Annotated in this window: 45 protein-coding genes and 1 tRNA gene (2 of these 46 running past the window's edge); 25 read left to right on the top strand and 21 right to left on the bottom strand. The window is 69.7% G+C overall.

Annotated features, from left to right (window positions below):
- Positions 1–114, top strand: the end of a protein-coding gene (locus BHS09_RS13705) for an ATP-binding cassette domain-containing protein (protein ID WP_140798080.1). 2,136 nt of this gene lie to the left of the window's left edge; only the last 114 of its 2,250 coding nucleotides appear in the window; its start codon lies off the left edge, out of view; it ends in the stop codon at positions 112–114.
- Between the two features lie 205 nt (positions 115–319).
- Here BHS09_RS13705 and BHS09_RS13710 read toward each other — a convergent pair whose 3' ends face one another.
- The 4 genes from BHS09_RS13710 to BHS09_RS13725 all read right to left on the bottom strand — a co-directional run bounded on the left by BHS09_RS13710 (position 320) and on the right by BHS09_RS13725 (position 13,836).
- On the bottom strand, positions 320–4,987 hold the full coding sequence (locus BHS09_RS13710) for a MupA/Atu3671 family FMN-dependent luciferase-like monooxygenase (protein WP_140798081.1): 4,668 nt from the start codon (positions 4,985–4,987) through the stop codon (positions 320–322).
- Between the two features lie 40 nt (positions 4,988–5,027).
- Complete coding sequence (locus BHS09_RS13715) at positions 5,028–5,807, bottom strand: alpha/beta hydrolase family protein (RefSeq protein WP_237080346.1); 780 nt, start codon at positions 5,805–5,807, stop codon at positions 5,028–5,030.
- Positions 5,808–5,866: 59 nt separating this feature from the next.
- Entirely contained in the window at positions 5,867–12,130 is a 6,264-nt protein-coding gene (locus BHS09_RS13720; RefSeq protein ID WP_140798083.1) for a type I polyketide synthase, read from the bottom strand.
- 128 nt (positions 12,131–12,258) lie between these two features.
- The gene (locus BHS09_RS13725; protein ID WP_140790326.1) at positions 12,259–13,836 is read right to left on the bottom strand and encodes a mechanosensitive ion channel family protein; all 1,578 of its coding nucleotides are present in this window, start codon (positions 13,834–13,836) and stop codon (positions 12,259–12,261) included.
- On the opposite strand from BHS09_RS13725, the gene holB reads away from it, so the two are divergent.
- From holB to BHS09_RS13740, 3 genes are read left to right on the top strand one after another with little or no spacing between them, the layout of a single operon-like run.
- Entirely contained in the window at positions 13,835–14,869 is a 1,035-nt protein-coding gene (holB, locus tag BHS09_RS13730; protein ID WP_140798084.1) for a DNA polymerase III subunit delta', read from the top strand. The genes BHS09_RS13725 and holB overlap by 2 nt on opposite strands.
- Positions 14,866–16,200 carry a DNA polymerase III subunit delta gene (holA, locus tag BHS09_RS13735; protein ID WP_140790329.1) on the top strand — a complete coding sequence of 445 codons (1,335 nt, stop codon included), beginning with the start codon at positions 14,866–14,868 and terminating at the stop codon, positions 16,198–16,200. Before holB ends, holA begins: the two co-directional genes overlap by 4 nt.
- Before the next feature lie 11 nt (positions 16,201–16,211).
- Positions 16,212–16,670, top strand: a complete 459-nt coding sequence (locus tag BHS09_RS13740; protein ID WP_140790330.1) for a hypothetical protein — start codon at positions 16,212–16,214, stop codon at positions 16,668–16,670.
- Positions 16,671–16,694: 24 nt separating this feature from the next.
- On the opposite strand, the gene BHS09_RS13745 is transcribed toward BHS09_RS13740, so the two are convergent.
- Positions 16,695–17,495 (bottom strand): NRDE family protein, encoded by an 801-nt coding sequence (locus BHS09_RS13745; protein WP_140798085.1) that lies wholly within the window; start codon positions 17,493–17,495, stop codon positions 16,695–16,697.
- A 115-nt stretch (positions 17,496–17,610) separates the two neighbouring features.
- Between BHS09_RS13745 and metG the strand changes: the two genes are divergently transcribed.
- The 3 genes from metG to BHS09_RS13760 are packed head-to-tail and all read left to right on the top strand — an operon-like array spanning position 17,611 to position 21,471.
- Positions 17,611–19,719, top strand: a complete 2,109-nt coding sequence (metG, locus tag BHS09_RS13750) for a methionine--tRNA ligase (RefSeq protein WP_140798086.1) — start codon at positions 17,611–17,613, stop codon at positions 19,717–19,719.
- Between the two features lies 1 nt (position 19,720).
- Complete coding sequence (locus BHS09_RS13755) at positions 19,721–20,698, top strand: HEAT repeat domain-containing protein (RefSeq protein ID WP_140798087.1); 978 nt, start codon at positions 19,721–19,723, stop codon at positions 20,696–20,698.
- Positions 20,695–21,471 carry a TatD family hydrolase gene (locus BHS09_RS13760; RefSeq protein ID WP_140790337.1) on the top strand — a complete coding sequence of 259 codons (777 nt, stop codon included), beginning with the start codon at positions 20,695–20,697 and terminating at the stop codon, positions 21,469–21,471. Before BHS09_RS13755 ends, BHS09_RS13760 begins: the two co-directional genes overlap by 4 nt.
- Here the strand turns inward: BHS09_RS13760 and BHS09_RS13765 are convergent.
- The 5 genes from BHS09_RS13765 to BHS09_RS13785 all read right to left on the bottom strand — a co-directional run bounded on the left by BHS09_RS13765 (position 21,458) and on the right by BHS09_RS13785 (position 28,232).
- On the bottom strand, positions 21,458–23,440 hold the full coding sequence (locus tag BHS09_RS13765) for an HD domain-containing phosphohydrolase (RefSeq protein WP_140798088.1): 1,983 nt from the start codon (positions 23,438–23,440) through the stop codon (positions 21,458–21,460). The two genes, BHS09_RS13760 and BHS09_RS13765, sit on opposite strands and share 14 nt — an antisense overlap.
- Positions 23,441–23,448: 8 nt before the next feature.
- The gene (locus BHS09_RS13770) at positions 23,449–24,900 is read right to left on the bottom strand and encodes an OB-fold nucleic acid binding domain-containing protein (RefSeq protein ID WP_140796447.1); all 1,452 of its coding nucleotides are present in this window, start codon (positions 24,898–24,900) and stop codon (positions 23,449–23,451) included.
- 47 nt (positions 24,901–24,947) lie between these two features.
- Positions 24,948–26,087: a class I SAM-dependent rRNA methyltransferase gene (locus BHS09_RS13775; protein ID WP_140790341.1), complete on the bottom strand. Its 1,140-nt coding sequence runs from the start codon at positions 26,085–26,087 to the stop codon at positions 24,948–24,950.
- A 158-nt stretch (positions 26,088–26,245) separates the two neighbouring features.
- Positions 26,246–26,614 carry a hypothetical protein gene (locus tag BHS09_RS13780; protein WP_140790343.1) on the bottom strand — a complete coding sequence of 123 codons (369 nt, stop codon included), beginning with the start codon at positions 26,612–26,614 and terminating at the stop codon, positions 26,246–26,248.
- A gap of 22 nt (positions 26,615–26,636) precedes the next feature.
- Positions 26,637–28,232: an NAD(P)/FAD-dependent oxidoreductase gene (locus BHS09_RS13785; protein WP_140790345.1), complete on the bottom strand. Its 1,596-nt coding sequence runs from the start codon at positions 28,230–28,232 to the stop codon at positions 26,637–26,639.
- Positions 28,233–28,534: 302 nt separating this feature from the next.
- On the opposite strand from BHS09_RS13785, the gene BHS09_RS13790 reads away from it, so the two are divergent.
- Complete coding sequence (locus BHS09_RS13790) at positions 28,535–28,738, top strand: hypothetical protein (protein WP_237080347.1); 204 nt, start codon at positions 28,535–28,537, stop codon at positions 28,736–28,738.
- A gap of 133 nt (positions 28,739–28,871) precedes the next feature.
- Here BHS09_RS13790 and mprA read toward each other — a convergent pair whose 3' ends face one another.
- Positions 28,872–29,525 carry an MprA protease, GlyGly-CTERM protein-sorting domain-containing form gene (gene mprA, locus BHS09_RS13795; protein ID WP_140790349.1) on the bottom strand — a complete coding sequence of 218 codons (654 nt, stop codon included), beginning with the start codon at positions 29,523–29,525 and terminating at the stop codon, positions 28,872–28,874.
- Between the two features lie 79 nt (positions 29,526–29,604).
- Here mprA and BHS09_RS13800 point away from each other — a divergent pair, with 79 nt between their 5' ends.
- The 8 genes from BHS09_RS13800 to BHS09_RS13840 all read left to right on the top strand — a co-directional run bounded on the left by BHS09_RS13800 (position 29,605) and on the right by BHS09_RS13840 (position 38,502).
- The gene (locus tag BHS09_RS13800) at positions 29,605–32,472 is read left to right on the top strand and encodes a golvesin C-terminal-like domain-containing protein (RefSeq protein WP_140798090.1); all 2,868 of its coding nucleotides are present in this window, start codon (positions 29,605–29,607) and stop codon (positions 32,470–32,472) included.
- A gap of 94 nt (positions 32,473–32,566) precedes the next feature.
- Positions 32,567–33,577: a type I glyceraldehyde-3-phosphate dehydrogenase gene (gene gap / locus BHS09_RS13805; protein ID WP_011552882.1), complete on the top strand. Its 1,011-nt coding sequence runs from the start codon at positions 32,567–32,569 to the stop codon at positions 33,575–33,577.
- A gap of 39 nt (positions 33,578–33,616) precedes the next feature.
- Positions 33,617–34,804 (top strand): phosphoglycerate kinase, encoded by a 1,188-nt coding sequence (locus BHS09_RS13810; protein ID WP_140798091.1) that lies wholly within the window; start codon positions 33,617–33,619, stop codon positions 34,802–34,804.
- Between the two features lie 39 nt (positions 34,805–34,843).
- Positions 34,844–35,614, top strand: a complete 771-nt coding sequence (gene tpiA / locus BHS09_RS13815) for a triose-phosphate isomerase (protein ID WP_140798092.1) — start codon at positions 34,844–34,846, stop codon at positions 35,612–35,614.
- A 95-nt stretch (positions 35,615–35,709) separates the two neighbouring features.
- Positions 35,710–36,108, top strand: a complete 399-nt coding sequence (gene secG / locus BHS09_RS13820) for a preprotein translocase subunit SecG (RefSeq protein ID WP_011552885.1) — start codon at positions 35,710–35,712, stop codon at positions 36,106–36,108.
- A gap of 106 nt (positions 36,109–36,214) precedes the next feature.
- Positions 36,215–36,296: transfer RNA gene (locus BHS09_RS13825), tRNA-Leu, on the top strand.
- A 728-nt stretch (positions 36,297–37,024) separates the two neighbouring features.
- Positions 37,025–37,585 carry a hypothetical protein gene (locus BHS09_RS13835; protein ID WP_237080348.1) on the top strand — a complete coding sequence of 187 codons (561 nt, stop codon included), beginning with the start codon at positions 37,025–37,027 and terminating at the stop codon, positions 37,583–37,585.
- The gene (locus BHS09_RS13840) at positions 37,582–38,502 is read left to right on the top strand and encodes a type VI immunity family protein (protein WP_237078286.1); all 921 of its coding nucleotides are present in this window, start codon (positions 37,582–37,584) and stop codon (positions 38,500–38,502) included. Before BHS09_RS13835 ends, BHS09_RS13840 begins: the two co-directional genes overlap by 4 nt.
- Before the next feature lie 171 nt (positions 38,503–38,673).
- On the opposite strand, the gene BHS09_RS13845 is transcribed toward BHS09_RS13840, so the two are convergent.
- The 4 genes from BHS09_RS13845 to BHS09_RS13860 all read right to left on the bottom strand — a co-directional run bounded on the left by BHS09_RS13845 (position 38,674) and on the right by BHS09_RS13860 (position 41,776).
- A complete protein-coding gene (locus BHS09_RS13845; protein ID WP_140798094.1) occupies positions 38,674–39,708 on the bottom strand; it encodes an ABC transporter substrate-binding protein in 1,035 nt (344 codons plus the stop codon).
- Between the two features lie 22 nt (positions 39,709–39,730).
- Complete coding sequence (locus BHS09_RS13850; protein WP_140798095.1) at positions 39,731–40,513, bottom strand: ABC transporter permease; 783 nt, start codon at positions 40,511–40,513, stop codon at positions 39,731–39,733.
- Positions 40,510–41,262: an ABC transporter ATP-binding protein gene (locus BHS09_RS13855; protein ID WP_140798096.1), complete on the bottom strand. Its 753-nt coding sequence runs from the start codon at positions 41,260–41,262 to the stop codon at positions 40,510–40,512. Before BHS09_RS13855 ends, BHS09_RS13850 begins: the two co-directional genes overlap by 4 nt.
- A 133-nt stretch (positions 41,263–41,395) precedes the next feature.
- Entirely contained in the window at positions 41,396–41,776 is a 381-nt protein-coding gene (locus BHS09_RS13860) for a 6-pyruvoyl trahydropterin synthase family protein (RefSeq protein WP_140790365.1), read from the bottom strand.
- A 250-nt stretch (positions 41,777–42,026) separates the two neighbouring features.
- On the opposite strand from BHS09_RS13860, the gene BHS09_RS13865 reads away from it, so the two are divergent.
- Together BHS09_RS13865 and BHS09_RS13870 are read left to right on the top strand one after the other, a co-directional pair.
- Positions 42,027–42,398, top strand: coding sequence for an ArsR/SmtB family transcription factor (locus BHS09_RS13865; protein ID WP_140798097.1), 372 nt, complete (start codon positions 42,027–42,029; stop codon positions 42,396–42,398).
- On the top strand, positions 42,395–42,871 hold the full coding sequence (locus BHS09_RS13870) for an SRPBCC family protein (protein WP_140790369.1): 477 nt from the start codon (positions 42,395–42,397) through the stop codon (positions 42,869–42,871). Before BHS09_RS13865 ends, BHS09_RS13870 begins: the two co-directional genes overlap by 4 nt.
- A 141-nt stretch (positions 42,872–43,012) precedes the next feature.
- Here BHS09_RS13870 and BHS09_RS13875 read toward each other — a convergent pair whose 3' ends face one another.
- Complete coding sequence (locus BHS09_RS13875; RefSeq protein ID WP_140798098.1) at positions 43,013–44,029, bottom strand: hypothetical protein; 1,017 nt, start codon at positions 44,027–44,029, stop codon at positions 43,013–43,015.
- A 728-nt stretch (positions 44,030–44,757) separates the two neighbouring features.
- On the opposite strand from BHS09_RS13875, the gene BHS09_RS13880 reads away from it, so the two are divergent.
- Positions 44,758–45,123 carry a hypothetical protein gene (locus tag BHS09_RS13880; protein ID WP_140790373.1) on the top strand — a complete coding sequence of 122 codons (366 nt, stop codon included), beginning with the start codon at positions 44,758–44,760 and terminating at the stop codon, positions 45,121–45,123.
- 19 nt (positions 45,124–45,142) lie between these two features.
- Here the strand turns inward: BHS09_RS13880 and BHS09_RS13885 are convergent, their stop codons facing one another.
- Both BHS09_RS13885 and BHS09_RS13890 read right to left on the bottom strand, forming a co-directional pair.
- Complete coding sequence (locus tag BHS09_RS13885) at positions 45,143–45,745, bottom strand: GNAT family N-acetyltransferase (protein WP_140800673.1); 603 nt, start codon at positions 45,743–45,745, stop codon at positions 45,143–45,145.
- 79 nt (positions 45,746–45,824) lie between these two features.
- Entirely contained in the window at positions 45,825–47,180 is a 1,356-nt protein-coding gene (locus tag BHS09_RS13890) for a serine/threonine-protein kinase (RefSeq protein ID WP_140796451.1), read from the bottom strand.
- A gap of 287 nt (positions 47,181–47,467) precedes the next feature.
- Here BHS09_RS13890 and BHS09_RS13895 point away from each other — a divergent pair, with 287 nt between their 5' ends.
- On the top strand, positions 47,468–49,012 hold the full coding sequence (locus tag BHS09_RS13895) for an aldehyde dehydrogenase family protein (protein ID WP_140798099.1): 1,545 nt from the start codon (positions 47,468–47,470) through the stop codon (positions 49,010–49,012).
- A gap of 7 nt (positions 49,013–49,019) precedes the next feature.
- On the opposite strand, the gene BHS09_RS13900 is transcribed toward BHS09_RS13895, so the two are convergent.
- Complete coding sequence (locus BHS09_RS13900) at positions 49,020–49,904, bottom strand: LysR substrate-binding domain-containing protein (protein WP_140798100.1); 885 nt, start codon at positions 49,902–49,904, stop codon at positions 49,020–49,022.
- Between the two features lie 108 nt (positions 49,905–50,012).
- On the opposite strand from BHS09_RS13900, the gene BHS09_RS13905 reads away from it, so the two are divergent.
- From BHS09_RS13905 to BHS09_RS13925, 5 genes are all read left to right on the top strand, one after another.
- On the top strand, positions 50,013–51,650 hold the full coding sequence (locus BHS09_RS13905; protein ID WP_140798101.1) for an acetolactate synthase large subunit: 1,638 nt from the start codon (positions 50,013–50,015) through the stop codon (positions 51,648–51,650).
- A 35-nt stretch (positions 51,651–51,685) separates the two neighbouring features.
- Positions 51,686–53,119, top strand: coding sequence for an aldehyde dehydrogenase family protein (locus tag BHS09_RS13910; protein WP_140790381.1), 1,434 nt, complete (start codon positions 51,686–51,688; stop codon positions 53,117–53,119).
- 261 nt (positions 53,120–53,380) lie between these two features.
- Positions 53,381–54,007 (top strand): YigZ family protein, encoded by a 627-nt coding sequence (locus BHS09_RS13915; RefSeq protein ID WP_140798102.1) that lies wholly within the window; start codon positions 53,381–53,383, stop codon positions 54,005–54,007.
- A gap of 33 nt (positions 54,008–54,040) precedes the next feature.
- On the top strand, positions 54,041–55,375 hold the full coding sequence (locus BHS09_RS13920) for a replication-associated recombination protein A (RefSeq protein WP_140798103.1): 1,335 nt from the start codon (positions 54,041–54,043) through the stop codon (positions 55,373–55,375).
- A gap of 141 nt (positions 55,376–55,516) precedes the next feature.
- Positions 55,517–56,692, top strand: coding sequence for a TIGR03118 family protein (locus tag BHS09_RS13925; protein ID WP_237078287.1), 1,176 nt, complete (start codon positions 55,517–55,519; stop codon positions 56,690–56,692).
- 86 nt (positions 56,693–56,778) lie between these two features.
- On the opposite strand, the gene BHS09_RS13930 is transcribed toward BHS09_RS13925, so the two are convergent.
- The gene (locus BHS09_RS13930; protein WP_140798104.1) at positions 56,779–57,474 is read right to left on the bottom strand and encodes a hypothetical protein; all 696 of its coding nucleotides are present in this window, start codon (positions 57,472–57,474) and stop codon (positions 56,779–56,781) included.
- A gap of 136 nt (positions 57,475–57,610) precedes the next feature.
- On the bottom strand, positions 57,611–57,671 hold the final stretch of the coding sequence (locus BHS09_RS39915) for an ATP-grasp domain-containing protein (RefSeq protein WP_140798105.1). Its footprint extends 266 nt past the window's final position; 61 of the gene's 327 nt are visible here — the last part of the coding sequence; the start codon falls outside the window, past its right edge; the stop codon is at positions 57,611–57,613.

Below are 57,671 nucleotides of genomic sequence, written 5' to 3' on the forward strand. Positions count from 1 at the left end.
CCGGGGGCCGGGCATGAGGGCGGCCAGGTCGTCTTCGAGGGGCTTCCGGCCCAGCTCGCGGCGCACAAGCGTTCACTGACCGGGCAGCACATGGCCCGCCGAGGCAAGGCGTAGCGGCGGACCCGCCGGAGCGGCGCGAGACGCCTCGCACCGCTCCGGTCGAGTCGTGCGGCTCAGTCCTTCGCAGGCTCCAGCTTCCAGGGGACGAGGCGATACCCAGCAAGGCTTTGAAACGCATGAGGCACTCCAGGAATCGTGGAAGCGGCCTGTCTTTAATTACAGGCCGTTCCTGGAGTGCGAGTCTTGCGGCAATGAACGTCTACCGGCGGCGGCGCTGCTGCATCGACCGGCGAGCCGCGGCCCGGGCCTCACCGCGCGCCGCGACTTCCTTGAGCGCTTCTTCCTCGCCGCTGTCACCCGACAGGAACCCGGAGAGGGCGCGGATGGTGGGGTAGCGGAACAGGTCCACCAGCGTGAGGGGCTTCTCCACCTGGGCCTTGAGCTTCTCCAGCACCTGCACCATCAGCAGCGAGTGGCCGCCCAGGTCGACGAACTTGTCCTCCACGCCGACCTTGTCCAGCTTGAGCACGTCCTGCCAGATGCCGGCAATCAGCGCCTCCGTCTCGCCTTCCGGCCGGACCAGCTCCCCGCGCGCCTGCGCCTGCTCCGGAGGTGGCAGGGCCTTGCGGTCCACCTTCTTGTTCGGCGTCTGGGGGAAGGTGCTCAGCGTCACGAAGGCTTGCGGCACCATGTACTCGGGCAGCCTCGTGCGCAGGAACTCGCGCAGCGCGTCCGCCGCGGGCGGCTCGCCCGGCTTCGCGATGAGGTAGGCCACCAGCCGCTTGTCGCCCGGGATGTCCTCGCGGACGATGACAACCGTCTCCCGCACCGCGGGGTGTTCGCCCAGCCGGGATTCGATTTCGCCCAGCTCGATGCGGAAGCCGCGCACCTTCACCTGGTGGTCCAGCCGGCCGATGTACTCCACCAGACCGTCGTGCCTCCACCGCGCGGCATCACCGGTGCGGTACATCCGCGCGCCCGGCTGGGAGGAGAACGGGTCCGGCACGAAGCGCTCGCGGTCCAGCTCCGGACGGTGGTGGTAGCCCCGCACCACGCCCTCGCCGCCGATGTACAGCTCCCCCGCCGCGCCAATGGGCAGCGGACGCTGCTGCGCATCCAGGATGTAGAGCTGCGTGTTCGCGATGGGCGTACCGATAGGGACGCCTTCGCCCACGTTCTTCACCGGGTGCGTGGAGGACCAGATGGTCGTCTCGGTGGGGCCGTACATGTTGATGACGTCGCCGGACACCGTCTCGGAGAGCTGCCGCGCCAGCGGGACGGGGAAGGCCTCGCCGCCCACCATCATCTTCTTCAACCGCTTGAGGCCCTCGCGCGAGCGCTCCTCGGCCAGCAGCATGCTCGCCTGGGACGGCGTGCACTGGAGGTGCGTCACGGCGTGGCGCTCCAGCAGCGCGGGGATGGAGCCGTCGAGTTCGGGCTCGGCACCCGGCTGGCCCACGCCTGCGTTGGCGCGCAGGCGCACCTCGGCCAGCAGTGGCAGGTGCTTCATTACCAGTTCCGTGGGCACACCGAAGTCCACGAGGCAGGCAATCTCGTCCACGTCCAGGCCCTTGAGCCGGTCCACGAGCGCGACGCACGCATCCACGCTGCCGAACAGGCCGGAGGACTGGAAGTAGCGCTCGAAGGAGAAGTCGAGCAGCGCGTCCATCTCCTCGGCGGACAGGTGGTCGGTGCCGAAGTTGCCGTTGGCCAGCGTCGTCTGCGCCTTGAAGGCCGGGAAGCTCCAGGCCGCCTCCTTGATGAGGCCCACTGACGACTTGAGGTACGACTTCATCGGCTCGCGGACGACCTCCTTCACGGAAGCCTCGGAGTCACCGACGAAGGTGTGCAGCATCAGCGACACGATGCCCTTGCCGGGGTGGCCGGCCTTGGCCCACGTCTCCCGGTAGAGGGCAATCTTCTGCGCCACCTCTTCCACCGACTGGCCTAGCAGGTGGGTGAGGACGTGGCAGCCCGCGCGCGCCGCCTCCTCGAAGGTCTCCGGGTTGCCCGCGGTGGTGACCCAGATGGGCAGTTCCTTCTGCACCGGGCGGGGCAGGGTGCGCAGCTTCACGGTGTGGCCCGTGCCGCTCTTCGTCTCCAGCGCCTCGCCGCGCCACAGCCGGCGCACGTCTTCAATCTGCTGGAACATGATGCGCTTGCGGTCCGGGAAGCTCTCCGGACGCAGCGCGAAGTCGTTGGGCTGCCAGCCCGCGGCGAACGAAATGCCCACGCGGCCGTGGGAGATGTTGTCCACCACGGACCAGTCCTCGGCGATGCGCAGCGTGGGGTGCAGCGGCGACACGAGGCTGCCGGCGCGAAGCTGCACGTTGCGCGTCACCGCCGCCAGCGCGGCCGACGTCACGGCCGGATTGGGGAAGAGTCCGCCGAACGCGTGGAAGTGGCGCTCCGGCGTCCACACGGCGCAGAAGCCGTTCGTGTCCGCGAAGCGCGCGCTCTCCATGAGCAGGTCATAGCGGCCCTCGGGACGCTCGCCTTCATCACTGGAGAAGTAGAAGAGACTGAACTCCATGGCGCGCGAGGCGTGCTTGCCGGCCTGCGCCGCGTCGTGCCGCTCCGCGTGCAGCACCACCGTGAAGCCGCGCGTGAGCGTCCAGAGCAGCTCCAGCACGGAGATGTCGAAGTTGAGGCTCGTCACCCCCAGCCAGGTGCCGCGCTCCGTGCCCAGGCGCTCGTCCATGCCAACGCCGAAGTTCACGACGTTGCGGTGTTCAATCATCACCCCCTTGGGCTTGCCCGTGCTGCCCGAGGTGTAGATGACGTAGGCCAGGCTGTCCGGCGTGGCCGGCGGCGTCTGGGCCTCCGGCGCGGCGGCGATGCGCTCCCACTGCTGGTCCACCGCGAGCACGGCCTTCGCCGTGGACGGCACGCGCGACAGCAGCCGCTCCTGAGTGAGCACCACGTGGCAGCCCGCGTCCTCCTCCATGAACGCGATGCGCTCGGCGGGATAGGCCGGGTCCAACGGCACGTAGCAGCCGCCTGCCTTGTGCGTGGCCAGCACGCCCACCATCATCTCCAGCGAGCGCTCCATGAAGATGCCCACGCGCACGTCGCGGCCCACGCCCGCGCCGCGCAGGTGCCGTGCGAGCACCTCGGCGCGCGCGTCCAGCTCGCGGTAGGTCAGCGAGGTGCCCCGGCAGATGAGCGCGGTGTCGTCCGGCGTGCGCCGCGCCTGGGCCTGGAAGAGCGAGGCCAGGGTGGCGTCGCGGGGGAAGTCCCGCCGCGTGTCGTTCCACCGGGCCAGAAGCTGGCGCTCCTCCGCGCCCAGCAGGTCATGCTCGCCCACCGCCTTGCCCGGCGCGTCCCGGAGCGAGGCGAGGAACGCGTTGAGCTGCCGCGCCACGTCGTCCACGCGGGCCTTGTCCACGCGCGTGGCATCGAAGTGCAGGTGGGCATGGCTGCCCTGGGCGTCCACGTCAACGACGAGCGCCGCGCCGCCCACGGCGGGGTTCGCCGCGCCGATGCGCAGCGCGACGGGATACGCCACCTCGCCGCCGTGGCGCTGGAGGTTGGAGAGCTGGGCGGAGCGGCCCAGGACGTCGCGCGCGAGCACGCCCTTGTCGCGCAGCTGCGTCAGCGCCTTGCGGAAGGCACCCGCGGCCTGCTCCGGCGCATCCTTCATCGGCAGCTCGATGCGCAGCGGGAGCTGCGAGGCGAAGAAGCCCTCCACACCTTCGATGCGGGCGCGCGTGGACGCATCCGCGTAGCCGACGTCGAAGCGGGGCTCGGGGGACAGGCGCGCCAGGAACGCCACGGCGGTGAAGAGCAGCCGCTCCTCGGGCGGCAGGTCCGTGACCCAGCCTGGGGCAAGGTCGCTGGCCTCGAACTTCAGCGTGTGCGTCCCCACGTCCTTGGAGCTGCCGCCCAGGAAGGACAGGTCCGGTGGCGCGAGCGTCTCCATGCGACGGAGGAAGAACGACTCCGCCTTGCCTGCCTGCGTGCCCACCTCGGTCAGCCGGGCGCGCAGCTCCGGAGCGGCGGCGGGCAGGACGTCACCCCGGGCCAGCATTCGCGCGCCGAGCACGTCGGCCCACGACAGCGGCGCGCCGCACAGACCCTTGGGGCCCTTCAGCGTGAGGTCTCCGCCCTGGAGCGCCACCGTCAACGCGTCACCCTCGATGTCGAGCACGGTGCCCGGGGCGGACTCGGATGCCGGCTCGGAGCGTCGGGCCTCGGAGATGGCGATGGGCCCGTTGCCCAGCCACACCTTCGCGAAGGACAGCGGGTTGGGGTAGCCGCCGTAGTCGAGCGCCGACACCAGCGCGTGCGCCACGTCCACGTCCCCGTGGAGGTCGAGGACGCCCGCGGCCTCCGGACGCTGCGCGAGGCCGAAGTAGCTGCGCTGCGCGAAGTCCTGTTCCTTCGTCTCGGACGTGCCCGCGACCAGCTCTTCCGCGAGCTCCGCGAAGGTCTCCATGCCCAGCGTGTAGCAGCGGGCATTGAGGCTGAAGGCCGTCTCACCGGGGGCGATGTCGAAGAGGCGCTGCTTGAGGATGCGGCCCTCGTCCGCGCCCTTCGTCATCTCGTGCCACGTGACGCCGTGCTGAGGCTCCCGGTTCAGCAGCGCCCACGACGTGACATTGAGTCCGGCGTAGCGGGGCAGCGGGCCGTCATGGAAGTTGATGGCCATGCGCCGGGGCAGGCGCAAGATTTCGTCCTTCACCATGCTCAGGTTGACGATGCTGAAGAGCCAGTCGAAGGGCGCCTGGGACAGGAAGGGCAGCACCTGCTCGCCGGGCGGCACGTGCGGCACGCCCTGCTCCTCCGCCCACTTCTGGAGCGCGGGCTCGCGCGTGACGAGCCCGAGAATCCGGACGCCGCGCTCGGTGAGGGCTTGTGCACAGGGAACGACGAGGGTGCCCTCGCCAATGATGAAACAGCTGGGCGACTCCGGAGCCGCGCTCATTCAGTGCCTCCTGCGTTGCTGCGATTCGGGTGTTCCCCGCTCACAAGCCCAGGCCCTGCCGGGCGTCGGCGAGCGCGGGGGGATGCTTCAAAAGCTCGGCGTGCCCGATACCGGGGTACGTCTTGAGGGGGACGCGAAGCCCACGGCTGACGCGCTCGCCCTGGGCGGGAGGCAGCGCGCTGTCGGCGCCTCCATGCAGCACGAGCGCGGGCGGGAGTCGCTTGGGTAGCAGCAGCGGCTGGTTGTCATACCGGTGCCGCCCGACGAGGCTGCCGATGAGCCCCGTGCGCCCCACCTTCATCGCCTGGAACGGCGCGAACAGCACCAGTCTCCGGGCGGGCGTGTCCTGCGCACGAAGCGCGTGGGCCGCCGCGAGCGCCGACATGGTTCCCATGGAGAAGCCCACGAGGTGGATGTCCTGCGCCGCGGCAGGATGCGTCTCCGTCAGCCAGCGCATGGCGCTCGCGGCGCTGTCACGGAGTGCTTCGGGGGACGGCTTGCCTGGCGAGCCGTCGAAGCCAGGGGGCGCGATGGCCGCCAGCCCGAGCCCACGGCCTTCGTCCAGCGACAGCAGGACGGACTTCGCCTCCGCGAGGTATCCCGGGGTGTTGCCGCCGAAGTACACCAGCCACCGCGTCTCACCCGCGGAGGGAGGCCGCGTCAACGCGACGAGCCTGGGCGGTGCGTCGGGTCCCGTCACCGTCCATCCATCGGAGGTCAATCTCGCCCGCTCCTCCGCCGACAGCGGCGCGCCGGTGTAGGGGAACGGGCCCGGGAGATCCGCGTCTTCTCGAGACAATCCCAGCATGAGGATTCCCATCGCCAGCACGCCAATGGTGATCAGCGGGAAGCGCTGGTTGACTCTGAATCGCGCCCCCCTCACTTCGTTCCCACCCGGCGCGCCTCGTCACGCGTGCCGCGCTGTGCGTCGTCCAAGGCCTCGCGGAGCAGCCGCCCCAGGACGTGGACGTTGGGTTCGCGCACCAGGCTGTCGTGGTCGCCCGGCACCTCGCGGATGTTCAGCGCCGGCACCAGCGGCTCCCAACCGAGGCTGGTGCCCATGTGCGCGTAGATGGCGTGAATCTCCTGCGCGCGGAACAGCGTCACGGGACCGGCGTAGGGGCTCGGGACGTAACGGCTGGCCAGGAGCTGGAAGCGCTCGGTGAGCTGGAGGTTGCGCAGCTCGATGGGCAGCGCTTCTCCCCGCTGCTCGTACCAGCGCAGCTTGAGCTGGCTCAACAGCCGGGTGCCGTCGCGCTCTACCTTGGTGCGCAGCTTCCGGCTGACGTAGCTGGCCGCGCCTTCCCGGCGCAGCTCCCGCAGGCGCTCATTGAGGGACTGGCGCCGCTCCTGGGTGGACGGATGGAAGGTGTCCAGGAACGCGACCAGCGCCACCGGCTCGCCCAGCGCGTGTAGCCGCTGCGCCATTTCGTAGGCGACCACGCCGCCGCCGGAGTAGCCGCCGAGCAGGTAGGGCCCGTGGGGCTGCACCTGACGAATGCCCTCCAGGTAGATGGACGCCATCTCCTCGATGCTGTCGGCCGGAGGCAGCTTGCCGTCCACGCCGCGCGCCTGGAGCCCGTAGAAGGGCTGCTCCTTGCCGAGCGTCTGCGCCAGCTCGCGGAAGTTGAGGACGTTGCCGCCCGCGCCGTGCACGCAGAAGAAGGGAAGGGCATTGCCGCCCTTCTGGATGGTGACCAGCGGAGACCATGCCTTCGGCGTCGCCTTGACGCCTGGGGCCTGCGCGGCCGGCGTCGCGTCACCCGGAGCGGCGTCCGGCGTGAAGGGAATCCCGGCGGCCTCCCGCACCAGCGCGGCGCACTGCTCCAGCGTGGGGGCCTCGAACAGCGTGGCGAGCGTCAGGTCCGCGCCCAGCGTCTTCTTGATGCGCGCGAACAGGCGCACCGCGATGAGCGAGTGTCCGCCCAGTTCGAAGAAGTTGTCCTTGAGCCCCACCTTCGGCGCACCGAGCAGCTGCTGCCACAGCTCCGCCAGCTTGCGCTCCACGTCGTCGCGTGGGGCATCCGCGGCCGCCACACCGGACGGCGCGCCTGCCTGGGCCGTGGCCGCGGCCGCCGCGGGCTTCGCCTCCTGCTTCGGGCGCATGCGGGCCGCGAGGGTGTGCAGGTCCATGGAGCTGACGAAGAGCGCGGGCGTGTCCTTGAGGGCCAGCGCGCGCAGGAAGGCGTCCTGACCTTCCGCCGGCTTGATGCCCAAAGGCAGCCAGCTCTCCAGCAGTGAGCCCTTCTTCTGAGGCGAGCGGCCGAAACGCCGCGCCTCGACGGACGCGACGAGGTAGCCCTCGATGGCGCAGAAGACATTCCCGTCCGTGTCGGTGAGCGTGACGTCGAGCAGCGCGCCGCGGCCTTCCTCCTGGCGCACGCGGACGTGGCTCAGCGCAACTTGGGGCCAGGGGCCCCAGACCTGGAGCTGCCGGTAGGAGACGGGCACGTGCAGCTTCCCCGGCTGCCCCGCGTCGGGGAGCAGGGAGAAGGCAAAGCCGGAGGCGATGTCCAGCAGCCCGGGCGGAATCCCGTACGTCGACAGGTCCTCTCGGTAGGCGGCGGGCAGCTCCAGACGGCCCAGGGCCTCGGACGTGCCGAAGCCCGCGCTGCGCAGCACCTTCCAGCGCGGACCGAACGCGATGAGCGCGTCCTGCGGCAGGGACTGTTCGCCCTCGCCGAAGGTCAGCGGCCGCTCACCGCAGCGGGCTTTCGCCGCGGACACGTTCAGCGCCGCGGGACGCTGGCCCGTGGCCTGGTGGAGCCGCGCGGTGGCGTGCTCCGTCCACGCGTTGCCGGCCGCGCGGCTGCGCACGCGGAAGGTGATGCCGTCGCCCTCCGGCGCCAGCCCGATCTCCACCTCCCGTACCTCGCCGTCCGGGACGTCCAGCGGCGACACCAGCGAGAGCTGCGACAGCTCCAGCGGCTCGCCAGGACGCGCCAGCGCCCAGGCGGCGCGGGCCAGCTCGACGTAGGCCGTGCCGGGGAGGACGGGGCCTCCGCCGCGCATGCGGTGCTCATCCAGCACCCAGTGGGCCTTCGCGTCGTAGATGGCGCGGAAGACGTGGTGCCCTTCGGGGGCCTCCACGCGCCGCTGGAGCAGCGGGTGGCTGACGGACTCACCGGGCGGCAGCTGCGGCGCGAGCTGCGCCGCGGCCATGCCGACCTCCTGCCAGACGCCCCAGCCCAACGCGAGCGCGCGCTTCGCGATGCCCGTGGCCTCCAGCCGCGTCGCCTGCGCCAGCAGGTACGCGTTGGCGGCGACGTAGTCCACCTGCCCCGGGGGCCCGAGCCACGCGCTCGTCGACGCGAAGCTGACGAAGAAGTCCAGGGCCGCGCCTTGCAGCGCCTCTTCCAGCGCGAGCGCCCCCATCGCCTTGGGCGCGAGCACCCGCAGGGCAGAGTCGCGTGTCTTCGCCTCCAGCGGCCCGTCCTCGAGCGTGCCCGCCGCGTGCACCACGCCATGCAAGGCGCCGAAGCGCTCCCGCACCTGGGCGATGGCCGCGCGCAGCTGGCCGGCGTCGGTGGTGTCCGCCTTGAGCAGCAGCACCTGCGCGCCAAGGCCTTCCAACGTGCGCTGAAGCTCCGCGTGTGACGTGCTGGCCGCCGACCGCGATACCAGCGCGAGCCGGGCCTTCACCTTGCGAGCGAAGAGCTCCGCGAGCGTGCGGCCGATGCCGCCCAGGCCGCCCGTGATGAGGTAGACGCCCTGGTCGCGCAGTGGCGTCGGGCCCTCGTCCAGCGCCGTCCGCTCCACCACCTGCACCAGCCGGCGTCCACCGCGCAGCGCCACCGGCGCCTCGACGTCCGGACGCAGCAGCTCGTCCGCGAGCTCCCGCGCCTGGCCCATCACGTTGACCACCAGCTGCAGGTCCACCACGCGGGCCTTGAGCTCGGGAAGCTCCTTCGGACCCACGAGCAGCGGACCGAAGCTGAGCGCCTGCTCGGGGCTCGTGGCGTGTCCTTCGGCGGGCAGGGCCTCCTGGGTCACCCGCATGTAGCGCAGGCCCGGCGGCAGCGACTCGGAGGTCAGGGACTGCATCAGCGCCAGCGGCGTGATGAAGTACCGCGACACCGAGCGTTCCCAACCCAGCGGGGCCATGTCCCGGCCGGTGACGTCCACGATGCGAGGCGGCACGCGCCCCTCGGCGCCCAGCGCATCCCAGAGCGCTTCCCAGTCCTCGCGCGCGTCGAACCGCAGGGTGAAGTGACCCTCGTCCGCGCGGCCAAAGGCATCGCCCGGCAGCACGCGCATCACCTGGGCGCCGCGCGCCGACAGCTCGCGAGCCAGCTCGCTGAGCAGCAGGTGCTGCTCGCCAACGAGGAGCCAGCGCTCGTTCTCCGCCGGTGCCTCGGGCGCCGCGCCGGCCTGCTCGCGGAAGCGCGGCACGTAGCCCCATCGCGACACGTTCTCTTCACGCACCAGCGGGCGCTCACCCTCGCGCCGCGCCATGAAGGTGCCGCTGCCCGGCTCCACCCAGTGGCGCTCACGCTCGAAGGCATATGTGGGCAGCGCCACGCGGCGCCGCTTCTGGCCATCGAAGAGCGCCGCGGCGTCCAGGTCCACGCCCGCGGCCCAGAGGCGGCCGAGCGCGAGCTGGAAGAACGCCAGGTCCGCCACGGTGTCGTTGGGGTGCCGCAGAGACGGCACCAACTGCTCGGCCTGCGGCTTCTCCACCTGGGCGCGCAGCAGCTGCGTCAGCGTCTGGCCGGGACCGACCTCCAGGTAGACGCGCGCCTTGTCCGCCAGGAGCACGCCCGCGCCCTCGGCGAAGCGCACCGGCTGACGCAGGTGCCGCACCCAGTAGTCGGGCGACGTGGCCTCCTCGGGCGTCACCCATGCCCCGGTGACGTTGGAGATCCACGGTCCGGTGGGCTTGGAGAAGCGCACCGTGCCGAGGAACTCTCGGAAGGGCGCGAGGATGGGCTCCAGCATGCGCGAGTGCGCGGCCACGCGGATGTGCAGCCGCCGCGCCTCCACCTCGCGGGCCTTGAGCTGGGCCTCCAGCGCTTCGATGGCGGCCACTTCACCGGAGACGAGGCACAGCCCCGGTGCGTTGTGCGCGCCCAGGTCCAGGCCCTCGCCCAGCAGCGGCTTCAACTCCGCCTCGGGCATCTCCACGCTGAGCATCGCGCCCGCGGGGAGCTGGTCGAAGAGGCGGCCACGGCAGGCGACGATGCCCAGCGCGTCCTTCACCGAGAACACGCCGTTGAGCTGGGCGCAGGCGTACTCGCCCATGCTGTGGCCCATGCAGGCCTGCGGCGTCAGCCCCCGCGCCTTCCACAGCGCGGCCAGCGACAGCTCCACGGACAGCAGCGCCGGCAGCGCGTAGGTGGCCTGCTCCAACTGGGCGCGGGCCTCCTTCTCGGCGCCGGCCTCCGGGAAGAGCAGGGGACGCAGCTTCAGCGACTGGTGCTGTTCGAGCAGCGACAGGCACTCATCCAGCGCGCGGCGGAACACGGGCTCCTGCTCGTAGAGGCCCTTCGCCATGCCCGGGTACTGCGCGCCGCCGCCCGGGAAGAGGAAGACGACGGAGCGGCCTTCCGCCTCAGTCTGTGCCTGGGCCGTCCGTGCGGCCTCCGGCTGCGACAGCAGGCGCACGGCCTCCTCGCGCGACGACGCCACCACGGCGCGGCGATGCGCGAAGCGGCGGCGGCCCGCGAGCAGCGTGTACGAGGCGTCACCCAGGTTCGGCGCGTCCGCTTCACCCAGCCGCGTGGCCAGCCGCTGGGCGGCGCGCTCCAGGGCGGCGGGGGTGCGCGCGGACAGCCAAAGCGTTTCGAAGGGACGCGCGGAGGACGTCTGCGGCTGCGCGGGCGCCTCCTCCAGGATGACGTGCGCGTTGGTGCCGCCCACGCCCAGCGAGTTCACCGCCGCCCGGCGCGGACGGCCCTTGGTCGCGGCCCAGTCGCGGAGCGTCGCGTTCACGCTGAAGGGCGAGCGCGCGAAGTCGATTTGAGGGTTGGGCTTCTCGAAGTGCAGCGTGGGCGCCATCTGCTTGTGGCGCAGCATCTGGACGACCTTGACGAAGCTCGCCACGCCCGCGGCCGTGTCCAGGTGGCCGATGTTCGTCTTCACCGAGCCGATGCGGCAGAACCCGCTCTTCTGCGTCTGCGTGCGGAAGGCCTGGGTGAGGGCGGTGATTTCAATCGGGTCGCCCACCGGCGTGCCGGTGCCGTGGCATTCGATGTAGTCGATGGAGTCGGCGCTGATGCCGGAGACGTTGAGCGCCTCCACGACCGCGTCCGCCTGTCCGTCCACGGACGGCGCCAGGTAGCCCACCTTGCGCGCGCCGTCGTTGTTCACCGCGCTGCCCTTCACCACCGCGTAGATGGTGTCGCCATCCGCCAGCGCATCCTCCAGGCGGCGCAGCACGACGACGCCCGCGCCGCTGCCGAAGAGCGTGCCCTGCGAACGATGGTCGAACGCGCGGCAGTGCCCGTCCGGTGAGAGGATTTCCCCCTCCTGGTACAGGTAGCCCCGGTAGTGCGGCAGCTCCAGCGTGACGCCGCCCGCCAGCGCCAGGTCGCACTCGCGCGCCAGCAAGCTCTGGCAGGCGGAGTGGATGGCGACGAGCGACGTGGAGCACGCTGTCTGCACGTTGAGGCTGGGCCCGCGCAGGTCCAGGCAGTACGACACGCGCGTGGTGAGAAAGTCCTTGTCGTTGCCCGTGTGCCGCACCAGGAACAGGCCCACCTGTTCCATCAGCTGCGGGTTGGTGAAGAGGTTGTAGGGCATGTACGCGTTCATGCCCGAGCCGCCGAACACGCCGACGGGCCCCTTGAAGCGCTCCGGCGGATGGCCGCTGTGCTCCAGCGCTTCCCAGCACACCTCCAGGAAGTGGCGGTGCTGCGGGTCCATGAGGGACGCCTCGCGCGCGCTGAAGCCGAAGAAGCCCGCGTCGAAGTCCTCCAGGCCCTCGTACACCATGCCCGACTTCACGTAGTTCGGGTCCTGGAGCAGCGCCGGGTCCACGCCCGCGCTCAAGAGCTGCGCGTCACTGAAGTGCGTGACGGACTCGACGCCGTCGCGCACGCGGCGCCAGAACGTGTCCACATCGCGCGCTCCAGGCAGTCGCGCGGCCATACCTACCACCGCGATGTCTGGAGAATCCGAAAGCCCTTCAGCGTCTTCCGTCATGACAGTAGTCCTGGAAAGTACCGCTTCCAGCAGTTCAAATCAGCACAGTATGAGGCGGGTCGAACCTGCCCCAGCTTTGGAACCGGAGTACCGAGGTCTGTCACGGCATCCCCCCCGCTGCGTTCAGCCTACTCGTGTGTGGCGTTGAGCCCGAATATCTGGCGCAGCCGTCCGAGTATACGGCCGACCTCGGCGGGAATGGCGTCGCTGCTCGTGCCGCTCGCTTCCGCCACCGCGCGCAGCTGGGTCCGCCGCTGGGCAAGCATGGAGGAGAGCTGCCGGGCCAGGCCGGGGTACTCCGCGAAGAGGCGGGCGAAGGTGGGTCGGTCTACTTCGAGGAGCAACGAGTCCTCCACCGCCACCACCGTGGCCGAACGGCGCTCTCCCGTCAGCAGGCACATCTCTCCGAAGTAGCTGCCCCGGCCCAGGCGGGTGACTTCCGACTGGGACTTCCCCGTGCGCACGCTCACCTCGCCGGAGGCGAGCACGTAGAATGTCCGCCCCTCCTCGCCCTCCTGGATGATGCGCTCGCCGGCGCCGAAGCGGCGCACCAGTGACTCCTGCCGCAGCCGGTCCAGCTCCTCCGTGTCCAGCGTCTGGAAGAGGTCCACGGCGCCCAGGAGGTTGCGGATGGTGTCCTCGGACAGCTCCGTGCGCGCCGTCTCCTGTCGCACGTGCACCGTGCGCTGGGCGTAGGGAATCTCGATGTTCTCCCGGCGCAGCCGGTACCACAGGCGAGAGTGGAGGTCCTCCTTCACCGCGTCGGACTGGCCGTACTCGGCGATGAAGAAGCGCACCATGTAGCGGATGGCGGAATCCTCGTAGGTCAGCGTGCGCGCGATGGGCGACGGCTCCGGGAGGATGAGCGGGGTTTCCCGCATCGTCTCCAGCAGCGCGTGTTTGACCTGGTTGGGCGCGGCGTCCCGAGACAGGCGGAACTCCACGTCGATGCCGACGGGGTTCAGGTCCTGGGTGAAGTTGAGGACCAGCTCCTTGGCCACCATGCTGTTGGGCAGCGTGATGACCTCGCGGCGGAAGTTCGCCAGGCGGATGGAGCGCCAGCCGATGAAGACCACGCGTCCGGTGTGTGTGCCGATGCGGATGAAGTGGCCGACCTCGAAGGGGCGGTCCAACTGGAGGGACAGGCCCGCGAAGAGGTTGCCCAGCGTCTCCTGGAGCGCCAGACCGATGACCACCGACAGCACCGCGGACGTGGCCACCAGGCCCGCCAGGTCCACGTTGAACTGGGTGCGCAGGAGCGGCAGCACCGCCAGTGGGTACAGCGTGAAGTCGATGACGTTGCGCAGGATTTTCGGTGTGCCCACCGCCGGCGCGCGCAGCCGGATCAACTTCAGCGCCAGGGCCACGCTGGCGCGGATGCCACCGAAGGTGAACATCAGCATCCAGCTGACCTGGAGCGCCTTCTGCAGGCCCTCTGGCGCCGTCGCGGGCAGGGCCCATGTGGCCAGCCGGAGGACGATGAACGCGATGAGGAGCCGGATGGCGCTCTTCAAATCCTGTCGCAGGTCGGCGTCATGGGAGGTGGCGCGCACCCCCATCAGCACGACGATGAGCAGCGCACCCACGGCCAGGGACAGATTGCTCTGAAGGAAGGGCAGCAAGGCGGGGGGAATGTCTCCCGCCATCTCCACGGGGGTCAAGGCGGCCGTTGACGCGTGCCGCGTGAGCGGGGATACACGCGCCATGACGCTCGCAACGGTACTCGGACAGCCCCGCGCGGTGGACGCCCTCCAGGCGGCCTTGCGCAGCGGCGCGGTCCACCACGCGTACCTCTTCGCCGGGCCGGAAGGGGTGGGCAAGGAGCTGGCGGCGGTCGGGCTGGCCCAGGCCCTCACGTGCCCCGAGCAGCCAGACGTGGGCTGCGGCGCCTGCGCGAGCTGCCAGCGGGTGGAAAGGGGCCTCCACCCGGACGTCACCTGGGTGATGCCAGACGATGAGCGGGTGTCCCGCGGACTGGCGGGCCGGTCCGACTTCACTGGGACACCTAGCCGGGAGCTGCGCGTGGAGCAGGTGCGCCAGCTTCAGGAGCGCATCGCCCTGCGCGGCCTGGAGTCGCGCCGCAAGGTGGCGCTCATCGTCTCCGCCCAGACGATGAACGTGCAGGCGCAAAACGCGTTCCTCAAGACGCTGGAGGAGCCGCCCTCGGACACCACCCTCATCCTGGTGGCCAGCGCCATTGACCGGCTGCTGCCCACCATCCGCAGCCGGTGCGGCAAGGTGCACTTCGGCCCGCTCCCGGTGGACATGGTGGCCCAGCGCGTGGCCGAGGCGCGCAAGCTGGACGCGGAGACGGCCAAACTCGCGGCGGTCATGGCGGGTGGCAGCCTGGGCCGGGCCATGGCGCTGGATGTGGACGCGCTGTCGCGGCGCAAGGACATCGTCACCGCCTTCGAGGCCCTGCGCGGCGAGGACGCCGTCGGCCTGCTGCGCTTCGCGGAGGCCCATGGTGGCTCGCGCGATGAGGCGGAGAGCACACTGGAGCTGCTGGCGCTGTGGACGCGTGACGTGGCGCTGGTGAAGGCAGGCCTGGAGTCGGGGCTGGCCAACCGCGACCTGGTGGAGCTGGCTCGGCAGGTCGCGGGCCGCACGTCCGACATCCTCCTGCACCGCCGGCATTCGCTGCTGGATGCGGCGCGGGCCTCCATTGCCCGGAACGGTGCGCCCCGGCTCCAACTGGAGCGGATGCTCATCGACCTGTTCACGGAGACGTCGCGATGAGCGCCAGTGACATGGATGACGTGCTGGCCAGCGTGAAGGGGGGCAAGGTCGCCCCGGTGTACCTGTTGGTGGGCGAGGAGTTCCTGGTCCGCAAGGGCGCTGACGAGTTGGTGAAGCTGCTCGTCCCCGACGCGGCCATGGGCCTCAACCTGGCCGTGTTGGACGCGGGCAGCCCGCGCGAGGTGGCGCAGGAGCTGGCCACGCTGCCGCTGTTCCCCGGCCGCAAGGTGGTGCTGGTCCGCGACCCGGAGTTCCTGGCGCCCAAGAAGGGGCGAGGGGACGCGCTGGGCAAGGCACGCGAGGCGTGGAAGGCGGGCAAGCGGAAGGAGGGCGCGCGGCGACTGTTGGCGCTGGCGGCCCGTGCTGGCTGGGGAGTGGAGCAGTTGGACCCGGGCACTCCCGGGGCGCCGTCCGTGGAGAAGTGGAAGGACGAGCTCAACGTCGAGCTGGCCGACGTGGACATCGCCTTCCTCAAGGAGGCGGCCGCCTTCTGCCGCGAGGAGCGTATCTCCGCGCCGGAGGGGGATGCCTCGGCGCTGCTGGACCTCATCCAGAAGGGCGTGCCGGCGGGCCATGCGCTGGTGCTGGCCGCGTCCGACATGGACGCCAAGAATCCGCTGGTGAAGCTGGCCCACGACAAGGGCTACGTCGTCGAGCGGAAGGTGGCGGCGCGTCACAAGGATCTGGACTTGACGGACATCGCCAAGGAGTTCCTGGCGCCCTTCAAGAAGAAGCTGGGCCCCGGTGCGCTGGACGAACTCAAGGAGCGCATTGGCGGGAACATCCGCCTGCTCCAGTCCGAGCTGGAGAAGCTGGCCACGTATTCGGAAGGGCCCGCCATTGAGCGGGCGGACGTGGCCGCGCTGGTCCACCACGCGCGCGAGGAGGAGTTCTTCGAGCTGTCCGAGGCGCTCCAGAAGCGCGACTTCGGCGGGGCGCTGTCCTACGCGAATGACGCCATGGGGCAGGGGACGCACGCGTTGCAGTTGCTGGGCGCGGTCGCCTCCATCGTCCGGGGCCTGCTGGAGAGCCATGAGTGGCTGTGGCGCTATGCGGGAGGCAATCCGCCTCGCACCGCGAAGGACGTGGAGGCGCGCGTCTTCCCCCGGCTGGAAGCGGAGCTGAAGGGCAGCAAGCGGAAGATGCCCAACGCGTGGGCGCTCACGTTCAGCATGAAGGCCGCGGCGGGCTATGAGCGGCGGGAGTTGCTGGGCGCGCTGGTGGCCTGCGCCGAGGCGGACCTGGCGCTGAAGTCGTCGGCGAACGGCCGGCTGGTCATCGAGCGGCTGCTGGCCACGGTGTGTGTGCGCCAGCACGGCGCGGGTTATTAGAGGAGGCGCATATGGCGGACAAGCGTCGTTTCGACCTCTTCGCGGACTTCCTGGTGGAGCGCTTCAACGCGCCGCGCGTCTTCGACGTGGCGGGCGGGCAGGGAAAGCTCAACGAGGCGCTGACGAAGCGAGGCCGCGCCGTCACCACCTTCGACCTGCGGCACAAGCATCTGCCCGTCACCTACGCCCAGCGCATCTTCACCCTGGAGGAGCCGTGTGAGGCGGAGCTGGTGGTGGGCATGCACCCGGATGGCGCCACCCGCATCATCATCCAGTACGCGGCGGCGCACCGGCTGCCCTTCGCCGTGGTGCCGTGCTGCTCGGACAACGGCATGCCCTACAACCCGTGGATGCGGCACCTGGCCGAGCTGGCTCGCGAGTCGGGCTTCACCTCCGTGGAGGAGGTGAAGCTCTCCATGGACGGGCGGGCCCGCGTCATCGTGGGCGAGCATGGCGCCGCTGCGCCTTGAAGGCGCCGGAGTCCCCGCCGCCTGTCACTCGGTGGGCCCGGTCAGCAGGCCCGTGACGTCCTTCCACGGCCCCTGACACGGTGCTGTGTCCGAGGCGAGGTAGTGCCCGACGCGCCCCGGCGCCAGCGCCACCACGGCGGACGAGCGTGTCCCGTAGAGCGGCGTATGGATGCAGAGCGCCTGGAGCCGTTGCAGGAAGTCGCGGGGCAGGTCCTCGCCCGCGCCTGGGGGCGGAATCAGCTCCTCGGCGGGAAGGGTCGGGTCGGACAGCACTGCCTTCAAGCCCGCCTCCAGCTCCGGCCAGGGCTTCTTCGCCACCTCGGTCGTCAGCAGCCGGGCCCGTTCCACCTTGGGCAACTCGGGGGCGTTCAGCACGTCATTGGGCAGGACATGCACCCCCGGGGGGACGTCCTCCCGCCGCAGCTGCCGGTCCGTCCTCCGGGCGTAGGCCACGCGCAGCCGCTGGGCGTCCCCATAGAGGAGGTTGAAGGGCATGAATTCATCGCCCGGCAGGGTATCCAGATACCGGTCCACGGCCTCCACGCTGCCGGCCTGGAGGGCCTTGAGCACCACCTCGCCCCTTGAGCGGGGAGCCGGGCCCTGGCCTCGCTCGCCCCGCTGGTTCGTCAGGCCGACGAACAATCCGCCGTGGGTTACACCCATCCACGTCCCACCGCGCTCCTCATCCCGGCCGCCCACGGCGAGCGGGGACTCCAGAAGAACTTGGGGGCCAGTAGCAGGGCGGGCGTAGAACTCGTCCCGATTGGCCGCGAGCACCAGCGGCCATTCGGGGTGGACGTGGCGCAGGATGATGATGGTGCACATGCGTATCCGGTCGATAACATCTCCGGCTCCGTGGCGCATTCGTGCCCGCGGTCCTCACGCCGTCGATGACCTCGGCCATCCGAGCGGCTAAGGTCCGCCGCCCTCAGGAGAGTCCATGGCTGAGAGAATTCTCGTCACCAGCGCGCTGCCCTACGCGAACGGCCCGGTCCACATCGGCCACGCCGTCGAGTACGTGCAGACCGACATCTACGTTCGTTTCCTCCGCTCGTGCGGCAGGGACGTCGTCTACTTCTGTGCCGATGACACCCACGGCACACCCATCGAGCTGAACGCGGCGAAGCAAGGCCTCAAGCCCGAGGAGTTCATCGCCCGCTTCCATGAGGAGCACCAGCGGGACTTCCGCGACCTCGATGTCCGCTTCGACTACTTCCACTCCACCAACTCGCCGGAGAACCGCCAGTACGCGGAGCTCATCTACGGGCGGCTGAAGGAGAAGGGCGACATCGAGCGCCGGAACATCGAGCAGACCTACTGCGAGAAGGACCGCCGCTTCCTGCCAGACCGCTTCATCAAGGGGACCTGCCCCAACTGCAAGGCGGCCGACCAGTACGGCGACGCCTGCGAGAAGTGCGGCAAGGCCTACGCCCCCACGGACCTCATCGACGCGCGCTGTGCCCTGTGTGGCACGCCCCCGGTCCGCAAGCACTCCGAACACCTGTTCTTCAAGCTGTCGCGGCACGCGGACTTCCTCCAGGACGTGCTGCGCAAGCCGGGCTTCCTCCATCCGGGCCTGGCGACCCAGCTCCAGGGCTTCTTCGAGAAGGGCCTGGCGGACTGGGACATCAGCCGTGACGGGCCGTACTTCGGCTTCGCCATTCCGGGTGAGACGGACAAGTACTTCTACGTCTGGCTGGATGCGCCCATCGGGTACATCGCCACCACGGAGAAGTGGGCGAAGGAGACGGGCAAGGCGAAGAGCGCGCTGGACTACTGGAGCGCGGACGCCGACACCCGCATCATCCACTTCATCGGCAAGGACATCGTCTACTTCCACGCGCTGTTCTGGCCGGCCGTGCTCAACGTCGCGGGCTTCCACGGCCCCAGCGAAATCAAGGTCCACGGCCACCTCACGGTGAACGGCGAGAAGATGTCGAAGAGCCGCGGCACCATGGTGCCGGTGCGCGACTACCTGGACCAGTTGGACCCCAGCTACTTGCGCTACTTCTACGCGGCCAACCTGGGCCCGGGCGTGGAAGACCTGGACCTCAACCTCAAGGACTTCCGCCAGCGCGTGAATGGCGAGCTGGTCAACAACGTGGGCAACCTGGCCAACCGCGCCCTGTCGCTGCTGGCCGGTCCGCTGGAGAAGCGTCTCGCGCCCGGCCGTGCCGAGGGCCCGGGCCGCGCCCTGGTGGAGGCCGCGCTCGCCCGCGTGCCGGAGGTGCGCGACGCGTTCGACAAGCTGGAGTACCGGTCCGCCATCCGCGTCATCACCGAGATTGCGTCGGCCGCGAACGGCTTCCTCCAGACGGCCGCGCCGTGGGCCCAGGTGAAGAAGGACGCGGAGGTCGCTCGCGCGGACCTGTCCGACGCCGCGGACGTGGCCTACCTCCTGGGCGCGCTGCTTGCCCCGGTGACGCCGCGCCTGTCGGAGAAGCTCTTCGCCCAGCTCGGCGCCGAGCCGCTGACGTTCCAGGCCCTGGAGGGCGCGAAGTACCCGCTGTTGGATCGCAGCCGTCCCATCGGCACGCCCGAGCCGCTGCTGCCGCGGCTGGAGGAGGAGCGCGTCAACGCCATCATCAAGCTGCCGGAAGGCGCCGCGGCGCCGCAGGCCGCGGAGGCCGGGCCGGCCAAGGGCGCCAAGGCGGAGAAGAAGCCCGCCGAGGCTCCCGCCGCGACGCAGGCGGCTCCGAGCGCTGTCGCGGCCGAGTCGTCGGGTGAAATCGAGTACGACGACTTCGCCAAGGTGGTGCTGAAGGCCGGCAAGGTGCTGGCCGCGGAGAAGGTGCAGAAGGCGGACAAGCTGCTCAAGCTCACGGTGGACGTGGGCGAGGGGAGCCCGCGCACCATCGTCTCCGGCATCGCGGAGGCCTTCGCTCCCGAGGCGCTCACCGGGCGCAACGTGGTGGTGGTGGCCAACCTCAAGCCGCGCAAGCTCAAGGGCATCGAGTCGCGCGGCATGCTCCTGACGGCGGGGCCGGGCGGCAAGGAGCTGTCGCTGCTCGACCCGGGCGATGTGGCCCCTGGCAGCGAGGTGAAGTGAGGTGACGGACTGGCGTGCTGACCGGGACCGGGCCCTCCTGACGCTGGAGCGCGAGAAGCGCCCGGCGTTCAGGACGGAGGCCGCGCTCCAGCTCTATCACCTCGCGTCGGAGGTCCCCGAGCACGCCGCCGAGTTCCTCGAGGCGCTCCCCCGGCTGCTGGCGGATAAGCAGGTGGAGGTGCGCCGCGCGGGCGTGAGCCTGGCCTCCGTGGTGGTGCCTCCGGCGGAGCTGCCGGACCTGCTCATCACCCGGCTTCGGGACGAGGAGTGGCAGATCCGCCTGGAGGCCACCGGGCGGTTGGCGGACCTGGCCCGGCCGGAGCTGCGCGGGGCGCTGGCCTCCATGCTGGAGGACGGTACCTTCGAGGTCCGCTTCGAGGCGGCACGCGGCATCGCCAGCCTCCAGCACGCCGCGGGGCTGGAGGTGTTGCTGGAGGCGCTGGACGCGGACCTGCTGCGCTTCCGGGCCCTGGGCGCGCTGGCGGAGCTGGGGGACGCGCGCGCGCTGCCCCAGGTGAAGAAGCTGTTCGGCCGGTGGCTCCTGCCCGCCTTCGACAAGACGCAGGCCGCGGGGGTGCTGGCGAAGCTCGGCGATTCGGACGGCTCGGCGTACCTCATCCAGCGGATGGCGAAGAAGCGGTGGAGCCCGGACCGGGCCCTGGCCGTGGAGCTCTGCGGCGAGGTGAAGGTGCCCGGCGCGCTGGAGCGGTTGAAGGAAGTCCTGGACGACGTGAAGGACCCCTGCCGGGGCGCGGCCGCGAGAGGCCTGGGCCGGCTGGGCGATGCGCGGGCGCTGCCCTGGCTGGTCGGGCTGCTCCAGGACGCGCAGGCCTCCGAGGACAGCCGATTGGACGCCGCTGACGGGCTGTGGCGCCTGGGCGGGCCGGAGGCGCGTGAGGCTGTTCGCAACGCGGTGAGTACCTTTCCATCACCAGAGGCCCGCGCCGAGCTGGAAGAGCTGTTGCAGGAGGAGCCATGAAATTCGTCGACGCCCACTGTCACCTCGAGGTGAAGGACTACCCGGACGTCATGGCCGTGTTGGACGCGGCTCGCGCGGCGGGGCTGGTCCACGCCGTCGTGGTGGGCCAGTTCCACGGCCCGGGCAACTGGGGCAACGCGCTGGAGGTGGCGGCGGCGCACCCGGAGTTCCTGTCGCCCACGTTGGGCATCCACCCGCACGAGGCCGCTCGGGCCACCGAGGAGGATCTGGCCACGCTGGAGCGCACCTGCGCGCGTCCCGAGGTCCGGGCGGTGGGGGAGGCGGGCCTGGACTACTACTACGACCACTCACCGCGCGAGGCGCAGGCGGAGGTCTTCCGGCGGCAGTGCGCGCTGGCGCTCCGGCTGGGCAAGCCGCTGGTGGTGCACGTTCGCGACGCGCATGACGACTGTGACGCCATCCTCGGCGAGACGGGCGTAGCGAAGGGCGTCATCCACTGCTTCACTGGCGACACGGACGCGGCGCGGCGCTACCTGGACCGGGGCTTCCTGCTGTCGCTGTCGGGCGTCATCACCTACAAGAAGACGGAGGCGCTCCAGGACGCGGTGCGCTTCGCGCCGTTGGACAGGCTGATGGTGGAGACGGACAGCCCGTACCTGGCGCCGGTGCCGCACCGAGGGCGGAAGAACCAGCCCTCGCACGTAGTGGAGACGGCGAGGAAGGTCGCCGAGCTCAAGGGCGTGACGCTGGAGGAGGTGGCCGCGGTCACCACCGCCAACGCCGCCGCCCTCTTCAACCTCAACCTGCGTTGAGGCCGCCGGCCAGGGCCGCGAGGTCCTGGTCCATCTGCGGCACGTCCAGCAGCAACGCGTCCGGGTCGTACTGGAAGTCCGCCTGCTTCAGCTTCAGCAGCGCCTGCAGGGCGGGCTCCCCCGAGTGGCCACCAAAGGACGCGAAGACGACGCGGCCCCGCTCCAGGTGCAGGTAGCCCTCCAGCGTGTGCTGGCGCAGGTTGAGCCGGCCACTCTTGTGGCCACCACCCAGCGTGCGCAGCAGCTCACGCGGGGGGAGCTCGTCGAAGCTGCCGCGCACCACGCGCCCCGGGCCGTTGTGCTGTACCCGGTCGTCGTAGAGGGCCTGCACCGTCTTCGCGATGGCGGGCTTGTCCGCCGGCGACAGCACGTCCGTGGCGCCGGCCATGAGCAGGCGCTCCCGCGTGCCGTTGTCGGGCTCGCCCACCACCGCGATGGGCAGTCCCGCCGTCTCAGGCGCCGAGCGGGCCTGCGCCAGCAGGTCCATCACGTCCTGCAGGCCCAGCCGCAGGCTCACCACCAGCACGTCGCAGTCCTGCCGCGCCAGTCCGTCCTGCGCGCCCTCGACGGTGGACAGCGCGTGCGCCACCAGGCCCTGCTTCAGCACCGCCTCCAGCAGCTCGCCGCGCGCCGTCTCGTCCGGCTCCACCACGAGCACCTGGCGGCCTTCGCTCTCCAGCCGGTGACGCAGCAGCTCACCGCTCTGGAGCTGGATGACGATGTCCGCCACCACCGGGTCATAGAGCACGCCCGCGTACTTGCGCAGGTGCTCCAGGGCCTGCTCCTTGGGCAGCACGCGGCCCAGGGCATTGCCCGGGTTCTTCGTCAGCTCCAGGAAGCTGTCCACCGCGGCGAGGATGCGCGCGCCCAGGGTGATGTCCTCGCCCTTGGCGCCCTGGGGCGTGCCGGAGCCGTCCCAGGCTTCGTACATCTGCGCGAGGATGGTGTTCGTCTGCGCGGGCAGATGCACCGTCTCGAACATGCGGGTGGGGATGCGGCAGGCCAGCTTCGCCTGGGCCTTCCACTCCGGATTGACGGCGTTGCTCGCCAGCGAGAAGTGCCGCTCCGCCGGCTTGCCCAGGTCGTGCAAGTAGGCGGCGATGGACAGCGCGGCCAACTCCTTGTGGGGCATGCCCATGCGCTGGCCCACGATGCCGGCCTGCCGCGCCAGCTGCGCGGAGTGCCCGCGGTGGCGCTGCCGGTCCTGCTCCAGCAGGCCGACCATGATGCCCAGCGTCTCCACGAAGTCGCTGTCACTGACCAGCCCGCGCGGGCCGCCGGGCTCGCGCCGCTGGGTGGACGGGCGGACCGCGGGGGTGCCGGTGCTGCTGCCGCGTTGCAGCCGCATCCGCGCGTCCGTCTCCACGCGGAAGCTGTGGCTGAGCCCGCCCCGGTTGCCCGTGCCCGTCCCGGTGCCGCCGCCCGCGTAGGTGCGCCCGTGCTCCGGTGCGCCCGTGCGGGACGGCGCGGCCGGGGCCTGGCCCTGGGCGTTGGCGCCTTCCAGCAGCGCGGCGAAGGCGGTGGGGTCGCCGTAGTAGTGCTTGCGGATGGCGGCGGAGATGGCGCTGCGCAGGCCCACGTACGCGTAGACCTCCGACATGCCCGTGACGAGGGCAATCTCGTCCATCAGCGACTTGTTCTGCGGCTCGGCGGCGACCACGGAGAGCAGCTTGCGCTCCGGGTCCACCGCCAGCGGCAGCACGTTCTGCGCCTCGGCCAAGCGCACCGGAAGCCGGTCCAGCACCTCGGTGGCGATGCGCGCCTTCGCCAGCTTGTCCGCGCTGACGAAGCGCGTCTGGAACTCCGCCGCCAGGAAGCGCAGCAGCGCCGCTTCCTGGAGCAGTCCCAGCTCCACCAGACAATCACCAACCTTGTGGCCGGTGATTTTCTGGTGCTCCAGGGCCTGTTCCACGGCCCCGGCGTTGACGAGTCCCGCCTCGATGAGGCGCTCTCCCAACCTCTTCGCCATGTGCTGCCTCAGCTCTCCGAAGAACCCTCGCCGCCCTTGTTGCCGGAATCGGGCGATACCGACGTCAGCGCGCTGAACGGCTTGAAGGTCAGCTCCTTGGGCAGCGAACTCGCGTCACGCGGCGGACGCTCCTCGCGGGGCGGACGGGGCGGGCGCTCCTCACGCGGACGCTCCTCGCGGGGCGGACGCTCCTCGCGGGGCGGACGCTCCTTGCGCGGCGGCCGTTGGGCCTGCTCCTGCTGCGGGGCGGCTTCGGCCGGGGTGCCCGGCTGCTGCGGCTTCTCCGCGCGGGCCTTGCGCTTCTCCTCGCGGCCCTTGCGGCGGCCACCGCCCTCCACCGGGGCGCGGCCCCGCGAGGTGGGCGAAGGGCCCTTCCACAGCTGGCGCTCGTAGGGGCGCACCACGTCCGTCCACTTGTCGTGCGAGTCGCGCTGCATGGCCTCCAGCCACGAGGCGATGCGCGCGTCCAGCGACTCCAGCGAGTGGATGATCTGCGCCTCCAGCGTCACCGGCGACTTCGGGCTGCCGTGCTGCGTGTCGCCGTGCTGGGAGATGACCAGGTGCGTGAGGTGCTGCTCCAGGAGCGGCGGGAAGCCGGGGATGGCCAGCGCCTTCTCGCGCAGCTTCTGCGCCGTCAGGACGAGGTTGCCCACCAGCCGGCCCTCGTCGGAGGACTCGGAGGCGTCCGCCGCCTTCATCACCTGCTGCAGCAGCGCGCCGGCCAGCAGCAGGTCGCGGTCCGCCATGGGGTACTGGTCCGCCACGCGGAGCGTCAGCCGCATCACCGACAGGAGGTGCTCCGCCAGTCCGCCACGCCACGCGTGGTGCGTGCCCCGGGCGCCCTGGGCCACCGGCAGGCCGGCCGCGATCTTCGGGTCGTCCAGGAAGGACAGCAGCAGCTGCTTCACGAAGGTGTCGCCGATGCGCTCGGTGACCATCTCCCGGATGAGGCCGGCGGCGCGCGCGCCACCCGGGCCCTCGTTGCCACGGGCCTCGCCCTTGTCGGCCTTCTCGGGCTTCTCAGCCTTGGCTTCCGGGGCGGCCTTGGTCTCCGGAGCGGGCTTCGCCTCGGCGGCGGGCGGGGCCGGGGGCGGCTCGAACTCCTTGGGGTCCAGGGGCTCGGGGTCCAGGCGCTCCACGGCCTCGACGACAATCTGGGAGCGGCCGTGGAACTGGATGACGTTGCCCTGGACGAGCACGAAGTCGCCCGGCTGGAAGACGGGCTCGAGCGCGTCGACCTTGTCGAAGATGCGCGCGTCCACCTCGCCACTCTTGTCGACGAGCGTGGCGGCGACGAACACCTTGCCACTGCGGGCGGTCACCTTCTCCTTCTTGGTGACGCGGAAGACGGTATGGACGCGGTCCTTCTCCCGCAGGTCGGCCGCATACACCTTGCGGACGGTCTCCACGGAACCTTCCTGGGCGGGGGGCGCGGACTCGGGCACGTTTTCGTTGGTCATTGCGGCGGCGGACACTAGCACTCCATCGGCCGCGCGGGTGGACGGCTTCAGCTGACTTCCAACGCCATCGCGTGGAGGTGCTCGGCCCCATGGGAGCCGGCCAGGGTCGGATGGTCCGGCGGCAGGCCAGGACGGGCCAGCCGGGTGGCGATACGGGCCTCGCCCTCGCAGGCGGTGGCCACCAGGTCGTCAAAGCCGTCCTGGGGGAGGGGTGGATGGTACCCGGTGACCATCAACCATCCACCGTGGCGCGTCCTGCGAAGCGCGTGACGCAGCAACTCCACGAATTCCTCGTCGGTCGCCACGGCCAGTGTGTCCAGCAGGACCAGGTCGAAGGTGTCTCGCACCGCACGGAGGACCTGGAGGGGCTTTCCCGTCTCCACCGTCACCCGGCCCAGCAGGCCGTTGGCCTCCGCGTTCTCCCGCGCCAGGTCCGCGGCGTCCGCGTTGGCGTCGAAGGCGAGGATGTGACGGGCGCCATGCACGCCCGCGTGGACGAAGAGCCCACCCACGTTGCAACTGGCGTCCAGCACGCGTGAGCCCTGGGCCATGCGCGCCACGAAGCGGCGGACCTCGCGCTGGTCATACGCGTAGCCCGTGCCCTGGCCGTACGTGAGGTCCACGGTGAAGCGGGCCCCCATCTCCAGCAGCCGGCACCAGCGGGGTGGGGTGCCGTACAGGACATGGGGGCGCTGCGTGGGCAGGCCCAGCGCTTTCCGGTGAAGGGTGTCGTTGCGCAGCAGCACCGCGCCCGCGCCCGCCACCTCCACCAGCGCGCGCGTCAGCTCCTCATGGCGCGCGTCCATGGCACGGGTGAGCGTCTGCACCACGAAGTGCGTGTCGTAGCGGTCCACGATGAGGCCGGGCAGGCCGTCCCCGTCATCGTTGACGACGCGGCAGAAGCGCGGGTCGTCCACCAGCCGGGCCCGCCGCTCGAAGGCGTGGCGGAGATGGCGCGGGATGAGGCCCTCCACCGCCTCGTCCGGCTGGCCGAGCCGCCGCACCGCGTAGGACGCCTCTAAATCCACGTCACCCAGGCCCAGCACCGAGCCGTCCTCGTCCCGAAGCTGTACGGGCTCTCCGGGTTGCGGCGTGCCTTCCATGGAGACGATGTCTTCCCGGCGCAGCCATGGCGCGCCATGGCGCAGTCGGCGGGCGGCGTCGCGGGACAGATAGGTGCTGAGCACGATGGGTTCTCCTCTCGCGGCGGCCCGAGGGCACCGGCGCCCGGGGCGTGCTGCCAGGGGAGAACATGGGGTGCTGGCCTGCGGATGGCTGCCCGTCCCGGAGCGCCACGTCGGGGGGCGGCCGGGCGGGCGGGCCCGTGCGCCGTCGCCCCGTTGGTTCAGCCTCCGGTGGGCGCGCGCTTGAAGGCCTTGGTGGTGACCTGGAAGAGCAGGGTGCTGGCCACCAGCGCCAGGACGATGCCGATGCCGCGCAGCCGCAATTCGTCGCGGAACACCAGGGACAGGGCCAGCGCGCTCAGCAGCACCACGGCCGCCACGCGAAGCACCTGTCCCCGCTGCAATGCCCCCGAGCGCGCGGGTTTCGCCTGGGCAAGTACCGGGATGCTCGCCGCCTTGCGCCAGGTGGTTGCGGTCTCCTCCCGGACTTCGTCCTCCGCGTCCACCAGCCCCTGGACGTAGGCCCGCTCCACATCCAGCAGGCTGGGGTAGACCAGCTCGCCCTCCGGCGTACGCACGACGTATCCCATGAGCCCTCCTCCCGGCCGTCCGTCAGGACAGTTCGGTGGCAATCTGCTCAGCGACGCGCAGTCCATCAATGGCGGACGATACGATGCCGCCCGCGTAGCCGCAGCCCTCGCCCGCCGGGTAGAGGCCCTTCATCGTCACCGACTGGAGGTCCTCGCCGCGGGTGATGCGCACCGGTGACGACGTGCGGCTCTCGATGCCGATGAGCTTGCCCTCCTCGCTGATGAAGCCGCGCATCTTCCGCTCGAAGGTGCGCAGGGCCTGCTTCAGCGACTCCGTGAGCCGCTCCGGGAAGAGCCGGTTGAGGTCCACGTGCGCCAGGCCGGGGCGGTAGCTGGTGCCGCCCGGGTCCTTCTTCACGCGCCCGGCCAGGTAGTCCGGAATCGTCTGGGCCGGCGCGTAGAAGCGGCCTCCGCCCAGCTCATACGCCTTGCTCTCCCAGTGGCGCTGGAACTCCAGGCCCGCCAGTGGCCCGCGGAAGCCCTCGCGCTCGAAGTCCGCCACGGACACGGACACGACGATGCCCGCGTTGGCGTAGCGCGCGTTGCGCCGCGAGTTGCTCATGCCGTTGGTGCACTGGAGCCCGTCCTGCGTGGGCGTGGGCACCACGATGCCGCCGGGGCACATGCAGAACGAGTAGACGCCGCGCACCTCGCCGTCCACCTCCAGGTTCTCCGCCAGCTTGTAGTCGGCCGGAGGCAGGCGCGGATTCTTCGCGGCGCTGCCGTACTGGATGCCGTTGATGAGCGCCTGCGGGTGCTCGGCGCGGAAGCCCAGGGCGAAGGGCTTGGCCTCCACGAGCACCCGGCCGTCGGCGGCGAAGCGCTCGTACAGCTCGCGCGCGGAGTTGCCGGGGGCCAGGATGACGCGGTTGCTCTCCAGCGTGCGGCCGTCGGACAGCTTCACGCCCGCGATGTGGCCGTCCTTGTAGAGCAGGTCGTCCACGCGCGTGCTGAAGTGGACCTCGCAGCCACCAGCGATGAGCTCCTCGCGCAGCTTCGCCACCGCGCCGGGCAGCAGGTCCGAGCCGATGTGCGGCTTGCCCTCGACGAGGATGTTGTCCGGCGCGCCATAGCGGGCGAAGGCCTCGATGACCTTGCGCACCATGGGGTGGTTGATGCGCGTGGACAGCTTGCCGTCCGTGTACGCGCCCGCGCCGCCCTCGCCGAAGTTCATGTTGCTTTCGGGGTCCAGCGTCCCGTCGCGCATGAGCTTGGCCACGTCCTTGCGGCGCGACACCACCTCGCGGCCCCGCTCCAGCAGGATGCTGCGCACGCCGCGCTCCAGCAGGCCCAGCGCGGCGAAGAGCCCCGCGGGGCCCGTGCCGATGATGATGGGCCACTGCTCCGGCGCCTTCACCGGGGCCAGGGGCTCGGGCGGCGGGGGCGCCTCACCCACGTCGGGGGGCAGCTTCGCGGGCTTCTTGCCCCGGGCCAGCTCCACCTCCAGCGTGTAGATGTAGCGCGGGCTGCCCTTCTTCCGCGCGTCCAGCACGGAGCGCACCACCCGCACGGACGCGAGGTCGGAGCGGGTGACGCCCAGCTTCTCCGCGGCGCGTTGACCGAGCAGCTCCTCCGGCTCGTCCAGCCACAGCCCGATGTTGTTCACCCGATACGCCATTGCATCCGCTCCTGGTGGGGCGCGTATCTCGCCGCCCCGTTGAAAGATTGCAAGCCCTTGAAATCCGGGTGCGAACCCGCTGATGCACCCCCCCACGCCAATCCCCCGTACCGCCGAGGACTGCGCAACCGCGTTCGCACTGCCCTCCAGGGCCGTTCGGGGCCCTGGTCTACTTCAACCCTTGGGAAATGTTGAGGAATCCGTTTGGAAGAGAACGGCTGGCACGGGGGTTGAAGCAGGGCCGTACCGTGATTAGGCGGCGTCGCTCCTTCCCGGCCGCTTTCTTGATGGAGGCACTGACCTTGAGCACCGATCAAAAGGGCACCCGGATCCTGGCGCGCACGTTCTTCAACCAACTGCGCGCGAGCGGCTACACCCCGCACCAGGTGATTGGCATCGCGACGGAGCTGCTCGAACTGGTGACGACGGACATCAAGGAGGGCGACAAGGCGACGGCCGTCCAGGCGGCGCAGGAGCAGGCCCCGGAGCTTCGCCCGCACGCATGAGGTGCTCAGCGGGTTCTCCCCGCGGGCGCGCGGGCTCCGGACGGGTTTCCGGGGCGCCCGCCCGCGAGTGGAGGCAGCGAGGTGGTGAAAGGACCGGCCCTGGCCGGTCTTTTCGTTTCGACTGATTGAGGAGTCAGGCGCGGGGGGCCCGCTGCTCCCGCCTCCGCTGGTACGCAGCCGCGCCGGCAATAAAGAGCAGACCCGCGGTGAGAGCGCTGAAGACGCTGCTGGCTGTCTGCGTGGCCTGGAGCGCCATCAGCACGCCGCCCGCGGTGAATGCGGCCACATCCACCCACGCGGGACGGCGCTGCGGCAGCACCAGCACCAAGATGCAGGCCGTCAGCGGCAGACCCAGCGCCACCTGGCGGACGATGGCGTCGGTGCTCGTGCGCACCGTGTCCCAGTTGTGCACCAGGATGGCGGCGAAGATGACCACCGTGCCCAGCGCGAGCACCAGCACGCCCGCGGCGGCCGCGTCCTTGGCCAGCCGGGCCTTCTCGTCGAACTGCTGGACGGCCAGGTCCACCAGGTGCTCCAGCGCGCTGTTGAGGATTTCGGCGAAGAAGATGAGGAGGACGCAGAAGATGAGCGTCACCTTCTCCGCGAGCCCCAGCGCGATGCCGCTGCCCACCAGCCCCACCAGCACGGCGGCGATGAGGTGGACGCGCATGTTGCGCTGGTAGATGACGGTGTGGATGAGCCCTGCCCACGCGTGACCGAAGGAGGCGAGCAGCCCCGAACCGTGACGGGGAGGGAAGGACGCGGGTGGCCGAGGAGGTGCGTTCATCGATGGCGAAAGCGCGGGGGGAGGCTAACACCCGCGGGACGGATTGCCCCTTCGTCGTGAAGGGGTATGGTCCGACCCTGTGAATGCCCCTTCCTATCCTCTTCGTGTCCGTCTGGGTGGCGCACTTCTCGCGCTGTTGTTGACTTCCCCCCTGGCCCGCGCCGAATCCCACGCCGCGCACGACCATGCACTGGATGAAGGGGCGTGTGGCCTGGAGCCGCCGGGCGTGCAGTACACGCCGATGCCCGGGCCCCGTCCGCATGAGACGCGCCGCCTGTCCGCCGCGGAGCCGCCGGTCGTCCGGCGCGAGCTCCGGACGGGCGCTTCGGGGACGAAGTCAGGCGTGCCGCAGACGCGCCAGCGCACGGGCGCGCTCTCCGGCAAGGTGGTGTACCTGAGCCCGGGCCACGGCTTCACGCGCAGCGCGCCGCTGAACCGCTGGGCCACGCAGCGGCCGAACACCTGGGCCGTGGTGGAGGACCTCATCTCCGCCGAGGTTCTCAACCAGTACCTGCTGCCCATGCTGACGGGCGCCGGCGCCACCGTGGTGCCCCTGCGGGAGCCGGACCTCAACGGGCACATGGCCATCGTCGACGACGGGCAGGCCGGCTATTCGGAGGACGGCGACGTCTTCGAGTCCTCCGCTCAGCCCGGCTGGGGCACGCCGCCGACACCCATGGGCAACGGGGTGGAGCCCTTCTCGCTGGGCACGACGCGGGTGATGACCTCCGCGCGCAGCGCCACCGCGAGCGCGACGTGGACGCCAGAGATTCCCGCGGAGGGCAGCTACCACGTCTACGTCTCCTACGCGGCCGACCCCACGCGCGCGCCGGACGCGCACTACGTGGTGAAGCACGCGGGCGGTGAGAGCCACTTCCGCGTCAACCAGCGCCGTCACGGCGGGACGTGGGTGCTGCTGGGGCGCTTCTACTTCAAGGCGGGGCAGCACCCGGATTCCGGCGCGGTGGTAGCGCTGAACGACACGGCGGAGGGCGGCACGCTGTCGCTGGACGCAGTGCGCTTCGGTGGTGGCAGCGGCGTCATCGGTGACGATGCGATGGCGCCCCTGGCGCGGCCCCGCTACGAGGAGTCCGCGCGCTACCACGTGCAGTTCAGCGGCGCGCCCTTCACGGTGTACGCACCCACGGGGGCCAACGCGCTGACCAATGAGCGCAACGCGGACGTCACCGCCCGCCCGCGCTTCGCCGCGTGGCTGCACGAGGAGGGCGAGGACGCGGTGTACGTGGCCTGGCACACCAACGCGTCCACCACGGGCAACGTGTCGGGGACGGAGGCCTACGTGTACGGGCCCAACCCGGTGGACGGCACGCTCAACTTTACCGGCTTTCCGGGCAGTGACGTGCTGGCGCGGGCGCTGCTGGACGAACTGGCGCGGGACATGCGCCGCGAGGTGGACCCGAGCTGGCGGGTGCGCAACCTGCGCTCGGCGAACCTGGGCGAGGTGAACCCCACGCACAACAACGAGATGCCGTCCGTGCTGCTGGAGGTCGCCTACCACGACAACGTGACGGATTCGAACCGGCTGAAGGAGCCCGTGTTCCGCCGGGTGGCCGCGCGCGCCATCCTTCAGGGACTCATCAAGTACTACGCGGCCCGGGACAGCGTGCCCGTCGTCCTGCCGCCCGAGGCGCCCGAGGCGGTGGCCGCGCTCAACGGCAGCGGCGGCACGGTGGAGTTGCGCTGGACGGCGCCGTCGGCCAACCCGGACGAGGAGGGCCGCGACGCGCCCTCGGGTTACCGCGTCTACCAGAGCGCGGACGGGCTGGGCTGGGACGACGGCTCGGAGGCAGTGGGTACGTCCTTCCGCATCACGCTGGCGCCGGGCACCGTGCGCTACTTCCGCGTGGCCGCGCACAACGCGGGCGGCGAAGGCTTCCCGTCCGTCACCGTGGGCGTTCGGACGCCAGACGGCGCGGAGTCCCCGGTGCTGGTGGTCAACGGCTTCGAGCGGCTGGATGCCTCCCAGGCGTGCGCCGAGCCGCTGGACGCCTATGACCTCCAGGCGCCTGTCCGCCTGCTGGTGGAGACGATGAACGACGGCACCTACGTGCGCCGCCACGGCGCCGCGCTGGCGCATGCGGGCACCGCCTTCGACAGCGCGACGCGCGCGGCGGTGGCGGCGAACCTGGTGACGGTGGGCGCGCCGTACCGGCTGGTGGACTGGTTCTCCGGCCGGGGCGGGGCGGGAGGGGCCCGTCCAACCCGTGAGGAGCAGGACGCCCTGCGCGGGTTCGTGATGCAGGGGGGGCACCTCCTCCTGTCGGGCAGCCACGTGACGTCGGCGCTGGCCGTGGGCTCGGCGGAGGACCAGGCCTTCCTGGCGGACATTCTTCGGGCGGCGCCGGGCAGCGGAACGCCCCCGTTCTCCGTGGAGGGCATGCCGGGCGATTGGCTGGCCCAGCTCACCGGGGTGGCGCTGGATGACGGCACGCGGGGCGGCTACGCGGTGGGCGTGACGGACGTGCTGACGCCCGCGTCGGGTGGCACGTCCGTGCTTCGCTATCTGGGAACTGACCTGGCGGCGGGCGTGACGTCGGCGCCCAACGGGCGGGTGCTGCTGCTGGGCATGCCTTTCGAGGGCATCGTCAGTCCGGTGCAGCGCGCCGGGCTCATGTCCTCGTTCCTGGTGCAGGCGGGCCTGCTCACGGAGTTGCCTCCGCCGCCGGCCGAGGAATCCGGCGCCGCGAGCCTGCTCACCGCCTGTGTCGCGGCGCGGGGCGTGGACCCGCACCCGCCACCGGAGCCCGAGCCGGAACCCGAGCCGGAGCCCCATGTGGTGGGGGTTCTGCCGCAGTTCTATCCGCTGGGAGATTCCGGCTGTGGCTGCGGGGCGGGTGGGGGAACGGGCACCGCCGTCTGGCTGTTGCTCGGGGTGATTGTTCAGCTTCGGCGTGCGCGTCGTCGCGGGGATGTCGCCGGGCGTTGACTCGGCGGGTCGCGATGCCTACGGTCGCCCGCCTTCGATTTTGACGTGACGACCCGTGGGTGCCTGGCACCCACTGCTCAAGGAGACGACGAACATGGCTACCCGGATTGCCATCAATGGCTTTGGCCGCATCGGTCGCTGCATCCTCCGCGCGGTGCTCAGCCGCAAGGAAGACCTCGAGATTGTCGCCATCAACGACCTCGACAAGCCCGCGGCGCTGGCGCACCTGTTCAAGTACGACTCCGTGCACCGCACCTGGCCGGGCGAGGTGAAGGCGACGGAGAAGGGCATCGTGGTGGACGGCAAGGAGATCACCGTCACCGCGGAGAAGGACCCGACGGCGCTGCCCTGGAAGAGCCTGAACGTGGACGTGGTGCTGGAGTGCACCGGCCGCTTCACCGCGCGTGACGCGGCGGAGAAGCACCTGAAGGCGGGCGCGAAGAAGGTCATCATCTCCGCCCCGGCCAAGGGCCCGGACATCACCATCGCTTACGGCATCAACCACAACGAGTATGACCCGGCGAAGCACCACGTCATCTCGAACGCCTCGTGCACCACCAACTGCCTGGCGCCCATCGCCAAGGTGCTGGTGGACAACTTCGGCATCGAGAAGGGCCTGATGACCACGGTCCACAGCTACACCAACGACCAGCGCATCCTGGACCTCACCCACGAGGACATGCGCCGCGCCCGCGCCGCCGCGCTCTCCATGATTCCCACCAGCACCGGCGCCGCGAAGGCCATCGGTGAGGTGATTCCGCAGCTCAAGGGCAAGATGCACGGCCTGGCCGTCCGCGTGCCGACCCCGAACGTGTCCCTGGTGGACCTGACGGTGAACACCGAGAAGAAGGTCACCGCCGAGGCCGTCATCGAGGCCTTCCGCAAGGCCGCCGAAGGCCCGCTCAAGGGCGTGCTTGAGTTCAGCGACGCGCAGACGGTGTCGGTGGACTACAACGGCAACCCGCACTCGGCCATCTTCGACTCCACCAACTGCTTCGTGATGGGCGACAACCTGCTCAAGGTCATGGCCTGGTACGACAACGAGTGGGGCTTCTCCAACCGCATGGTGGACACGGCGAAGTTCCTCGTCTCCAAGGGCGTCTAGTCCCAAGGGCGTTCAGGGCACCGAGAGGGAAGGACCGAGATGATCCGTTACATCGATGATCTGCAGCTGACCGGGAAGCGCGTCTTCATCCGCGTGGACTTCAACGTCCCGATGGAAGGACGGCGCGTGACCGACGACACCCGCATCCGCGAGGCGATGCCCACCATCCGGCGCGCGCTCGACATGGGCGGGAAGGTCATCCTGGCCTCCCACCTCGGCCGCCCCAAGGGGCCGGACCCGAAGCTGTCGCTGGAGCCTGTCGCCGTGCGGCTCGCCGAACTGCTCGGCGGCAAGCACGAAGTCATCCTCACCGACGACTGCGTCGGTGACGGCGTGAAGAAGCAGGTGAAGGAGCTCAAGGAGGGCCAGGTGGTCGTCCTGGAGAACCTCCGCTTCCACAAGGAAGAGGAGGCCAACGACGAGACGTTCGCCCGCGAGCTGGCGGCGCTGGCGGACGTCTACGTCAACGACGCCTTCGGCACCGCCCACCGCGCCCACGCGTCCACCGCGGGCATGGTGCCCTTCGTGAAGGAGAAGGCGGCCGGCTTGCTGATGCGGAAGGAAATCGAGTACCTGGGCAAGGTGCTCAAGAACCCGGACAAGCCCTTCGTGGCCATCCTGGGTGGCTCGAAGGTGAGCGATAAAATCAAGGTCATCGAGAGCCTGCTGCCCAAGGTGGACGCGCTGCTCATCGGTGGCGCCATGGCGTACACCTTCTTGAAGGCGCAGGGCGTCGAGGTGGGCAAGTCCCGCGTCGAGGGCGACAAGCTGTCGCTGGCCACGCGCCTGCTGGAGGCGGCGCACCGGTTCAAGACGCAGCTGGTCCTGCCGGTGGACCACATCGTGGGCACCGAGCCCACGGAGAACAGCCCCGCCAAGGAGACGCCGGACAACGCGATTCCGCCGGACATGATGGGCCTGGACATCGGTCCCAAGACGCGCGCCATCTTCGCGCAGCACATCCGCGATGCGAGGACGGTGGTGTGGAACGGGCCCATGGGCCTGTTCGAGGTGCCCAAGTTCGCCGAAGGCACCCGCTCCGTCGCCGCGGCCATGTCCATCAACACGCAGGCCACCACCGTCATCGGCGGCGGGGACAGCGCGGCGGCCGTGGAGCAGATGGGCTTCGCGGACAAGATGAGCCATGTGTCCACTGGTGGAGGTGCGTCCTTGGAATTCCTGGAAGGACGCGACTTGCCGGGCATCAAGGCGCTGGAGACGCGGTAGGCTCCGCGTCCGACACACCACACACCCCTGGGGGACACCATGGCCACCGCGCGTCGCCGGAAGATCGTTGCTGGCAACTGGAAGATGAACAAGTCGGTACCGGAGGCGCTGGCCCTGGTGCGCGACCTGCGAGGGCAGGTGGCCTCCCTGGGCGACACCGTGGAGGTGGTGGTGGCGCCGCCGTTCGTGGCGTTGCAGCCGCTGCATGTCGCGCTGGAAGGCGCGCCGCTGGCGCTGGCGGCGCAGAACTGCCACTGGGAGTCCTCGGGCGCCTTCACGGGTGAGATTTCCGCGCCGATGCTGGCGGAGCTGGGGTGCGCCTACGTCATCGTGGGGCACTCCGAGCGTCGGCAGCTCTTCGGGGACACGGACGAGCAGGTGAACAAGCGGGCGAAGGCGGTCCGCGCGGCGGGGATGACGCCCATCATCTGCGTGGGGGAGACGCTGGCCGAGCGCGAGGATAACCAGACGCTGGCGGTGGTGGAGCGTCAGGTGCGTGGGGCGCTGGAGGGCTTCGAGGCCAAGGACGTGGCGGGCTTCGTGCTGGCCTACGAGCCGGTGTGGGCCATTGGCACGGGGCGCAACGCCACGGCGGCGCAGGCGCAGGAGGTCCACGCGGCGATCCGGGGCCTGGTCGGGCGGCTGTACGACGGGGAGACGGCCGGGCGGGTGCGCATCCAGTACGGCGGCAGCGTGAAGCCGGACAACGCCGCGGAATTGCTGGGCCAGCCGGACGTTGACGGGGCGCTTGTCGGGGGCGCGAGCCTGAAGGCGGGCGACTTCGCGGCCATCGTCAAGGCGGCCACTTAGAGTTGATCCTGGGGGCGGGTGGAAGATGTTGTCACCCGTTCACCACTTTGGTGTAGGGTGCGCCTCCTTTTCACGGAACGTCTGAAAGAGTCCACATGCTGACCTTCGTCACGATCGTGCACGTCCTGGTGTGCGTGTTCATGATCTTCGTCATTCTGCTCCAGCCGGGTAAGGACGCCGGTATGGGCTCCGCGCTGGGCGGTGGTGCCGCCACGAGCGCCTTCGGCGGCCGGGGTGCGGTGACGTTCCTCAGCAAGCTGACCGGCGTCTTCGCCGCGCTCTTCTTCTTCAGCTCGCTCGGCCTGTCCTTCGTGGGGCTGCGCTCCTCGGTGGCGGCGGGTGGCTCGGTGGCTTCGCCTCCGGCGCAGTCGGCCCCGGCGACCTCGGGTGACGCGGCTCCGGGCAGCATGGAGCAGCCGCGCGGCGAGCAGTCGACTCCGCCCGCCGAGGGTGGTGGCAACCCGGCGACGGGTGAGCCGGCTCCGGCGCAGTAGTCGTTCGCGGTACGTGGTTCGTAGTAGGAAGAATCTGATTCACGCAGCGGTTGAGATTGTCGTTGCGTGAATCAGCAAGCTCCGGTAGATGGACGCCGCAGCAAACGCCCAGGTGGTGGAACTGGTAGACACACCATCTTGAGGGGGTGGCGCCGAAAGGTGTGCGGGTTCGAATCCCGCCCTGGGCACTCCGAATCAGGCCTCCGAGTCGAAAGACTCGGGGGCCTTTTTCGTTTCCGAGGCTGCGGCTTGTTCCTCCGGGGCTGTCGGAGGCAGGTGCTAACGAACCAGGTTGGAGCAACCGATGAGCGCGACTCGGCCCGGACGGGGGACTCTCCGGTGCAACTGTCGTTTCACGCCGATGGGGAGGTCGAGGTCCAACACATAGTGGCCATTGCCGCGTTGGGGATGTGCCGGGCGTTGGCGGCGGGCCCCATGGCTCTCTCATACGCGTGTGGGCGACTGTTCGGCCCGGCATTGCTCTCGCGCCTTGAGGCGCTGAATGCGCATCCCGAGCCAGTTCTGTTCACGCCGCTTCACCGCCGCTTGGAAGCGCCAGCACGCCGGCTTCGAATCCTCACTCGCGAAAACGCATCAGGCCTGGGCAGGAAGCCCCACTCGAAATGGTCGGCCTGACACTGACGGTTGTTCGGAGGCAGGCGTGCCCGTCCGCAAATTCCTGACCTGGAAGCACGTCCTTCTATGGGCGAGCTGTGTCCTGCTCCTGGCCTGTGCGGGCAGCCCACGGACCGCGCGCAAGGACTTGCGCCTCGACACGGAGTCCGCCGCGCGCATCCGCCATGCCGCAACACTGGGGCAGGGCACGAGAGCGCTGGCTTCCACTTCTCACGCGGCTTCCGCCGTGCTTGCTGGCGCCGTCCCAGTTCTGGTCACGCTGCTTGAGAGCGACAATGCAGTGGCAGATCTCGAGGACAGGCTTTGGGAGTGCGCCCAGCGCGCCGAGCATCAGGTGAATGCGGCGCTCTTCGGGGGCCGTGCACCGACAAGGCAGGAGTGTGGACAGGAGGTGGAGGTGGACGGCTGTGGCGAGGTCGTCACCCGTGCCATGCTCTTGGGGCAGCGCAAGCACATGCTCGCCCTTCAATGCGCGCGCGAGGTGCTGGAGCACCTGTGGCCCGCGCCATTCAGCATCGAGCAGCGATATCGATTCTATCCGCATGCCCGGTTGCTGGAGACCGTCAGCAGGGAAGAGGAGGCGCGCCTGGTTGCACAGGGCTGCACCCGTGAGCTGTGGCGCACCATCAAGCCGGACATCGTCCTTCATGGTGATTCCAACCTGTTGATGTCCGTGCTCACGTTGGACTTCAAGTTTCCCTGCCCTGACACCAATGCCCCTCGCTGGACGCGCTACGGGGAGAAGAGCGCCTATGCGGGCTCCAATCAGGGCTGGGTCTACAAGGAAGCACTGCGGGGTGATGCGTTCATGGTCTCCCCGCGTCTGGGCATGGTTCCATGAAGGATGCGATTCCGACGATTCGTTTGAGGAACGGCACCGGGGACCTCGTGGTCCGCGATGGCATCGTCCTGTGCTTCTTCATGCGACGCTCGCATCCGGACGTGGCTCCGGCGGTGTGGCGTGCACTGGAGACCTACCGGCGCGACATTCCTGCCGGAGCGCTGGGCTGGTATGGGGCGGATGACGGGGACACGCTCCCCCTGGACGCGCGGGGATGGGAGCACATCCGCGCGCAGATGGTCGAGCGCTCCTGGGGCATCGAATGGCTCGTCGAGCTGATGCAGGCTCCGGGGGAAGCAAGCGGCTATCGATTCGAGTACGACGGGAGACTGCTCGACGCACCCTTCTTCGCTCAAGACGACGGGGCCACGAGTGCTGCCTGCTTTTCGTTTCCCACCGAGTACCTCGCGGCGCATGGCCCCGGGCATCTGCGCGCCCTGGCCTTGGAGATCGCGCGCGAGCTGCCATTCAGCTTCGGCTACGCCAGCCTCGCCCTCATCTCCCAGGCGGGGGGCGGGTTCTCCGTCCGGACGCAACTCCTTGACCTGCTCAGTCGCTTTCCGGGCTTGGACCTCCCGCGCTTCGGAGACACCAGCCGGACCATCGGCTCCCGGGCGCGGGGCGCTTATTGGCTCACGTTCCTGGGGCAACCGCTGCTGGAGCAGCTCGGGGGCGGTGAGGCCTTGCTCAGCTCGCTCGACTTCCCATCCGTGACCTTCCATCCGCTGGACGCCGATCGCCTGCTGCTCTCACTGGGTGACGGGCCCGAGGCCATGGACGTGGAGAGACAGGGCGTGCCTCCCCAGTACCGGGTCCTGGCGCGGCGGCTCGAACCCTTCTTCCATGAAGATCGCTCCACCTGGCCTCCGCTGGACACCGCCGCGCTGACGCGCTGGCTCCGCCGGCACTGCCTGTGAACGCTTCACTCCGGGAGTTTCGTACTGCTAACTCTCACCCCTGAGCTGTCCGATTTGACGGGGACAACTCCATTTGGCGTGCTTCACCGCATCGCGCAGGTCCCGGGTCACCGGGCCGGGGGATATTCGAGAGGGGTGAGCGGCTCTTGGCTGATACGGCTCCGCGCCGCTTCAATCGCGTGAGCCGGTGAACTCCGGCAGCAGGAACTCGTCCGCGGCGGGCGCCTTCTCGATGAGGTCCAGCTCCACGAGCTGCTGGGCCAACTGCTCCCATCGCTGGCGGTTCATCGTGCCCAGTCCTCGGGCCCGCGTCTCCTCCGTCTCGATGAGCGGCTTCTGCGCCTCGGCCCCCTCCGCGAACGTCTCCGCGTCCATCGTCGTGTTCAGCTTGCCCATCACCGCGTTGGTGGGCCCCGCGTTGTCCAGGTACGCCCGCCACCCCTCGCGCACCGCCGCCACGAAGGACTTCACCCGCTCGGGCTGTTCCTTCCAGTACTGGCGCCGGGTGATGACCACGGCGAGGTACGGGTTGAAGCCCTCCTCGGCCACCAGGAACACGGTTGGCGTGGCGCCCTGCCGCTTCGCGGCGATGGGCTCGGCGGTGATGAAGCACTGCTGGGCGAAGTCCTTGTCCGCCAGGAAGCGCGCGACGCCCCCGTCGTAGGGCACCACCTTCACCTTGTCGAAGCTGTACTTCTTCTTGAGGAAGGCCACGTAGGAGAGGCCCGGCTCCAGCGCCACCGTGCCCGAGGACAGCACGTCCGCGATGTTCTTCGCCCCGCGAGAGGCGTGGGCCATTATGGCGTGCGGAGACGTCTGGTACACCGCGAACAGCGGAATCACGTCCAGGCCTCGGGCTCGCGCGACGAGGAGCTCGTCGGCGCCGCTGATGCCGAACTCCGCCTTGCCGGTGGCCACCATCTGCGGCACGGGGGCGCCGGCTCCTCCGCCGAGGATTTCCACCTCGAGCCCATGGCGGGAGAAGGCCCCCGACTCCCGCGCCGCATAGAAGCCGCCGAATTCAGGCTCCGGCACCCAGTTGAGCGCGAGCTGCACCTTGGCCGGGGCGGCCGCCTTCGGCGGGGTGGTGCTGGCTCCCGTAGCGGCCTGGGAGCCCTGCTTGGGCTCCTCCTTCTGGCGCGAGCAGGCGCTCGCGGCCACGAGAAGCACCGCGCAGCCCAACAGTTTCAAGAGGCGTCCGCTCACGTTCAGCTCCTTTCCAGGTGAGTCATGTTCCCTGCGCCGACGGGTGCCAGCGCCGCAACAGCCGGGCGCCGGTGAGGCTCACCACACCGAACAACACCAGGCCCAGCCCCGAGGCCGCCAGCACCGCGGCGAACAGCAGATCCGTGCGCAGCTGACGGTACGCGGACAGGACGAGGATTCCCAGCCCCGCGGAGCCCTCGGAGAAGCCGGCGACGAACTCGCCGACGATGGCGCCGATGACGGCCAGCCCCGAGGCGATGCGCAGCCCCGTGAACAGGTGTGGCATCGCCGCGGGCAGCTCCAGCTTCCACAGCGTGGCGAGCCGCCGCGCGCCATAGAGGCGGAACATGTCCCGGAGCGAGGGCTCCACCGAGCGCAGCCCGGTGAGCGTGTTGGCGATGACCGGGAAGAGCGAGACGATGAAGGACGACACCGCGACGGCGCGGGGGCCCGGGCCGAACCACAGCACCAGCAGCGGGGCGATGGCCACGATGGGCACGGTCTGCAGGAAGAGCGTGTAGGGGTAGAGGGCGCGCTCCACCATCCGCGAGGAGGCCAGGAGGACGGCCACGAGCACCCCCAGGACCGCGCTCAACCCGAATCCGACCAGGGCGGAGCGGCCCGTGGTGACCGCCGCGCCGAGGAGCGAGGACGCCTCCTGGGCTCCCGCGGCACCAATGGCCGAGGGCGGGGGCACCAGCCAGCGTGGAACCTCCAGCAGGCGCACCGTGCCTTCCCAGAGGGTCAGCAGGACGACGAGCGCCACCAGCGGAGGAACCGCCGCGCGAAGGGCTGAGCGGTTCACCAGCGCTCTCCTTGTTCCAGGGCCTCGTTGAGCAGGCGGGCCTCCCGGGCGAAGGAGGCCTCGGTGCGCAGGGATGCGCTGCGCTCACCTGGCAGCTCCAGCGTCCGGTCCAGCACCACGCGCGCGGGCCGTCGCGACAGGACCACGGCCCGCTCGGCCAGGTAGGTGGCTTCGGAGATGGAGTGGGTGACGAAGAGCACGGTCATCCCCAGCTCGCGCCACAGCGCGCGGAGTTGATCATCCAGCCGGCCGCGCGTCAGCTCGTCCAGGGCGGCGAAGGGCTCGTCGAGCAGCAGCAGCCGGGGGTGGGTGACGAGCGCGCGTGCCAGGGACACGCGCATGCGCATGCCGCCGGACAGCTCCGCCGGATAGCGGTCGGTGGCATCACCGAGCCCCACCTGATCGAGCACGGCGCGCGCGGCAGCCTGCCGCTCCGGTTTCGACACGCCGGTCAGCTCCAGCGGCAGCGCCGCGTTGTCCAGCACCGAGCGCCAGGGCAGCAGGTGCGCGTCCTGGAAGACGTAGGCGATGGGGGCGCGCTCGCCCTGGGTTCGCTCCAGCGTCGGGGTGAAGGAGATGTGCCCGGCCTCGGCGCGGTCCAGCCCGGCCACCAGCCGCAGCAGCGTGGACTTGCCGCACCCGGAGGGACCGAGCAGCGCCACGAACGAACCGGGCGCCACGTCCAGGTCCAGCCCCGACAGCACGGCGACGTTGCCAGGGAAGGTGCGGCGCAGGCCCTCGACCTTCACACGAACGCCCCCACTTCCGGAGATGGGGGCCAGGGGAGCGGGGGACGGAAGGCCAGGAGGCGCCATGGAAGGAGTGTTTCTAACCGTCCAGCCCTCGGGAGGCGAGCGCGGAGTCAGGAGCCATCCTCAACGGTCAGTCCGTCGCATGCGCGTACTCGGCCTCTGGAAGCTCGCCGCCCGTCCGACGCAGGTGCACCCGGTCGAGCGTGACGCCCTCAGGCAGGCCCGACTCCACTTGCTTGAAGACGTACTCCGTGACGCGCTCGGCCGTGCAGTTCACCGTCTTGAAGTAGGGGTGCTCGTTGATGTTCGTGTCATGCAGCTCCCGGCACACCCGATCGATGATGTCCTGGAGATCCTTGAAGTCGATGATGACGTCCCAATGGTTCAGCGCTCGCGCCTTCACCCAGACGCGGACCCACCAGTCGTGCGTGTGAAGGGGCTCGCGCTGGCCGTCCGGGAAGGTGACTGCGTGGGATGCTTTGAATTCACCCGTGAGGCTCAAGTAGTGCATCGCGATCCACTCCGAAGTCGTGGTGGAAGATCCTGGGGAGCCGCCCTCAGCGGGCACGCGCCATGATACCGCCTCCGGAGCCGACTTCGACGGCCCGCTGAGTGAGGGAGCAGGCAGCCCGAATCGAGGCTGCCGCCACGGAGTTCTTCCGAGCAGGGCCCTGCCGGAGGGCTCCAGGTACCGACACGACGGCGCCTCGACTGGCCTGTGCGCTTGCGTTGGGCGCCGGCCTTGACGGTAATATGCACGGATGTGTATATGCACTTCCATGCAACTTGACGTCTTCCAGGTGCTCGCCGACCCGACGCGCCGCCGCATCGTCGAAGCCCTTCGGTACGGTGAGCAGCAGGTCAGTGACGTCGTCGAGAAGGCCGGAATCCACCAGTCAGGTGTCTCGCGGCATCTGCGCATCCTGTCGGAATCGGGCTTCGTCTCGATGCGGCCGGATGGGCAGCGGCGCCTCTACGCCTTGAAGCCGGAGCCGTTTCAGGAACTCGATGGGTGGCTCACCGGGTACCGGCAGATGTGGGAGGCGCGACTCGATCGCTTCGGAGCCGCACTGGAGAAGAAGAAGCAACAACAACAGACTCGCCGAGTCGAAGAGAAGGGGCCGCGGAAATGAGCAACGAGAAGGCGAAGGTCGTCATCGAGCGCACCTACCGGGCGGGAATCGAGGACATCTGGGCGCTCTGGACCACGAAAGAGGGCTTCGAGTCGTGGTGGGGACCACAGGGCTTCCGTGCCGCGGTGCACGAAATCGACGCACGCGTAGGCGGCGCCCTTCGGTACGACATGATTGCCGACTCACCGGAGATGATTGCCGCGATGAAGCAGATGGGCCAGCCGACCTCCCATGCGACCCGTTCCCGCTTCACCGAGGTGGCGCCACATTCGCGGCTCGTCCTCACGAACGTCATCGACTTTCTCCCCGGTGTCGCTCCCTACGAAAGCAAGATCGCCGTGGACTTCCTCCCGAGCGGCGACCGCGTTCGCATGGTGGTGATGCTGGACGCGATGCACAGCGAGGAGTTCACGAAGATGCAGCAGGAAGGCTTCACGAGCCAGCTCACGAAGCTGGACTCGCGCTTCGCCTGATTGGACGGTGAGAAGTCCCGAATCGAATCCATCACGGAGCGCAGTTCCACTCGCTTGAGGGGCTCGGCGGGAGTCCTCGGTTTGCTTCACGCCTGCTGCGCCCCGGACGGGCCGTTCAGCCCCGTCCGGATCGCCTGTGAATCACTCTGCGTAGTAGCTGTCCGTGTACACGCTGAATCCGGACTCGGTGTCGACGAAGAACGTCGCGCTGTGGTCGCTCCAGGGGTCACGCGCATAGCCGTAGGAGCAGCCGAAGAACGAGCGGCCATCGATCAGCGTGTTCAGGTTGGCCAGACCGGCGGCCTTCACTTCCGGATCCAACGTGCCGAAGCTCGCGGCAGCGTTGACGAACGCCTCGACATGGGCGCGAACCTCGGCGGCGTCAGCATCCGTCCCGCGGTGGTTATCCGGTTCGGACACCCGCTCCGTCCTTTCGCCGAAGCACTCCTGGACCTGGAAGTTGTGGAACTGGCCGTTCATGTTCGCCCACCAGTCGAAGTGGCGCGCCATGAACACACCACCGTGCGGCCGCGGCAGGTTGTTCACCGCGTTGATGAGCGCCTCGAACGGGCGGCTCAGCGTGGCCGCGTTGCGGAGGTTGCGGAAGCTCACGTCGGCGATGCCCGTCGTGTTCGCGATGGCGTCCGCGTTCGTGAACGGGCGCTGGTTGCGCAGGTTCAGCGCTCCGTTCCAGGCGTAGGGGAGGATGTCGTGCAGCTCGGTGGAGCTGATGCTGTTGACCAGCGACACGATGGCAGCCGCGTCATCCTGCGACAGGGCCAGCCCATCCGCGATGCCGTAGCAGTCCGCGTCGATGTAGTCCTGGCTCCGGGCGCCCTGCTCGATCTGCTGCAGACGCGCCGGACCGACCAGCGCCACGGAGGAGATATCCGCCAGGGAGGCGAACTGCGAGACCGCGCGCCGGTTGACCAGGTTGTGGACGACGTTGCTGGGCAGATAGGCGTCCAGCGTGTTGAACGTCGCTTCATTGACGAACTGGAGAATGCCCTGGCACTCGGTGGCAACGTCCACGTCAGCCTCCGTCAGCAGCCCCTGCTGCTGCTCCTGGGGCTGCTGCGTGGACGTTTCGGTTTCGCTCGGACCACAGCCAACGAGCAGACCGGCGGCGAGGAAGGCAGATCCAACATAACGACGCATCGGGGGAACTCCTGCTAGGGGGGACAGCGAAGTGAGACGGCTTTAATACATCAAACTCGAATGTTCCTGGCAATCCGGATTCATGTTTGTGCCGTGTCGCAAATTTGTTCCCAGGACTGTGCACTCCAGGTGTGGAAGGGGCCCTCTTTCCGTCGCGATAGGGTGCCTGTCTCCCTCTGAAGCGACCCTGGGCGTCCCTTGCCCGATGCCGCGGATTTCGCGGCTCCCAGGGCGTGGATGGATGATGAGGGATTGGACGTGTCTGGCGTCTGTTTTCAACGTGACACGTCGCTTCTTGCTACAGCGGATGAGTCATTGCGTGCGCTGCCGAGGCCGTTGGCCCGGGTTGCCTGGAGCGTTGAGGGGCGAACGGATGGGACGGTCAGGATATCCGTTTATCTAGAATAGCCTGTGATATGCTCTCCGGCATGGGGAACACCAGTCCGATTCGTCCTGGAGTCGCGCCTCGCCCCGCTGTGGCGCCATCCGCGTCCCATGTTCGGGATTCCGTGGCCACGCCGCCATCGGCGCCTGGGAGTGCTGCTCGGCAGCCGCCGCCTTCCAGGGACCGCTTCGAGCCACCGCGTTCAGCCCCTCTGGTGAATCTCTCCGGTCAAGGTGCCGCTCCATCCGGCGGACAGCGCCAGCGGGCTCTGGAGGTAACGCGGCAGAGTCCCCCGGGTTCGGTCGGGGCGGCCATCCGGCCCTTGCTGTCGGGGGCTGTGGGGATGCTGGGCACGGCCGGGCATGCCGTGGGGGCCTTGCCGGGCGCCGTGGTTCACGCCGTGCCCCTCGTGGGCCCCGCGCTTCAAGCCTCTGGCGTGACGAGGCCGCTGACGCGACTGGGGCCCGCCGTGGAGGCCTACGCTCGTGAGTTCGGCGCAGGCCAGGTGGGGGACTTCTACGCGCAGCAGCGAGAGTTGCTCAGCCAGCCCGCGACCGAGGCCAACATCGCGGAGTTCGCTCGGCGCGAGACGGAGTTCTTCCAGCGCGATCCTTCCGCCGAGGCTCGGGCCTTTGGGGCCATGTTCAGCGCGGAGGACCGTGCGGCCCTCATCGGGCTCAGCGCGCGTGTGCAACGTCAGTTCCCTTGATGAGGGGCTGGCTCAACGCTCAGCGCGTGTTCCCCTCGGGGGGGACATCCGGGGGACGTGGCGGCGCCCAGTCCCAGGCGACCACGGCCCATTCGTCCGTCGCGTCCCGGTAGGTGTGGAGCGTCTCGAAGCCGACCCGCTCGTGCGCGCGCAGGGAGCGGAGGTTCCGCACGGAAATCTCGGTGACGATGAGGTCGAACTGATCTCTGAAGTGGTCCCGGTGCTGGTGGTAGAGCCGGTCGAACAAGCCCTGTCCCCGGTGCGCCTTGTCGATGCAGATCTGCCCCATCACGTAGAAGCGGTAGTCGCGCAGCGACTTGCTTCGGAACTCGAGCGAATCGAGCAGCGTGAACATGGGCTCCAGGATGGGGGCCAGCGCGCGGGCCTCGCGCGGCATCGACAGAGCGTAGGCCACCAGCACTCCATCGTGGCGGGCGACGATGCTGGGCGCCATGGCGTGCATCTGTTCCAGTGCCGGCAGGTCGTGCTGAACCGTGACGAACCCCTGTGAGCGCATCTCGTCCGCGGACAGCGCCTGCTTCAGGTTCTTCTGTTGCAGCGCCAGGATGTGCTCCAACTCGTCCCGGTTCCGCACGGCGGTGACTGTGTAGGTGGGCTTCATCGACAGCAGGATATGCCGCAGCGGTGCGCCTTGCCGAAGCGACACGGGGTGCGGGCAGGCGGGCGACACGGTCTGCGCTTCAGTGGCGCGTAGGGCAGTGTGCGGGGCTCGAAGTGGCGGGCCGCGTGGGGGGAAAGGCGGGGCCATAGCAGGCGCCCTTGTGGACATACCCGTCCTCGTCACAGTCCTTCAGGTTATCGACGGCCAGCTTCACCCAGCAGCCACCGTTGATGGGGACTTGGAGCTTGCGTGGGCACCGTCCTGATGCGTCTGGCCGGGTCTGCCCGGGAAAGGGTCGGGGTGGCATCTCCAGGGCGATGGTCGACCATGCAACGGGGGCCTGGATGGGAGATGCCGGCGCCGCGAACACACTGTCTCCGACAGCGACCGTGCCTCCATCCGTTGTGTCGATGGACATCACAGCCGGCTCGGGCACCATGGTGACCGAGGCTCCCGCTCGGGGCCGCCAGCCGAGGCTCAGCACCAGGGGGCCTCCAAGTCCGATGATGGCGACCCATGGCCACCGGGTTCGTCGGGCTCGATGGCGGAGGGAACGTTCATTCCACTGCGCCGACGCAAGGGAGTGAAGGGCACCTCCCACCATGAGTGGCACATCCGACTCCGAGCCCGCCCGTGCCACCGCGGAATCCAGAGACTCCGCCAGCTCGCGTGCGCTGCCTCGCACATGGAGGCTTGGGGCGAGCATCCGCGACACCAACGCGCTCAACTCCAGGCTGCAGTGCCCATTCGCGTCCCGCGGCGACGGGGCCTGGGCTCGCTCGGTGTGCCAGAACCTCGACTCCGCCACGTCAGGATGCGTCGACGGCGGATACCGCCCCGTGATCATCCGGAACGCGGTGACCCCTAGCGCGAAGACGTCATCCGCCTGTCCCGGAGCATACGGCGGCGCGGAGTCACCTGCTGCGAAGCGCCACGCTTCAGGGGACCGATAGGCCGGCGTCCCTGGTGGAAACGGCGAGCTCGTCTGCGTCGCGGCACCCACGTAGTGACTGGAACCGAAGTCCATGAGGAACGCCTGCCCGTCGGCCTCGCGGACCAGCACGTTGTGCCCTTTGACGTCCCGGTGCAGCCCCCCGGCCGCGTGGGTGGCTTCGAGCGCCCGCGCCAGCCTCGCGAGCAGGGCCATCACCTGCCGCGACGTGGGACGGTGCTCGCTGGCCCAATCGTAGAGCGGCGTGCCCTCTACCCAGTCCATCGCGAGGTAGGGGTGGGGCGGTCCCTTGGCGGGTTGCCAATTCCCGCTCGCTCGCAACCGGGGAACGGCGGGGTGATGGATGCGGGACAGCAGCTCGGCCTCGCGCGCGAAGCGTTCGTCCCGGGCATGCAGGGCCAGCTTGAGGGCCACGGTGTGTGTGCCCGTGATGTGCCGGGCCCGGTAGACGGCGCCGTAGGTACCTCGGCCTCGCAGGTCCATGAGGCGCCACGGGCCCACCCGGGTTCCGGGTGGAAGTCGGGCCGGATTCAGGAAAGGGAGCCCCATGCTGGCGGAGGCTACTTCCTGAGTAGTCAGTTTGCACCGGAATCTGTCAGGTCAAAACGGCTCGCTGGGAAGAAATCTGGAAGGAGCAGCGCGCGAAAAGCGACGCAACCCGTGGCCGCGGGGCGGCGGTTGCCGCGCGCCTCACTTGCCATCACCTTGACGCAATGTGCCGATGCCGGGTGGAGTGTCGGCCTGGTCTCCTTCCGGGGGAGGGCGTGTTCATGGCAAGTGTGGTGCCTGCTTACGCGGAGTGGTCCAATCTGGAGCGCCGAATCCGGGCGCTCATTCCCGAGGCGTTCGACCCGTCTGGCCGAGTGCTCAACCTCATCGCGGGGGAATGGGGGCATCCCGGAAAGGGGAAGCCCTACCTGTCCCCGGTGGACGGCACCGTCCTGGGCCGCCTGCCCATGATTGATGCGAACACCGCGCGCGTCGCCGCGAGCGCCGCCGCCGCGGAGGCACGGACCTGGGCCCACCAGGACCTCGATGCGCGCAAGGAGCGCGTCACCCAGTGCCTGTCCATGCTGCGTGAGCAGCGCGAACTGCTGGCCCTCATCCTGGCCTGGGAGATTGGCAAGCCGGTGCCACAGGCCCGCGTCAGCGTGGACCGCTGTATCACTGGCGTGGAGTGGTACGTCTCCCAAATCGAGCCCATGGTGGAGGGCCGCCGTCCGCTGGGGCTCATCTCCAACATCGCTTCATGGAACTACCCGCTGTCGGTGCTGGTCCACGCGGTGCTGGTCCAGGTGCTCGCGGGCAACAGCGCCATCGCCAAGACGCCCACGGATGGTGGGCTCTTCTCGCTGACGCTCTGCATGGCGCTCGCGCGCCGCTGCGGGCTGCCTGTGTCGCTCATCAGTGGCTCGGGCGGACAGCTCAGCGACGCGCTGGTGCGCAATCCGGAGATCGCCTGCCTGTCCTTCGTGGGCGGCAAGGCGAACGGGCGGGACATCGCCGCCAGCCTCTATGACCGCAACAAGCGCTACATGCTGGAGATGGAAGGGGTGAACGCCTACGGCATCTGGCACTTCAGCGACTGGGACCGGCTGGCGAAGCAGCTCAAGAAGGGCTTCGAGTACGGCAAGCAGCGCTGCACCGCGTACCCGCGCTTCGTCGTGGAGCGGAGCCTGATGCCGCGCTTCCTGGAGACGTACCTGCCCGTCGTCTCCGCCCTGAAGGTGGGGCACCCGCTGCTGGCGGAGACTCCGGATGGCGAGCCACCCGCGCTCGACTTCGGCCCGCTCATCAACAGTCAGAAGGTCGAGGAGCTTCACGGCCATATGAGTGAGGCGGAGGGCCGCGGCGCCGTGCCCCTCTTCGCCGGGCGGCTGGACGCGGATCGCTTCCTGCCGGACCAGGACGTCTCCGCGTACCTGGCCCCGCACGCGCTGCTCCACGTGCCGCGCAACTGCAAGCTCTACCACGGCGAGCCCTTCGGCCCCGTGGACACGCTGGTCGTCGTGGACAGCGAGGAGGAGCTCATCGCGGAGATGAACGTGTCCAACGGCTCTCTGGTGGCCTCCATCGCCTGCGACGAGCCCGACACGTGCAAGCGCGTCTCCAGCGAGCTGCGCGCCTTCAAGGTGGGCCACAACGCCCCGCGCTCGCGTGGAGACCGGGAAGAGGTCTTCGGCGGCATCGGGGGTTCGTGGAAGGGGTGCTTCGTGGGCGGCAAGTACCTGGTCCAGGCCGTCACCGAGGGCGAACCCGGCGAGCGGCTGCACGGCAACTTCCACGAGTACACGCAGCTCCCCGACACGCGTTGAAGCGGGCTCATCGCCTGCTCGGGCGTCTGGCGCCGCGCACCTCGGCCGCGAACAGTTCCGCGGCGGGCGTGCGCGGCGCGCCTTTTCGCCACAGGAGCGCCGCGAGTTCGGCCCGGGGGGCAGGGGAGAGCCGCTTCACCACCAGCCCCGCGGCATCCGCGAGTTGAGGCTCCGGGAGCACTGTCACCGCGAGCCCCGCGCGAACGGTGGCCAGCACCGTGGCCACGGCGTTCGACTCCAACGCGACATGTGGCGCAATCCGGATGGCGGCGAACCAGGCATCCACGCGGGCTCGCACGCGCAACCCTCGGGAGAGCAGCGCGAAGGGCTCCTGGGCCAGGGGCTTCGCGCCCACGGTCTCCAGCTTCGCCAGGGGATGTCCCTTGGCGACCACCAGCGCCAGCTTGCTGTCGAAGACGGGCTCCGCCTCCAGGTCCGGTGAGCGCGCGGGGGCGTAGCCCAACCCCACGTCGAGACGGCCATCCGCCAGCCGCCGCTCCACCCGCCGCACCACGGCTTCGTCCGCGCTCAGCACCAATCCCGGGTGCTTTCGCAGCACGGCGGAGAGCGCGGGCAGCACGACACCTCGCATGCTGGGCGGGTAGCCCACGCGCAGGGCGCCGGTGGTGAGGCCTCGCAGCGCGCCCACGGCGACTCTGCCCGCGTCCACGTCCTCCAGCGCTCGCGAGGCGTAGGTACGGAACAGCTCGCCCGCCTGGGTCAGGCGCACGCCGCTCCGGGCGCGCTCGAACAGGGGCGCGCCGAGCTCCTCCTCGAGCTGGCGAATCTGCTGCGACAGCGTGGGCTGCGAGATGTGGACGCGCCTGGCGGCCCGCCCGAAGTGCAGGGTGTCCGCGACGGCCGAGAAGTAGCGGAGGTGGCGCAGTTCCATGTCTCCATCATAGGCATTGCCTATCGGAGCCATGGGAACAAACGAATGTACCAATCATGGCCCGCGCGTAAGTGTTCTCCCATCGCGAGGTCGCGAAGGAGGCACCCGATGAAGGCGGCAGACCTGTTCGTCAAAGCGTTGGAAGCGGAGGGCGTGCGCAGCGTCTTCGGGCTTCCGGGAGAGGAGAACCTGGACGTCATCGAGGCCATGCGGGCCGCGGGCATGCGGCTGGTGCTCACCCGTCATGAGCAGGCCGCGGGCTTCATGGCGGCCACGTATGGGCGGCTCACCGGCCGCGCGGGCGTCGTCCTGTCGACGCTGGGGCCCGGGGCGACCAACCTCGTCACGGCCGCCGCCTACGCGCAGCTCGGCGCCATGCCCATGGTGATGGTCACCGGACAGAAGCCCATCCGGGCCGGCAAGCAGGGCCACTTCCAGATTGTCGACGTGGTGGGGATGATGCGCCCGCTGACGAAGCTGACGCGCACGCTCGTTTCGGCGGAGCATGTCCCTTCGGCCGTGCGTGAGGCGTTCCGCCGCGCCGAGGAGGAGCGTCCCGGCGCGACGCACCTGGAGCTGCCGGAGGACGTGGCCCGGGAGTCGACCGACGCCGTGCTGCTGGCGCCCAGTGCCCAGCGCCGGCCCGTGGCGGACGAGGCGTCCATCGCGCTGGCGGTCGAGGCGATCGCTTCCGCTCGCCGGCCCTTGCTCATGATTGGCGCGGGCGCCAACCGCAAGCTCACCTCGGAGATGCTCCGCGTCTTCGTGGACAAGACGGGCATTCCCTTCTTCAGCACGCAGATGGGCAAGGGCGTCGTGGACGAGGCGCATCCCCTGTGGCTGGGCACGGCGGCGCTGTCGGAAGGGGACTTCGTCCACCGCGCCATCGAGGCCTCGGACTGCATCATCAACGTGGGCCACGACGTCATCGAGAAGCCGCCGTTCTTCATGCGCGACAGCCGCCGCACGGTGGTGCACCTCAACTTCTCGTCGGCGGCGGTGGACCCCGTGTACTTCCCGCAGTTGGAGGTGACGGGCGACATCGCGAACGCGGTGTGGCGCATCGGTGAAGGACTGGGGCCTCGCGCGCACTGGGACTTCGCACCCTTCGAGAAGTTCCGCGCGGGACTCGCGGCGCAGCTCGCGCACGGTGGGGATGACGACCGCTTCCCCATCTACCCCGCGCGGCTCGTCGCCGAGCTGCGGCGCGCGCTACCGGACGACGGCATCGTGTGCCTGGACAACGGCATGTACAAGCTGTGGTTCGCTCGCTACTACCGCACGCGCCGGCCCAACACGCTGCTGCTCGACAACGCGCTGGCGACGATGGGCGCGGGGCTGCCTTCGGCCATCGCGGCGAAGCTGGTGCATCCCCGCCGCAAGGTGGTGGCCGTCTGCGGAGACGGCGGGTTCATGATGAACTCGCAGGAACTGGAGACGGCCGTTCGGCTGGGGATGGACCTGACAGTGGTCGTCGTACGCGACGACGGCTACGGGATGATTCGCTGGAAGCAGGGGGAGATGGGCCTGCCGGACTTCGGCATGGCGCTGGGGAACCCGGACTTCGTTCGCTACGCGGAGGCGTATGGGGCCCATGGCCACCGGCCGACCAGCGCGACGGAGTTCGGCGCCACGCTGGCTCGCTGCCTGTCGTCGAGCGGCGTCCACGTCATCGACGTGCCCATCGATTACTCGGACAACGCACGGGCGCTCGGCGCGGGCGCGGAGGAGCTCGCCGCGCTCTGAGGGGAACGGCGGTTCGCGAACACTGGAGGAACACCATGCTGGCTGAACGTTATCCGTACTACCTGGCCAACCGTCCCCGGCAGCCCAACGCGGAGCTGGCCGTCACCCACAAGTACTCGGGCGAGGTCGTGACGCACGTCGCGGTCGCGGATGTCGCGGCCGTCGAGGAGGCCATCGCCGCCGCCGTGCGCGCGGCCGAGCCCATGCGGAAGATGGCCCCGTACGCGCGGCAGGCCGTGCTCGAACACTGCGTGCGCCGCTTCCGCGAGCGCGCGGAGGAACTGGCACTGGCGCTCTGCATCGAAGCGGGCAAGCCGCTGCGCGACGCGCGGGGTGAGGTGGAGCGGCTCATCGACACCTTCAAGGCCGCCGCCGAGGAGGCCGTGCGCGGCGGGGGCGAGGTGCTGAACCTGGAGGTGTCGAAGCGCGCCGCGGGCTACCGGGGCTTCACCCAGCGCGTGCCGGTGGGGCCGTGCTCGTTCATCACCCCGTTCAACTTCCCGCTCAACCTGGTGGCGCACAAGGTGGCGCCTGCCATCGCCGCGGGCTGCCCGTTCATCCTCAAGCCTTCGGACCGCACGCCGGTGAGCGCGCTCATCATGGCGGAGGTCCTGGCGGAGACGGAGCTGCCCGAGGGGGCATTCTCCGTGCTGCCCGTGCGGCTGGAGGACATCGGGCCGCTCATCGAGGACGACCGGCTGAAGCTGCTCTCGTTCACGGGCTCGGAGAAGGTGGGCTGGGAGCTGAAGGCGCGGGCGGGCCGGAAGAAGGTGGTGCTGGAGCTGGGCGGCAACGCGGCCTGCGTGGTGGACGAAGCGCCGGGCGCGCCGCTGGACTTCATCGCGGACCGGGTGGCGCAGGGGGCCTTCTTCCAGGCCGGGCAGAGCTGCATCTCGGTGCAGCGCGTGCTGGTCCATGCGTCGCTCTACGATGCGCTTCGCGAGAAGCTCGTTGAACGAGCGAAGGCTCTGCGGCCGGGTAATCCGTCGGACGAGGCCACGACGCTGGGGCCCATGATTGACGAGCCCGCGGCGCGGCGCCTGGAGGACTGGATTCAGCAGGCCGTACAGCGTGGAGCGCGGGTACTCACGGGTGGCGGACGGCGGGGTTCGGTGCTCGATGCCACGGTGCTGGAGGCGGTGCCCGACGATGCCGCACTGAGTACCGAGGAGGCCTTCGGCCCGGTCGTCCTGCTCCAGCCCTTTGGCAGCTTCGACGAGGCCCTGGCCCAGGTGAACAGCGGGCGCTTCGGACTCCAGGCGGGCATCTTCACGCAGGACCTGTCGCGGGCGATGAAGGCCTGGGACGAGCTGGAGGTGGGCGGAGTCGTCGTGGGCGACGTGCCGAGCTTCCGCGTCGACACCATGCCCTACGGGGGCGTGAAGGGCTCGGGCATCGGCCGCGAGGGCGTGAAGTACGCCATCGAGGACATGACAGAGCTTCGGTTGCTGGTGCTGCGTCAGGCGTGAGCGCCCGGAGACGCTCCCTTCGAAAGGGTACGAAGCAGTCGCGTGCGAAGGGGCATGCACCCACTTCAGTGAGGTGAGTCGACGGGCCAAGGACCCCACGGAGGCCGCGGGGCCAGGGGCGCCACGTCGAGTTTCAGTCTCGGTGACGACCTTACGTGCAGCCTTCTTCGGAGCGCTGCTTCGTGAAGTAGAAACCACCCACGTGGGGAACGTCTTCCCTGCGCGCGCTCAGCTTGAGACACTGCGCCAGCCACCGCACCCATGGACGAGAAGCGCTACCCCATCCCGGCCGGGCTCCACCGGGTGGAGCAGGACATCCAGAAGAGCCGCTTCATCACCACGGCCGCCCATACGCCTACCGTGGAAGAGGCGAAGGCCTTCATCGCCCGCGTCCGCGAGGAGTTCGACGACGCCACCCACAACTGCTGGGCCTTCGTCGTCGGGCCTCCGGGCTCCACCGCCCAGGTGGGCATGAGCGACGACGGCGAGCCCCATGGGACGGCCGGCCGCCCCATGCTCACCGCCCTGCTCCACGGGGGCGTGGGCGACGTGGCCATGGTCGTCACCCGGTACTTCGGTGGGACGCTGCTCGGGAAGGGCGGGCTGGTGCGCGCCTATACGGCTGGCGTCCAGCAGGCGCTCGAAAGCCTCCCCACCACGGAGCGTGTGCGCAAGACCCGACTGGCCGTCGAGGTGGAGTACACCCACGTCGATGGGTTGCGCCGCCTGCTGCCGTCCTACGAGGTGCAGGTGCTGGCGGAGGAGTATTCGGCCACCGTGGGGTACCGGCTGGAGCTGCCCGTCACCCAGGTGGAGCCCCTGCGGACCGCGTTGAACGACCTGACATTGGGACAGGTGCTCGTCGAGCCGCTCGATTCGGACGATTGACCCTGGGCCACGGAGGGGAGAGCCTGCGGCCCGATGAGCGCTGGCCCCGACCTCTTCTCCGCCTCCGTCGACGTGAATCGCTTCGCGCCCCTGGCGGAGCGGATGCGGCCTCGCACGCCTGACGAGTTCATCGGCCAGTCCCACCTGCTGGGCCCGGGCCGTCCGCTGCGCCAGCTCATCGAGCGCAAGGCCATCGTGTCCTCCCTCTTCTGGGGGCCCCCGGGCGTGGGAAAGACGACGCTCGCGCGGATGATGGCCACCGGCGTGGACGCGGAGTTCGTCATCCTCTCCGCCGTGTCGGACGGCATCCCCCGCATCCGCGAGGTGGTGGCCGAAGCCGAGCGCCTGCGCAACCAGTACAGCCGCCGCACCGTCCTCTTCGTCGACGAGATTCACCGCTGGGCGAAGAACGTGCAGGAGCAGGCGCTGCCCCACGTGGAGAGCGGCCTCTTCGTCCTCCTGGGCGCCACCACGGAGAACGTCAGCTTCGAGGTCCGCCCCGCGCTCGTCAGCCGGTGCCGTGTGTTCCAGCTCAAGGAACTCACCGTCGCGGACATCCAGTCGGCGCTGACGCGGGCGCTCGGTGACTCGAAGCGGGGCTTGGGCGCGCGCAACCTGACGGTGGGGGAGGAGGCGCTGACGCTGCTGGCGAAGGGCGGCGTGGGTGACGTGCGCAAGGCGCTGGGCGCGCTGGAGCTGGCGGCCAGCCTCACCGCGGACGGCGCGGAGATTACGCCCGAGACGGCGCGCGAGGCAGTGGGCACCAGTCTGTCCCGTCACGACAAGGACGGCGACCAGCACTACGACTTGCTGAGCGCGCTGCAGAAGTCGTGCAGGGGCTCCAACGTCCAGGGCGCCGTCTTCTGGGCGGCGAAGCTGCTCCAGACGGGCGACGTGGCGTCACTGTGGCGACGGCTCAAGGTGATTGCCGTGGAGGACGTGGGCATGGCGATGCCGGAGGCCATCAGCATCGTGCGTGACTGCGAGGAGTCCTTCCACGCCATGGGCATGCCGGAGGGGCGCATCTGCGTGGCGCACGCCGTCGTCCTGCTGGCCACGGCGAAGAAGAGCAACCGTGCCTATGCGGCGCTGGACGCGGCGATGGCGGCGCTCCAGGAGCATCCCAACGCGGAGCCTCCGCTTCACATCCGCAACGCGCCCACCGAGCTGATGAAGGAGCTGGGGCACGGCAAGGGCTACCAGACGCCCTGGAACTTCAAGGACCACTACGTGCCCGGGCAGACGTACCTGCCCGCCCCGCTGGAGCGTTCCGTCTTCTACCGCCCGAGCAAGGAAGGCTACGAGGCGGAGATTCATGAGCGCATGAGCCACTGGTGGCGCGAGGACAAGGCGTCCCGAGGCGAGTAGGGCAGGCAGCCCCCGCGGGCCGGACTCTGCCGTCCGGTGCGCAATGCTCCTGGGCAGTAGTGCCGGTTGTTCATCCGGAGACGCCCTCCCAACTTGTTGCTCAATGAGCACACGGCGGTTCGCCGTCTCAGAGGGGGAATCATGATGAACACTCGCAGGTCCACGTTGGTGCAAGGTGTGTTGTCCGCGGCGGTCGCGGTCCTCGCTGTCCCGGTCGCCAGGGCGGCAATGCCACCCGCGCCTCCGGCTGACTGCTCGGTGGCGGGCGGCTACACACAACGCAACCTCGTGGCCAACAGTCCGGCGCTTGGCGCCGAGCATGTCGATCCGCACCTCGTCAACGCCTGGGGGCTTGCCTTCAACCCGATGGGCGTCTCGTGGGTGGCGAACGAAGGCACGGGCACCTCAACGCTGTATGACGGCAACGGGGTTCAGCAGCCCCTCATCGTGGGCATCCCCGCGCCGCCAGGAGTGACCGAGTCGGGAGAGCCCACCGGCGTGGTGTTCAATGGCTCGGAAGCATTCGTCGTGACAGGGACAGGTGTCTCGGGGCCCGCTCGCTTCATCTTCGCCACGGAGGAGGGCGTCCTGGCCGCCTGGGCACCCGCGGTGGACGAGGCCTCGGCCAAGATCGTGGCGGACAACTCCGCTATGGGCTCTGTGTACAAGGGGCTGGCGATGGCCGGCACCGGAGCGGACGCCATGCTGTACGCGGCGGACTTCCGGAACAATCGAATCGACGTCTTCAACTCCAGCTTCACGCCCATGCCGATGCCGGGCGCCTTCGCGGACCCGTCACTGCCCGCCGGGTACGCGCCCTTCAACATCCAGGACATCGGGGGCACCCTCTATGTCTCGTATGCGCAGCAGGACGAGGAGCGTTCGGATGATGTCCCCGGCGTGGGCGCGGGCTACATCAACGCCTTCGACATGAACGGGCAGCTGCTGCGGCGGTTCGCTTCTCAGGGCGCGCTCAATGCGCCGTGGGGCATGGCCCTGGCGCCGGCGGGCTTCGGGCAGTTCAGCAACCACCTGCTGGTGGGCAACTTCGGGGATGGCGCCATCAACGCGTATGACCCTGCCTCCGGCGCCTGGGCAGGCGCGCTCACTCGGCCGGACGGACAGCCTCTCAAGGTCGACGGACTCTGGTCCTTGCACTTCGGCACTGGCGTGCAGGGCCTACCCGCCGAGGCGCTCTTCTTCACGGCGGGGCCCGCGGACGAGGAGCAGGGACTCTATGGCCGGCTCGACATGGCGCCCACGTGTCGGCAGGGACTGCCCCCGTGGAAGGCGCCTCGCGGGCCTGAGGCGCAGTGAGCGGGAGGCGGGCATGGCGGCGCGGGCCGGAGCACGGTGCTCCGGCCCGCGCTGTCACGTGGGGCGCTGCGAGGTGAAGGCGCGTCTCAGGGCTGCTGCGAGCCGCTGCCTCCGTAGCCCTGGTCCTGCAACTGCTGCCAGTGCGCCTTGGCCTGATCTTCGCGCTGGAGGTTGGCGTCCACCTGGCGCTGCTGATCCGCCGCCTTTCGCCGGGCGTCGGCGACGGCGCTGGAGAAGTCCCCTGGGGACAACTCTTTCGCCCGGACGTCCGCGTTGGCGTTGACGGCTTCGTACTTCGCCTGTTCGAGCTGGGCGTCGGCCACGTCCAGCTCCCGCTGGCGCATGACTTCCAGCGACTTCAACGTCGTCACCGCGTCGTCGCGCCAGGCCGTCTCCGCCTCGGCCAGGGTGAGGGCGTGCTGGGCCGTGCAGGCGGCGTTCTGGGCCCGCTCGATGGCCGCGACGTCACCCGTTGCCTGCGCGGCCTCGAGCGCTGCCTCACTTGCTTCGTGGCGGGACTTCGCGGCGTCCTCGTTGCGTTGGGCGACTTCTCGCTCCGTCTCGGCGTCCTGTCTGGCCACCTGGGTGCGGGTGATCTGCTCCCGGGCATGGTCCTCCGTGAGCTGCGCCTCGCGCACGTTTCCCAGCTCGCCGGGTGGGACGCGCGCCACCCATTGCTTGTCCACCTTCGCGCTGGAGCGATGGGAGGCACAGCCTCCCATCAGCATCACGGCCGTGCCGGCCATCCCCAGGTACATGCGACGCCTGCCTGGCTGCGCCATGCCTTCCTCCCGGTCATAGGGTCCTGTCCGAAACTGTGCGCATCCGGGGGGAGGGTGAAAGCAGCGGCGCACCGCTCGGCGCGTCACACGCCCCTGCCCACGGGGCAGGGGCCGCGCGAGCACGCCGAACGCCGCGCTAGCGAGGGTCGAGCAGGGCCTCGAAGAGCGTGCGTGGGTCCAGCCCGGGTGGCAGTCCG

The organism is Myxococcus xanthus, assembly GCF_006402735.1.
Classification (GTDB): domain Bacteria; phylum Myxococcota; class Myxococcia; order Myxococcales; family Myxococcaceae; genus Myxococcus; species Myxococcus xanthus_A.

Coding starts and splice junctions, on each gene's coding strand:
- BHS09_RS13745 (WP_140798085.1), bottom strand. CDS start 17,495: ATGTGCACCATCATCATCCTGCGCCACGTCCACCCCGAATGGCCGCTG.
- BHS09_RS13765 (WP_140798088.1), bottom strand. CDS start 23,440: ATGGCGAAGAGGTTGGGAGAGCGCCTCATCGAGGCGGGACTCGTCAAC.
- BHS09_RS13900 (WP_140798100.1), bottom strand. CDS start 49,904: ATGGAACTGCGCCACCTCCGCTACTTCTCGGCCGTCGCGGACACCCTG.
- BHS09_RS13915 (WP_140798102.1), top strand. CDS start 53,381: ATGGACGAGAAGCGCTACCCCATCCCGGCCGGGCTCCACCGGGTGGAG.
- BHS09_RS13865 (WP_140798097.1), top strand. CDS start 42,027: ATGTGTATATGCACTTCCATGCAACTTGACGTCTTCCAGGTGCTCGCC.
- BHS09_RS13840 (WP_237078286.1), top strand. CDS start 37,582: ATGAAGGATGCGATTCCGACGATTCGTTTGAGGAACGGCACCGGGGAC.
- BHS09_RS13870 (WP_140790369.1), top strand. CDS start 42,395: ATGAGCAACGAGAAGGCGAAGGTCGTCATCGAGCGCACCTACCGGGCG.
- BHS09_RS13715 (WP_237080346.1), bottom strand. CDS start 5,807: ATGGGAATCCTCATGCTGGGATTGTCTCGAGAAGACGCGGATCTCCCG.
- BHS09_RS13925 (WP_237078287.1), top strand. CDS start 55,517: ATGATGAACACTCGCAGGTCCACGTTGGTGCAAGGTGTGTTGTCCGCG.
- BHS09_RS13895 (WP_140798099.1), top strand. CDS start 47,468: ATGGCAAGTGTGGTGCCTGCTTACGCGGAGTGGTCCAATCTGGAGCGC.
- BHS09_RS13875 (WP_140798098.1), bottom strand. CDS start 44,029: ATGCGTCGTTATGTTGGATCTGCCTTCCTCGCCGCCGGTCTGCTCGTT.
- BHS09_RS13920 (WP_140798103.1), top strand. CDS start 54,041: ATGAGCGCTGGCCCCGACCTCTTCTCCGCCTCCGTCGACGTGAATCGC.
- BHS09_RS13880 (WP_140790373.1), top strand. CDS start 44,758: ATGCTGGGCACGGCCGGGCATGCCGTGGGGGCCTTGCCGGGCGCCGTG.
- BHS09_RS13930 (WP_140798104.1), bottom strand. CDS start 57,474: ATGGCGCAGCCAGGCAGGCGTCGCATGTACCTGGGGATGGCCGGCACG.
- holB (WP_140798084.1), top strand. CDS start 13,835: ATGACGCTCGCAACGGTACTCGGACAGCCCCGCGCGGTGGACGCCCTC.
- BHS09_RS13910 (WP_140790381.1), top strand. CDS start 51,686: ATGCTGGCTGAACGTTATCCGTACTACCTGGCCAACCGTCCCCGGCAG.
- BHS09_RS13760 (WP_140790337.1), top strand. CDS start 20,695: ATGAAATTCGTCGACGCCCACTGTCACCTCGAGGTGAAGGACTACCCG.
- gap (WP_011552882.1), top strand. CDS start 32,567: ATGGCTACCCGGATTGCCATCAATGGCTTTGGCCGCATCGGTCGCTGC.
- BHS09_RS13810 (WP_140798091.1), top strand. CDS start 33,617: ATGATCCGTTACATCGATGATCTGCAGCTGACCGGGAAGCGCGTCTTC.
- tpiA (WP_140798092.1), top strand. CDS start 34,844: ATGGCCACCGCGCGTCGCCGGAAGATCGTTGCTGGCAACTGGAAGATG.
- BHS09_RS13860 (WP_140790365.1), bottom strand. CDS start 41,776: ATGCACTACTTGAGCCTCACGGGTGAATTCAAAGCATCCCACGCAGTC.
- BHS09_RS13780 (WP_140790343.1), bottom strand. CDS start 26,614: ATGGGATACGTCGTGCGTACGCCGGAGGGCGAGCTGGTCTACCCCAGC.
- BHS09_RS13770 (WP_140796447.1), bottom strand. CDS start 24,900: ATGACCAACGAAAACGTGCCCGAGTCCGCGCCCCCCGCCCAGGAAGGT.
- secG (WP_011552885.1), top strand. CDS start 35,710: ATGCTGACCTTCGTCACGATCGTGCACGTCCTGGTGTGCGTGTTCATG.
- BHS09_RS13785 (WP_140790345.1), bottom strand. CDS start 28,232: ATGGCGTATCGGGTGAACAACATCGGGCTGTGGCTGGACGAGCCGGAG.
- BHS09_RS13890 (WP_140796451.1), bottom strand. CDS start 47,180: ATGGACCTGCGAGGCCGAGGTACCTACGGCGCCGTCTACCGGGCCCGG.
- mprA (WP_140790349.1), bottom strand. CDS start 29,525: ATGAACGCACCTCCTCGGCCACCCGCGTCCTTCCCTCCCCGTCACGGT.
- metG (WP_140798086.1), top strand. CDS start 17,611: ATGGCTGAGAGAATTCTCGTCACCAGCGCGCTGCCCTACGCGAACGGC.
- holA (WP_140790329.1), top strand. CDS start 14,866: ATGAGCGCCAGTGACATGGATGACGTGCTGGCCAGCGTGAAGGGGGGC.
- BHS09_RS13725 (WP_140790326.1), bottom strand. CDS start 13,836: ATGGCGCGTGTATCCCCGCTCACGCGGCACGCGTCAACGGCCGCCTTG.
- BHS09_RS13740 (WP_140790330.1), top strand. CDS start 16,212: ATGGCGGACAAGCGTCGTTTCGACCTCTTCGCGGACTTCCTGGTGGAG.
- BHS09_RS13885 (WP_140800673.1), bottom strand. CDS start 45,745: ATGAAGCCCACCTACACAGTCACCGCCGTGCGGAACCGGGACGAGTTG.
- BHS09_RS13720 (WP_140798083.1), bottom strand. CDS start 12,130: ATGACGGAAGACGCTGAAGGGCTTTCGGATTCTCCAGACATCGCGGTG.
- BHS09_RS13710 (WP_140798081.1), bottom strand. CDS start 4,987: ATGAGCGCGGCTCCGGAGTCGCCCAGCTGTTTCATCATTGGCGAGGGC.
- BHS09_RS13905 (WP_140798101.1), top strand. CDS start 50,013: ATGAAGGCGGCAGACCTGTTCGTCAAAGCGTTGGAAGCGGAGGGCGTG.